This window comes from Arthrobacter silviterrae, assembly GCF_011045165.1.
Lineage (GTDB): Bacteria > Actinomycetota > Actinomycetes > Actinomycetales > Micrococcaceae > Specibacter > Specibacter silviterrae.
Genome location: NZ_JAAKZI010000033.1, coordinates 1 through 49,224, shown reverse-complemented (window position 1 = coordinate 49,224; position 49,224 = coordinate 1). Strand labels below are relative to the sequence as shown.

The 49,224-nt window shown below is 67.0% G+C and carries 44 protein-coding genes; 22 read left to right on the top strand and 22 right to left on the bottom strand.

Going from position 1 to position 49,224, the window contains the following annotated elements; all coding sequences use genetic code 11:
- Window positions 1–82: 82 nt before the first annotated feature.
- Entirely contained in the window at window positions 83–475 is a 393-nt protein-coding gene (locus G6N77_RS16080) for a nuclear transport factor 2 family protein (RefSeq protein WP_165183179.1), read from the bottom strand.
- A gap of 81 nt (window positions 476–556) precedes the next feature.
- A complete protein-coding gene (locus G6N77_RS16075; protein ID WP_370875219.1) occupies window positions 557–1,906 on the bottom strand; it encodes an MFS transporter in 1,350 nt (449 codons plus the stop codon).
- Window positions 1,907–2,037: 131 nt separating this feature from the next.
- Here G6N77_RS16075 and G6N77_RS16070 point away from each other — a divergent pair, with 131 nt between their 5' ends.
- The 7 genes from G6N77_RS16070 to G6N77_RS16040 all read left to right on the top strand — a co-directional run bounded on the left by G6N77_RS16070 (window position 2,038) and on the right by G6N77_RS16040 (window position 9,429).
- On the top strand, window positions 2,038–2,913 hold the full coding sequence (locus tag G6N77_RS16070; protein WP_165183178.1) for a LysR substrate-binding domain-containing protein: 876 nt from the start codon (window positions 2,038–2,040) through the stop codon (window positions 2,911–2,913).
- A gap of 67 nt (window positions 2,914–2,980) precedes the next feature.
- Window positions 2,981–3,394, top strand: a complete 414-nt coding sequence (gene panD, locus G6N77_RS16065; RefSeq protein ID WP_165183177.1) for an aspartate 1-decarboxylase — start codon at window positions 2,981–2,983, stop codon at window positions 3,392–3,394.
- 150 nt (window positions 3,395–3,544) lie between these two features.
- Window positions 3,545–4,471, top strand: coding sequence for an AEC family transporter (locus tag G6N77_RS16060; RefSeq protein ID WP_165183176.1), 927 nt, complete (start codon window positions 3,545–3,547; stop codon window positions 4,469–4,471).
- Between the two features lie 164 nt (window positions 4,472–4,635).
- The gene (locus G6N77_RS16055; protein ID WP_165183175.1) at window positions 4,636–6,216 is read left to right on the top strand and encodes a helicase HerA-like domain-containing protein; all 1,581 of its coding nucleotides are present in this window, start codon (window positions 4,636–4,638) and stop codon (window positions 6,214–6,216) included.
- A gap of 75 nt (window positions 6,217–6,291) precedes the next feature.
- A complete protein-coding gene (locus tag G6N77_RS16050; protein ID WP_165183174.1) occupies window positions 6,292–7,278 on the top strand; it encodes a hypothetical protein in 987 nt (328 codons plus the stop codon).
- A gap of 93 nt (window positions 7,279–7,371) precedes the next feature.
- Window positions 7,372–8,142 carry an EfeM/EfeO family lipoprotein gene (locus G6N77_RS16045; protein ID WP_165183173.1) on the top strand — a complete coding sequence of 257 codons (771 nt, stop codon included), beginning with the start codon at window positions 7,372–7,374 and terminating at the stop codon, window positions 8,140–8,142.
- A gap of 15 nt (window positions 8,143–8,157) precedes the next feature.
- Window positions 8,158–9,429 carry a Dyp-type peroxidase gene (locus G6N77_RS16040; protein WP_165183172.1) on the top strand — a complete coding sequence of 424 codons (1,272 nt, stop codon included), beginning with the start codon at window positions 8,158–8,160 and terminating at the stop codon, window positions 9,427–9,429.
- 73 nt (window positions 9,430–9,502) lie between these two features.
- Here G6N77_RS16040 and G6N77_RS16035 read toward each other — a convergent pair whose 3' ends face one another.
- The 6 genes from G6N77_RS16035 to rpmB all read right to left on the bottom strand — a co-directional run bounded on the left by G6N77_RS16035 (window position 9,503) and on the right by rpmB (window position 15,097).
- The gene (locus tag G6N77_RS16035; RefSeq protein ID WP_165183171.1) at window positions 9,503–11,434 is read right to left on the bottom strand and encodes an NHL domain-containing thioredoxin family protein; all 1,932 of its coding nucleotides are present in this window, start codon (window positions 11,432–11,434) and stop codon (window positions 9,503–9,505) included.
- Window positions 11,434–13,527, bottom strand: coding sequence for a bifunctional copper resistance protein CopD/cytochrome c oxidase assembly protein (locus G6N77_RS16030; protein ID WP_165183185.1), 2,094 nt, complete (start codon window positions 13,525–13,527; stop codon window positions 11,434–11,436). Before G6N77_RS16030 ends, G6N77_RS16035 begins: the two co-directional genes overlap by 1 nt.
- Window positions 13,528–13,756: 229 nt before the next feature.
- Entirely contained in the window at window positions 13,757–14,044 is a 288-nt protein-coding gene (locus G6N77_RS16025; protein WP_165183170.1) for an HU family DNA-binding protein, read from the bottom strand.
- Between the two features lie 339 nt (window positions 14,045–14,383).
- Window positions 14,384–14,689, bottom strand: a complete 306-nt coding sequence (rpsN, locus tag G6N77_RS16020) for a 30S ribosomal protein S14 (RefSeq protein WP_165183169.1) — start codon at window positions 14,687–14,689, stop codon at window positions 14,384–14,386.
- Window positions 14,690–14,693: 4 nt separating this feature from the next.
- Window positions 14,694–14,861 (bottom strand): 50S ribosomal protein L33, encoded by a 168-nt coding sequence (gene rpmG / locus G6N77_RS16015; RefSeq protein WP_038465687.1) that lies wholly within the window; start codon window positions 14,859–14,861, stop codon window positions 14,694–14,696.
- Window positions 14,861–15,097, bottom strand: a complete 237-nt coding sequence (rpmB, locus tag G6N77_RS16010; protein ID WP_110502513.1) for a 50S ribosomal protein L28 — start codon at window positions 15,095–15,097, stop codon at window positions 14,861–14,863. Before rpmB ends, rpmG begins: the two co-directional genes overlap by 1 nt.
- Window positions 15,098–15,822: 725 nt before the next feature.
- Between rpmB and G6N77_RS20375 the strand changes: the two genes are divergently transcribed.
- Window positions 15,823–18,444 (top strand): helix-turn-helix transcriptional regulator, encoded by a 2,622-nt coding sequence (locus tag G6N77_RS20375; protein ID WP_165183168.1) that lies wholly within the window; start codon window positions 15,823–15,825, stop codon window positions 18,442–18,444.
- Here the strand turns inward: G6N77_RS20375 and G6N77_RS16000 are convergent.
- Window positions 18,439–19,209 carry an SGNH/GDSL hydrolase family protein gene (locus tag G6N77_RS16000; protein ID WP_165183167.1) on the bottom strand — a complete coding sequence of 257 codons (771 nt, stop codon included), beginning with the start codon at window positions 19,207–19,209 and terminating at the stop codon, window positions 18,439–18,441. The two genes, G6N77_RS20375 and G6N77_RS16000, sit on opposite strands and share 6 nt — an antisense overlap.
- 66 nt (window positions 19,210–19,275) lie before the next feature.
- Here G6N77_RS16000 and G6N77_RS15995 point away from each other — a divergent pair, with 66 nt between their 5' ends.
- Window positions 19,276–20,703, top strand: a complete 1,428-nt coding sequence (locus G6N77_RS15995; protein WP_165183166.1) for an MFS transporter — start codon at window positions 19,276–19,278, stop codon at window positions 20,701–20,703.
- A 79-nt stretch (window positions 20,704–20,782) separates the two neighbouring features.
- Here the strand turns inward: G6N77_RS15995 and G6N77_RS15990 are convergent, their stop codons facing one another.
- Entirely contained in the window at window positions 20,783–22,624 is a 1,842-nt protein-coding gene (locus G6N77_RS15990; RefSeq protein ID WP_165183165.1) for an ABC transporter ATP-binding protein, read from the bottom strand.
- 108 nt (window positions 22,625–22,732) lie between these two features.
- On the opposite strand from G6N77_RS15990, the gene G6N77_RS15985 reads away from it, so the two are divergent.
- Complete coding sequence (locus G6N77_RS15985) at window positions 22,733–23,203, top strand: MarR family winged helix-turn-helix transcriptional regulator (protein ID WP_165183164.1); 471 nt, start codon at window positions 22,733–22,735, stop codon at window positions 23,201–23,203.
- 167 nt (window positions 23,204–23,370) lie between these two features.
- On the opposite strand, the gene G6N77_RS15980 is transcribed toward G6N77_RS15985, so the two are convergent.
- From G6N77_RS15980 to G6N77_RS15950, 7 genes are all read right to left on the bottom strand, one after another.
- A complete protein-coding gene (locus tag G6N77_RS15980; RefSeq protein WP_165183163.1) occupies window positions 23,371–23,784 on the bottom strand; it encodes a VOC family protein in 414 nt (137 codons plus the stop codon).
- A gap of 74 nt (window positions 23,785–23,858) precedes the next feature.
- Window positions 23,859–24,821: a siderophore-interacting protein gene (locus G6N77_RS15975; RefSeq protein WP_165183162.1), complete on the bottom strand. Its 963-nt coding sequence runs from the start codon at window positions 24,819–24,821 to the stop codon at window positions 23,859–23,861.
- Window positions 24,818–25,663, bottom strand: coding sequence for an ABC transporter ATP-binding protein (locus tag G6N77_RS15970; protein ID WP_165183161.1), 846 nt, complete (start codon window positions 25,661–25,663; stop codon window positions 24,818–24,820). The genes G6N77_RS15975 and G6N77_RS15970 overlap by 4 nt, the downstream gene beginning before the upstream one ends.
- A 1-nt stretch (window position 25,664) precedes the next feature.
- Window positions 25,665–26,669 (bottom strand): FecCD family ABC transporter permease, encoded by a 1,005-nt coding sequence (locus G6N77_RS15965; protein WP_306987534.1) that lies wholly within the window; start codon window positions 26,667–26,669, stop codon window positions 25,665–25,667.
- A 56-nt stretch (window positions 26,670–26,725) separates the two neighbouring features.
- Window positions 26,726–27,829: a FecCD family ABC transporter permease gene (locus G6N77_RS15960; RefSeq protein ID WP_165183160.1), complete on the bottom strand. Its 1,104-nt coding sequence runs from the start codon at window positions 27,827–27,829 to the stop codon at window positions 26,726–26,728.
- An 11-nt stretch (window positions 27,830–27,840) separates the two neighbouring features.
- Entirely contained in the window at window positions 27,841–28,890 is a 1,050-nt protein-coding gene (locus G6N77_RS15955; protein WP_306987197.1) for an iron-siderophore ABC transporter substrate-binding protein, read from the bottom strand.
- Window positions 28,891–29,039: 149 nt separating this feature from the next.
- Window positions 29,040–29,540, bottom strand: a complete 501-nt coding sequence (locus G6N77_RS15950; protein ID WP_370875220.1) for a MarR family winged helix-turn-helix transcriptional regulator — start codon at window positions 29,538–29,540, stop codon at window positions 29,040–29,042.
- A 130-nt stretch (window positions 29,541–29,670) separates the two neighbouring features.
- Between G6N77_RS15950 and G6N77_RS15945 the strand changes: the two genes are divergently transcribed.
- Window positions 29,671–30,306, top strand: a complete 636-nt coding sequence (locus G6N77_RS15945) for an NADPH-dependent F420 reductase (protein ID WP_165183158.1) — start codon at window positions 29,671–29,673, stop codon at window positions 30,304–30,306.
- 31 nt (window positions 30,307–30,337) lie between these two features.
- On the opposite strand, the gene G6N77_RS15940 is transcribed toward G6N77_RS15945, so the two are convergent.
- Window positions 30,338–31,339 carry a glutathione S-transferase family protein gene (locus G6N77_RS15940; RefSeq protein WP_165183157.1) on the bottom strand — a complete coding sequence of 334 codons (1,002 nt, stop codon included), beginning with the start codon at window positions 31,337–31,339 and terminating at the stop codon, window positions 30,338–30,340.
- Between G6N77_RS15940 and G6N77_RS15935 the strand changes: the two genes are divergently transcribed.
- From G6N77_RS15935 to G6N77_RS15905, 7 genes are all read left to right on the top strand, one after another.
- Complete coding sequence (locus tag G6N77_RS15935) at window positions 31,338–31,751, top strand: HAD family hydrolase (RefSeq protein WP_165183156.1); 414 nt, start codon at window positions 31,338–31,340, stop codon at window positions 31,749–31,751. The genes G6N77_RS15940 and G6N77_RS15935 overlap by 2 nt on opposite strands.
- A 95-nt stretch (window positions 31,752–31,846) precedes the next feature.
- The gene (locus tag G6N77_RS15930; RefSeq protein ID WP_165183155.1) at window positions 31,847–33,142 is read left to right on the top strand and encodes an ATP-binding protein; all 1,296 of its coding nucleotides are present in this window, start codon (window positions 31,847–31,849) and stop codon (window positions 33,140–33,142) included.
- A gap of 249 nt (window positions 33,143–33,391) precedes the next feature.
- Window positions 33,392–34,564, top strand: coding sequence for an ABC transporter ATP-binding protein (locus G6N77_RS15925; protein WP_165183182.1), 1,173 nt, complete (start codon window positions 33,392–33,394; stop codon window positions 34,562–34,564).
- Complete coding sequence (locus tag G6N77_RS15920; RefSeq protein ID WP_165183154.1) at window positions 34,564–35,262, top strand: ABC transporter permease; 699 nt, start codon at window positions 34,564–34,566, stop codon at window positions 35,260–35,262. The genes G6N77_RS15925 and G6N77_RS15920 overlap by 1 nt, the downstream gene beginning before the upstream one ends.
- Entirely contained in the window at window positions 35,259–36,002 is a 744-nt protein-coding gene (locus tag G6N77_RS15915; RefSeq protein WP_165183181.1) for an ABC transporter permease, read from the top strand. The genes G6N77_RS15920 and G6N77_RS15915 overlap by 4 nt, the downstream gene beginning before the upstream one ends.
- Window positions 36,003–36,045: 43 nt before the next feature.
- A complete protein-coding gene (locus G6N77_RS15910; RefSeq protein WP_165183180.1) occupies window positions 36,046–37,029 on the top strand; it encodes an ABC transporter substrate-binding protein in 984 nt (327 codons plus the stop codon).
- A gap of 9 nt (window positions 37,030–37,038) precedes the next feature.
- The gene (locus G6N77_RS15905; RefSeq protein ID WP_165183153.1) at window positions 37,039–38,460 is read left to right on the top strand and encodes a dihydrolipoyl dehydrogenase family protein; all 1,422 of its coding nucleotides are present in this window, start codon (window positions 37,039–37,041) and stop codon (window positions 38,458–38,460) included.
- A 39-nt stretch (window positions 38,461–38,499) separates the two neighbouring features.
- Here the strand turns inward: G6N77_RS15905 and G6N77_RS15900 are convergent, their stop codons facing one another.
- Both G6N77_RS15900 and G6N77_RS15895 read right to left on the bottom strand, forming a co-directional pair.
- The gene (locus G6N77_RS15900) at window positions 38,500–39,603 is read right to left on the bottom strand and encodes a serine hydrolase domain-containing protein (protein ID WP_165183152.1); all 1,104 of its coding nucleotides are present in this window, start codon (window positions 39,601–39,603) and stop codon (window positions 38,500–38,502) included.
- 36 nt (window positions 39,604–39,639) lie between these two features.
- A complete protein-coding gene (locus tag G6N77_RS15895) occupies window positions 39,640–41,670 on the bottom strand; it encodes a glycogen debranching N-terminal domain-containing protein (protein ID WP_165183151.1) in 2,031 nt (676 codons plus the stop codon).
- Window positions 41,671–41,875: 205 nt separating this feature from the next.
- Between G6N77_RS15895 and G6N77_RS15890 the strand changes: the two genes are divergently transcribed.
- Both G6N77_RS15890 and G6N77_RS15885 read left to right on the top strand, forming a co-directional pair.
- Window positions 41,876–43,840, top strand: coding sequence for an acyl-CoA dehydrogenase family protein (locus G6N77_RS15890; protein WP_165183150.1), 1,965 nt, complete (start codon window positions 41,876–41,878; stop codon window positions 43,838–43,840).
- Between the two features lie 131 nt (window positions 43,841–43,971).
- Window positions 43,972–44,289, top strand: coding sequence for a hypothetical protein (locus G6N77_RS15885; protein WP_165183149.1), 318 nt, complete (start codon window positions 43,972–43,974; stop codon window positions 44,287–44,289).
- A gap of 65 nt (window positions 44,290–44,354) precedes the next feature.
- Here the strand turns inward: G6N77_RS15885 and G6N77_RS15880 are convergent, their stop codons facing one another.
- Window positions 44,355–44,780 carry a universal stress protein gene (locus G6N77_RS15880; protein WP_165183148.1) on the bottom strand — a complete coding sequence of 142 codons (426 nt, stop codon included), beginning with the start codon at window positions 44,778–44,780 and terminating at the stop codon, window positions 44,355–44,357.
- Between the two features lie 101 nt (window positions 44,781–44,881).
- The gene (locus tag G6N77_RS15875; RefSeq protein ID WP_165183147.1) at window positions 44,882–47,728 is read right to left on the bottom strand and encodes an FAD-binding and (Fe-S)-binding domain-containing protein; all 2,847 of its coding nucleotides are present in this window, start codon (window positions 47,726–47,728) and stop codon (window positions 44,882–44,884) included.
- 96 nt (window positions 47,729–47,824) lie between these two features.
- On the opposite strand from G6N77_RS15875, the gene G6N77_RS15870 reads away from it, so the two are divergent.
- Window positions 47,825–48,472 carry a GntR family transcriptional regulator gene (locus G6N77_RS15870; RefSeq protein WP_165183146.1) on the top strand — a complete coding sequence of 216 codons (648 nt, stop codon included), beginning with the start codon at window positions 47,825–47,827 and terminating at the stop codon, window positions 48,470–48,472.
- A gap of 414 nt (window positions 48,473–48,886) precedes the next feature.
- Window positions 48,887–49,224 (top strand): hypothetical protein (locus G6N77_RS15865; RefSeq protein WP_205678340.1); only part of this gene is annotated, 338 nt, incomplete at its 3' end.

Here is a 49,224-nt window from a genome sequence, read left to right as displayed (position 1 = left end):
CTTCTAAATGAGGCAACGACTCAGCTTCCCGGAGGTATTCCAATGAGGCAACAAGGTGCGGCCGTTGGCCGGGTACTGAAGGTTACCCCCAGAACGCGTCACCTTTTGTCGTGTCGTCGAAAAATTCGCGGCCTTCGGTAATCTTGCCGTCGCGAACCTGGAAAGTGAGGGCCCCGCCCGAATCCAGGACCTTTCCGCTGCTCTCGGCGTGGGTGCGCTGCAAGGCAACAGTGGTGGTCTCCCCGCCAATGATGTCGTCCACGGTCACCTTCAAGGTACCCTCCGAACGCGCCCCCAGCTCACCGAAATACGCCAGGATGGCATCACGCCCCTCCTTCGCACCCGCCAGCACATTGTTGCCGGCCACGTGCCAGACGGCGTCCGCCGCGAACAATTCGCCCAGCGTTGCCATGTCACCTGCGCTGAAGGCCTCGTATCCGCGACGGACCAAATCAGCATTCTCCTGAGCTCCCATGTCGGCACCTCTCCATCATTGTTGTGGGGTAACTCTCGAATGATTTAAGGCTATTCCCGGGGCCCGGCAATGTCGATGGAATTAAGCCTCTTGTGCCCCGAATCCATTTTTCGACACGATGAAGACCGGCTGGCGCAGGTTGCGAGGGTTGAACTTAAGGGCCAGGTGGCCGCGGCGGGCCAGCGTGATTCCGATGGTCGCGGCGGCCAGCGCCGGCATGCCTCCGGCTACCAGCATGGCCCAGTGCACGCCCAGGTGCTCGGCCAGCCAGCCCATGAGAGGGCCGCCCAGCGCCTGTCCACCAATGAGCACCATGATGTACAGGCTCATGACGCGGCCACGGACCAGCACGTTCGTGGACATTTGCACCAGCTGGTTGGAACTGGTCAAAAAGAGCAGTGACGCAAAGCCCGCCACCACCATGACGATGCCAAACGTAACCATGTTGGGGGAAAGCGACGCCAGCATCAGCACTACGCCGTAGGCGCCAGCAGCCGTGATCACCGAGCGCAGGCGCAGCACGGCAAACCGGGTCGAGGCCAGAGCCCCCATGAGCGCCCCGAGCGCAACCAGGGTGTTCAGCAGGCCGTAGCCTCCGGCACCGGCGTCGAACACGTTGTTGGCGTAGGCCGCCATCAGCACGGCCAGGCTCAGGCCAAACACGGAGATGAAGCCGGCCATCACGGCCGGCCAGAAGATGGTGGGCTTGGATCGCAGGTACCGCACCCCTTCCATGAGCTGGCCCTTGGAACGCTTGGCGGGGGCCGACTTGATGAGCTCGCCGGGGCGGATCAGGATCAGGGAAATCACGGTGACCGTGCAGGCCAGCGCGTTAACTGCGAAGGCCCAGCCGCCACCCACTGCCGTGATCAGGACACCGCTGACGGCCGGGCCGATCATCCCGCCCATTTGGAAAATGGAGGAGTTCAGGCTGATGGCGTTGCGGAGCTGCCTCGGCCCCACCAATTCATTGACGAAGACCTGGCGGGCGGGTTGGTCGGCCACCACCACCAGGCCCAGGATGAAGGCGATGAGATAGACGTGCCACACCTGCAGGTGACCCGTCAGCGCCAGGGTGGCCATGATGGCGGCCAGTATCCCGGCGGAGCCCTGGCTGATCATCAGGATCAGGCGCTTGGAGTACCTGTCCGCCAGAATTCCGCCCAGCGGCATGAGCACCAGGGACGGGATGAACTGCATGAACACGGTGATGCCCACGGCGGTGACGGAACCGGAGAGTTCCAGCACCAGCCAGTCCTGGGCCACGCGCTGCATCCAGACGGCGGTGACGGCCAGCAGGTTGGCCGTGGCAAACACGCGGTAGTTGCGTATTTTGAGCGAGGAAAAGGTTTGGCTCCACGGCGGGCGCGTGGTCACCATGTTGATGGGGGCGGTCAGGGCAGCATTCGGGGTTGCTGGTGGGGGCGTCAACGCTTTAATCCTGGGCTGGAAGGGTTTTTTTGGGGGGTCCTGCCGTTAACACTACGGAAGCATTCTTCATAGGGAAGAGGTATGGTGCCTATAAGTACCATTGCGAATCGTAATCGTGAGGTGATTTCCGAATGCATGACACCCCCTCTTTTGACCCGGCCCAGCTGAAAAGCTTCCTGGCCGTGGCCCAAACACGCAATTTCACGCGGGCGGCGGAACGGCTGGGCATCAGCCAGCCCACCGTCAGCCAGCACGTGCGCAAACTTGAGCAGGCGGCCGGGCGAATCCTGGTGGCGCGGGACACCCGCGACGTGCGGCTGACCGACAATGGGGATGCCATGGCCGGCTTTGCCCGCACCATCCTCGCCGCCAATGACGCCGCCACCCGCTACTTTTCCGGTGCCGCCATGCGCGGGCGGCTGCGCTTCGGCACGGCGGACGACCTCGCCATTACCGGGCTCCCCCGGATTCTGCGCGAGTTCCGCCAGCTGTACCCCCAGATCAACCTGGAGCTGACCGTCAGCCAGAGCGACCAGCTGCACCGGCGGCTCCAGGCCGGGCTGCTGGACCTGGTGTTCGTCAAATGGGTCTCCGGCGCCCAGGAAGGCGAAGTGGTCAAGACGGACCCGTTCGCCTGGGTGGGGCTGGAACAGACAGTGCTTGAACCGGGAGCCCCCGTGCCCGTCATCGTGTACCCGGCACCGAGCCTGAGCCGGAAACTGGCGCTGGATGCCCTCGAGAAAGTGGGCCGGACGTGGCGGGTCACGTGCACCACCAAGCAGATCAGCGGAGTTCTTGCCGCACTCCGGGCCGGAATTGGCATTGCCGTCATGCCCACCTCCCTGGTGCCTGACGACCTGAAAATCATCACGAAACGCTTTGACCTGCCGCCCGTGGGAGACGTGGACTTCACCTTGATCCGCAACCCGCTGGCAAACACTGAGGTGGTGGACGCGCTGACCCGGGCCATCATGGGCCGCAAGCTGACTCCCGTGGGCCGCAGATAGCGATATGTTTCGGCTATGGCCCCGCTCACAGCAGCCTGCAAGGCCCCCGCGGTAGACTGGAGGCGTTATGAACCGAACCATGTTTAAGTCCAAGATCCACCGCGCCACCGTGACCCACGCCGACTTGCACTACGTTGGTTCCGTCACCGTCGACGCCGATCTGCTGGACGCCGCGGACATCCTGCCCGGCGAATTGGTCTCCATTGTGGACATCACCAACGGAGCCCGGCTGGAGACGTACACCATCGCGGGCGAGCGCGGCTCGGGGGTCATCGGCATCAACGGCGCCGCCGCCCACCTGGTCAATGTGGGCGATCTGGTCATTCTGATCACCTACGCCCAAATGTCCACTGCCGAGGCGCGCGACTATGTTCCCGCCGTAGTCCACGTGGATGCCAACAACAAGATCGTCAAGCTGGGCACCGACCCGGCCGAGGCCGTCACCGAGGGCCTGTCCCGCCCAGCCCTCGCCGCACGGTAGGCGAGTCCCGGCACCTGCCCTGGCGCCGCCGTCGTGCTTCCCGGCGAAGCCGACAGGCTGACCGCTATTGTTCCTTTGGCGGCCGGAATGCGCTTTCTCGGCATAGGCTGGGGACGTGCCCGCCGTGAACGCCACCCTGCAAACCCCGCCATGCTAGCCGTCCTTGAGGGGTTCTCCGTTGTCTGGCTGATTATCCTGGTGGGCTGGTTCGTGGGCCGGCAAAAGGTGCTGGGTGAGAACGCGCCACAGGTCCTGAGCCGGCTGTCGTTTTTCGTGGCCAGCCCTGCGCTGCTGCTGGAGACCCTGTCCAAGGCGGACCTGGCGGAAGTGTTTTCCGCGCCGCTGCTGGCCGCGGCCCTCAGCGCCGTCCTGACCGGCGGGCTGTTTTTCCTGATCAGCAGGCTGTGGCTGCGGCGCTCGGTCAGCGAGGCGCTGCTCTCCGCAATGTCCTCCTCCGTGGTCAATGCCGCCAACCTGGGCATTCCCATCGCGGCCTATGTATTGGGCAACGCGGCGCTGATTGCGCCTGTGCTGATTTTCCAGCTGGCGTTTTACACCCCGTGCTACCTGTTGCTGCTGGACACCACCACCAGCGGGCGCAGAGCCACCCCGGGCCGGGTGTTCCTGCAGATTTTCCGCAATCCCATGATTCTGGGCACCCTGGTGGGCCTGGTACTGGCCGCCACGCACTGGAAACTGCCAGCCCTGATTGCCGAGCCCGTGCACCTGATTGGCGGCGCGGCCATTCCCGCCATCCTGATCGCCTTCGGCATGTCCCTGGGCAGCAGCAAGCCGCTGGCAGCCAAGGACGGCTGGCGGACGGACACCTTGCTGGCCACCGGGTTCAAGCTGGCGCTGCACCCCGTGGTTGCGTTCCTGCTGGGGCGTTTTCTCATCGGCATGGACGGCGCCGCATTGTTTGCCGTGGTGGTGGCCGCAGCTCTGCCCGCCGCCCAAAATGTCTACGTCACCGCGCAGCGCTACCAGGTGGGCGTGACCGTGGCCAAGGACACCGTGCTGGCCACCACCATTTTGGCCATCCCGGCCATGTTTGTGGTGGCGCTGCTGCTGGGGTGATGACCCGCCACTTTGAAACGCGGCCCCGTCAGCCCCCAACGGTGCTCCACTTGCCAAGTGGAGCCCCGTTGGCCACTGACGGCGCTCCAGTTCATGGTCCCGGCGCCGCGGACATCCCCACGCAGATACAAGACGCAGGATGTGACGGCGGGTACGCTTTCGTTATGGCTACCAAGACACCCGCAGAGATCGTCTCATCCCTCCAGGCCGGCTACACGTTCAGCGGCTCATCCATCGCCCTTGGCGCCGCCATTGTGGACGGCGCCGTCCACCCCGAGGCGCAGGTCAGCCTGCCACTGGCCATGATGAACCGGCACGGCTTGGTGGCCGGGGCCACGGGCACCGGTAAGACCGTCACCCTGCACATGATGGCCGAGCAGCTCTCCACCGCCGGCGTGCCTGTGTTCATGGCCGACATCAAGGGCGACCTCACGGGGCTGGCCACGGCAGGCACGGGCAGCGACAAGCTCACGGCCCGCACTCAGGGAATCGGCCAGCAGTGGGAATCGAAGGCCTTCCCCGTGGAATTCCTGGCCCTGGGCGGGGCCGGGAACGGCGTGCCCGTGCGCGCCACCATCACCAGCTTCGGCCCCATCCTGCTCTCCCGCGTGCTGGGCCTGAACGAGACCCAGGAATCCAGCTTGCAACTGGTGTTCCACTATGCGGACACCAAAAGCCTGGAACTGTACGACCTCAAGGACCTGCGCGCCGTCATCCAATTCCTCACTTCCGATGAGGGAAAGGCGGACCTGGAGGAGCTGGGCGGGCTCTCCAAGGCCACGGCCGGCGTCATCCTGCGCAACCTGATCACCCTCGACGCCCAGGGCATGAGCGACTTCTTCGGCATGCCGGAGTTCGACACCGCCGAGCTGCTGCGCACCGCCCCCGACGGCCGCGGCGTGATCACCTGCCTGGAACTTCCCAGCGTCCAGGACAAGCCCCTGCTGTTCTCCACCTTCCTCATGTGGCTCCTGGCGGACCTGTTCCGCGACCTTCCCGAAGTGGGCGACGCCGACAAGCCCAAACTCGTGTTCTTCTTTGACGAGGCGCACCTGCTCTTTACGGGCGCCAGCAAGGCCTTCCTGAACGCGATCACCCAGACCGTGCGGCTGATCCGTTCCAAGGGCGTGGGCATTTTCTTCGTCACCCAGACCCCCAAGGACGTTCCCGGCGATGTCCTGGCCCAGCTCGCCAACCGGGTCCAGCACGCCCTGCGCGCCTTCACCCCCGACGACGCCAAGGCGCTGAAGGCAACGGTTTCCACGTTCCCGGTCAGCGACTACAACCTCGAGGAAGTCCTCACCTCGGCCGGCATTGGCGAGGCCGTGGTGACGGTCATGAATGAAAACGGCGCTCCCACCCCGGTGGCCCTGACCCGCATGCGCGCCCCGGGTTCCGTGATGGGCCCGGCCGCCGATGACGCCGTCAAGGCCGTGGTGGCCGCGTCCTCGCTGCTGCCCACCTACGGGACAGCCGTCGACCCCGTCTCCGCCTACGAAAAGCTGCAGGGGCAGGCCGCCGCTCCGACCACCGGCCCCGCCGTGGGCACCCCGCTGCCGCCACCCCCGCCTGCCAACCTCCCCGCCACCAAGAACGACGGCGGCGGGCTGGGCGCCGAGGTCATGGGCGCCTTGGGCGGTGCGCTGGGCGGCGGAGTCAAGAGCATGATCCGCTCCATGGGCTCCCAGCTGGGCCGGAGTCTGATGCGGGACATGTTCGGCACCGCGCCCCGGAGGCGCCGCTAGTTGGTGAAGCCGGTCCGTAATGCTGGTCCGCGCCGGATTCAAGGCGGGCAGGTGTGACCCGGTACAGTGGACCGCGTGAAGAACGGGGCCAAACTCATCAAGATTGGTGCCGCATGGCTGCTGATCCTGATGCTGGCCATCGCGGCCGCCATTGTGACCATTTCGGTGGTCAACGCCCAGTCCTTCGGCCCGCAGCGGACAGTGCAAAATTACCTGGACGCACTGCGGGCCGGCGACGGGGCCAAAGCGCTGGGGCTGCTCAACGCCCGGGTGCCGGCCGGAAATGCGGCCGTGCTGGATGGTGCCGGACTGGCCAAGTCCCAGGAGTCCATCAAGGATGTCTCCATCGGCAAGCCCGTGGACCAGCCCAACGGGCAGCGCAAGGTCACCGTCAGCTACCACGTCAATGGCACGGAGCTCGCCACCGATTTTGAGCTGGAGCCCGGGCCCAGCCACTGGCTGTTCTTTGACAGCTGGACCATCCTGCCCACCACCCTGCCCACCATCAACGTCTCCGTGGTCAACGCCACGGAGGCGCAAGTGAACGGCGTGGCCGTGAACATGCCGGGCGGCAAAAACACCTTCGCCGTCTTTTATCCCGGCAACTACGAAGCCGAATACCAGTCGTCCCTTTTCGCCGCGGCGCCGGTGACCCGTTCCGTGAGCAGCCCCCTGGCGAGCGTTCCCGCCGTCGCACTGGCCACGGGACCCACCAGCGAGCTGCTGAGCCAAGTGGATGCCACCATCCACCAATACCTGGATGGGTGCGCCAAGCAGGCCGTCCTGATGCCGGCCAACTGCCCCATGAGCGCGGCCACCGATAACAGGGTGGTCTCCCCCATCGCGTGGAGCATTGTGAACTACCCGTCCATCTCGATCACACCCTACGGCGGGAAGTGGATCATGGGGCCGCTGACCGTCAAGGCCCAGGTGTCCTACCAGGAGCAAAACCTGTTCACCGGCGCCGTGGCCCCCGTCAAGCATGCCGAGGATTTTGGCTTCACCGCCAAGCTGGCCATCAGCGGCACCACGGTGAGCGTCACACCCGTGGTCAGCTACTAGGGCACACAAAAGGTAATTAGCGAACGGAATGGTGCCGTTATTGGGATACTATAGGCAAGCCAAGCCTTACTTCGTCCCACGCCAAGGATCCGCATGCCCGATTCCCTGCCCGCACCGGCCCCCACCATGGACGGCGTGGTTGCTGCTTACCGCAACTACGTCTCCGGCCAGCTCGACACCCTCACCGGCCAGGCCCTCTCCCTGAAGGCGTCCATCGGCAACAACAGCCTGGAAGTGGCACGCCGGCAGTGGCTGGATGCGCAAATGACCTGGCAGCGCGTTGGTGCGGCCTACGGCAGCTTCGGCGATCTCGGTTCGGCCATCAACGGCCTGCCGTCCGGCCTGCCCAAGGGCTCCGCCGACCCGGGGTTCACGGGGCTCCACCGGCTGGAATACGGGCTGTTCCACGGGCAAGGCCCGGCCGAACTGGCTGCCGTGGCCAGCAAACTGTACGCCGACGTCGTCGAACTTCACGGGAAGCTGCCCACCATGGAACTGGCGGGCTCGGACATGCCGCTGCGGTGCCACGAAATCCTGGAGGACTCCCTCCGCGACAACCTTTCAGGCAACAACGACCAAGGCAGCGGTATGGCCCTCGCCCTGACCTCCGCCGACCTGGACGGCACCCGCGTGGTCCTCGCCCTGATGCGCACGCTGGTTGACACGCTTTCCCCCGGCTATACGGCCAAGGTGACAGCCACCCTGGACCGCCTCGGGAACGCCCTGGCACGGACGCAGGACCAAGGCACGTGGCCGGCCTGGCGCACCCTTCCGCTCGCGGCACGCCAGCCCGTGACCGGAGCGCTCGGTGCCGCGCTGGAGTCCCTGGCCTACGTGCCCGCCCTGTTTTCCACTGACGACTAACCCGGATCTGGACCCATGACCTCGAACCCAACCACGCCCCCACGCCCGGGGCGCCGCTCCTTCCTGATCGGTGCCGGCTCCGGTGCCGCCGTCACAGCCCTGGCAGCCACGGCCGCAAACGCCGCCATCCATTCCTCGCCAAGCGCGACGCCGGCCTCCGCCACCGCGCCCGCCGTCCCCTTCCACGGGGCTACCCAGGCGGGCGTGTACCGCCCGGCGGACCAGCAGCGCCAGGCCTGCTTTGCCTCCTTCCGCGTGCTGGCAACGACCAAGGCGGAACTAAAAACCCTCCTGCAAGTGCTCACGGCGCAGGGCGTGAAACTTTCCACCGGCGTGCGTGCCGCGGACCCGGTCCCGGCCGAGTCTCTGCCCGCCATCGCTGGCGGTCCGCCGCAGAACTCGGGAGTGCTGGGCGAGGACGTGCCGCCGGACTCCTTCACCATGACGGTGGGGCTGGCGGCCAGCGTTTTCGACAACCCCGCCTTTGGGCTGGCCGGAAAGAAGCCCAAGGGCCTGACGGAAATGACGGTATTCCCCAATGACACCCCTGACCCGGCGTGGACAGGCGGGGACCTGCTGCTGCAGCTGTGCGCGGACTCCACCGACATGGTCCACTACGCGCTGCGGGAAATCACCAAGGCCACGCGCGGCCTGCTGGCCCTTTCCTGGAAGATCAACGGCTTCCACTCGGCGCCGCGCCCTGCCGGCACCCCGCGGAACCTGTTTGGCTACAAGGACGGCATCGCGAACCCCGCCCAGGACGAGCAACTTGTGTGGATCACGCAGGGCTCGGGACAGCCGGACTGGGCCGTGGGCGGCACGTTCATTGTGGTCCGGCTGATCCGCATGCTGGTGGAGTTTTGGGACCGGGTGGGCCTAGGTGAACAGGACGGCATGATCGGCCGGCACAGGGTCAGCGGCGCCCCCTTGGGTGCGGTGAAGGAGACGGACGTGCCGGACTACGCCAATGACCCGGACGGGCAGAACATCCCGCTGGACGCCCACATCCGCATGGCCAACCCGCGCACCAAGGCCACGGATGCCTCACGCCTGCTGCGGCGCGGCTACAACTACGACCTGGGCGTGGACCTGAACGGAAACATGCAGGCGGGACTGATCTTCGCCAGTTTCCAGCGGGACATCAAGGCCCAGTTTGAGGCCACCCAGCTGCGCCTGGTCAACGAACCCATGACGGACTACATTGAACCGTTTGGCGGCGGCTACTTCATCGGGCTGCCGGGAGTGACGGCGGCCAACGGCTTCCTGGGCGAGGGCTTGTTCGCTTAAACCCCCGCCGAACGGGCACATAACGTGGATGTTGCGCTGAAACATCCACGTTAAGTGCCGGTTCGGGAAGGTGTTAGTCCATGCCGCGCAGGTCCAGCGCCAGCTCCGTGGCACCGTCGGCGGCCAGCAGCACGGGAATTCCCCAGTCCTGCTGGTACAGGTGGCAGGCAGCGTGATCAGGGATTTCCCCATTGGCGTCCTCCGGGCCGTCGCAGGCCGCGGCGCGTGCCGTCAGGTGCAGCACGCCTTCGGGCACGTCGGGCGAAAGCACCAGGGTGCGGCTCAGGCCCACGGAGGTGCCTCCGCCGGACACCAGGAGCTCCGGCGGCGTGGAGGAAATCTTCAGCTGTGTGGGGTCCCCCCAGCGGTCGTCCAGCTTCTGGCCGGTGGGGGCCGAAAAGTTGACCTTCAGGGCCAGCTCGCCGGGCGCCACATTAGTCTTGGGGCGCTGGGTCTGGGCAGCACCTTCATCCACCTGCAGGGCGTTCTTGGGCAGGGGCAGGCGGATCAGCTGGTGGCGGTTCGCCTCCACGACAATCAGCAGCGGCACCTCGCCGGACTCGTCCAGCAGCACGTCGCTGGGTTCCAGCAGGCCGCGCGCCAGGGTGCTGACTGTCTTGGAGGCGGGGTCGTAGCGCCGCACGGCGCCGTTGTAGGTGTCGGCCACGGCCACGGAGCCGTCCGGCAGCACGGCAACGCCCAGCGGGTGCTGCAGGCGGGCCTGGCCGGCGTCGCCGTCGCGGAAGCCAAAGTCAAAGAGCCCCTCACCTATGGCTGTCTCCACCGAGGTGCCCGCGGGGCCAAACTTCAGCACGCGCAGGGCGGAGGTTTCCGAATCCGCCACCCAGATGTTGCCCTGGGCATCCTCCGTGACCCCGGACGGCTGGGCAAACCAGGCCTGATCCGCAGGGCCGTCCAGCAGCCCTTCCAGCCCGTTGCCCGCCACGATGGACACAGCCCCGCTGGCCGGCTCAAACGCGAAAATCTGGTGCGTGCCCGCCATGGCGATGACCACCGCACCCAGCGCTGACGAATACGCCACGTCCCAGGGTGAAGACAGCGCCACCTCGAGCGCCGCGGTCCCGAGATCGGCCGCGGAGGCGGCAGCGCCGTCGTCGTCCACGCGGGCGGGGCCCGCCTCCAGAAGCCGCTGGACGCCGTTGCCGGCGATGGTGCGCACGCGGCCGTCGGCCAGCGTCACGCCGCGCAGGCGGTGGTTGACGGAGTCGGCCACGACCACGTCGTAGCCCACTTCCGCCGCCAGCTCACCCGGGAGCAGCGCCAGCCCGTGGGGCTCGTTGAATTCTGCGGCCTCGGCGGGGCCGTCGGCCAGGCCCTTGGCACCGGTGCCGATGGTGCGCACCACGGTGGCCAGGTCCGGGCCCATCTCCACGAGGCGGTGGTGGCCTGTGTCCGAAACCAGGAAGTTGCCGCCGGCCAGCGGAAGGACCTTGCCGGGGAAGCGGAGGTCCCGGGCCACGGGCTCGGGTGCCACGTAGGGGCCGCTGCCGCGGTGCAGGGTGCCCTTGGCCTCGTGTTCGGCGATCAGTTCGGGGATGAAGGTGGCCAGCCCCGCGGCATGGCCCTCACCGGACAGGTGCGCCACAATGTAGCCCTCCGGGTCCACCACCACCAGGGTGGGCCAGGCGCGGGCGGAGTACGCCTGCCAGGTGACCAGTTCCGGATCGTCCAGGACGGGGTGGGCAATGTCGTAGCGTTCCACTGCGGCGGCCAGGGCAACCGGGTCCGCCTCATGTTCAAACTTGGGCGAGTGCACGCCCACGGTGACCAGCACATCGCTGTACTGCTGCTCCAGGGGCCGCAGCTCATCCAGGACGTGCAGGCAGTTGATGCAGCAGAACGTCCAGAAATCCAAGATGACAATCTTGCCGCGCAGCTTTTCCAGGTCCAGCTCGGCGCCGCCGGTGTTCAGCCAGCCGCGGCCCTGGAGTTCCGAGGCCCTCACGCGGACAGTGGCGGCGGTAGGGGTGGTGGTGGATTCCACTAGTGCATTTCTCCTTGTGAACGGCGTTCGGGTGTTCCGGGCGCGTGCGGGCCGGATGCGTGTGAACTTCGCAGCGGGCTCGACGGCGCGGAAGCGTCGCGTGCTGCCAGCTGGGCAAACATGTCATTGTAAGCGTTGAGGTCGGCGTCCTTATTCCTGTCCGCCGCCCTGTCCTTGCGCTTGGTCTCCCGGGCATCGGAGCGGGACCACATGTAGGCCACGCCCATGGCAATGGCCAGGGTGGGGATTTCACCGACACCCCAGGCCACGCCGCCGGCCGTCTGCTGGTCGACAAGGGCCGAACCGCCCCAGGCACGGCCCATGTTGCCAAAGTATTCACCCGACAGCAGGGCCGTGGCCATCATCAGTGAGACGCCAAAGAAGGCGTGGAAGGCCATGGTGGCCAGCAGCAGGAGCAGCCGGAAGGGGTAGGGGAAGCGGCGCGGCAAGGGGTCGCTGCCGATCATGCTCAGCACGAAGATGTAGCCCGTGATGGTGAAGTGGATGATCATCAGCTCGTGGCCCACGTGGTAGCGCATGGCCAGCCCGAACAGCGGCGAGTAGTAGAAAATGATCAGGCTGCCGGCGAAGTTGGCGGCCGCAAACAGGGGGTGGGTGACCAGCTGGGAAAACTTGGAATGGACCAGCACCAGGATCCACTCGCGGATGCCGCGGGAGCCGTCGCGGCGCGGGGCCAGCGCCTGCAGGGCCAGGGAAACGGGTGAGCCCATGGCCAGGAACAGCGGTGCAATGACCATCAGGGCCATGTGCTCCACCATGTGGGCGCTGAACAGCACGTCGCCGTAGACGGCGGGGCCGCCGGAGGTGATGTAGACCAGTACAAGCAGCCCAACAATCCAGGAAATGCTGCGCAGCACCGACCATTTGTCGCCGCGTCGGTGGAGCTTGAGCATGCCGGCCAGGTAGGCGGCCCCGGCCACCAGGGCGAAGGCCACCCATAGCCAGTCCATCCGCCACTCGGTAAACCAGCGGCTAAACGTCAGTTCCGGCGGCAGCGGGTACCCGGTGAGGATCTGCGCCGGGGACAGGGAGGACGTCACCAGTTCCCGTGACTGCGGCGGGGCCGATCGGCTCAGGCCCACGGCAAGGCCGCTGATGATGCCCATGATCAAAAGCTCCACAAAGATCAGCTGCCAGAGCAGGCGGCGGGTGGGTGCTGCCGCCGTGCTCTTCTTCCCCCCGGCCAGGCGGGGGATGATCCAGGTACGGTGCATCCAGCCGATGACGCCCAGCACCATGGTGGCGGAGAACTTGGCCAGGATCAGCTGGCCGTAGGTGGAGTAGAACAAATCGTGCCAGTTGGTCACGCGGATGGCCGCGTTGACAATGCCGGAGCCTGCCACGCCGGCGAACGCAAAGATCGCCAGGGCGGAGAAGCGCTGGAGGGTTTGCGCCGTGAGCTTGCCCAGGACGCCGGAGACCACCACCAGCACAATGATCCCGCCCACCCACAGCGAGGCGCCGGTGATGTGCAGGAACAAGGAGTTCACGGCACCGTTGTGGTCCGCGCTGGAGGCGGAGTGGCCCACCAGGGCTTGCGGGACGAAGGCCAGCAGCGCCACCACCAGGGGGACGGCCAGGCCGCTGACGCTCCTGATGCCAAAAACCATGGTGGTCACGACGGCGGCGCAAATCACCACGGCCAGCCACGCCTGGCCCACCGGCAGCCCCGTCACGAAGAAGACCAGCTGGTTGTTGTAGTCCTGGGTGCCGGCGATGGGAAGGCCGGAGACGCTGGAATAGGTGAGCACCAGGACGGCGATTGCGCTCAGCGTCCACACGCAGCCGGCCACTGCGGCAAGGTTCATGACCCGGGTAAAAGCGGGGTGCTCGGGCACTGGGGCGCGCCTCCCGGCGTCGTCCTTCTGTTTGCCGGTGTGGGGCCGCCGCGCCTTGGCGTCCTTGGGCAGGATGACGACGGCGAACACCAGCGCGCCCACCACGGTGGCCAGCGCCATGTTGTGAATGGTGGTGGCGGCGGGCAGGCCCCAGCGGGTGAACGCGCCGGGATCGGCGAGCTTTTGGACGGCGGCGGCGCCGGTCCACATCAGGGCGCCCACCATGCCGGCCATTCCGGCCACGAAGCCCAGCCACCACCAGCGGCTGCGAATGCCATCGGCAAAGGTGCCGGGGACGGCAGGGGACGCTATGGCGGGGGACGCTTCAACAGGTGGCACCCTTCCATTGTCTTGCACGCGGCGCAGATTGGGCGAATCAGGGAATGCACAGGAAGAGGGTTAAACAGCGTGAGGGCGGCAGGCGCATGCGCCGTCCGCCCCCACGTGAAGTGTCGTAGAAGGACTACTTCTTCTTGGCGACTGCAGCCTTCAGCTTGGAGCCGGCGGACAGCTTGACGCTGTGGCCTGCTGCGATCTGGATGGCCTCACCCGTCTGCGGGTTGCGGCCGGTGCGTGCTGCACGGTCGGTGCGCTCGACGGAGAGCCAGCCCGGGATGGTGATCTTTTCGCCGGCTGCAACGGAGCTCTCGAATACCGAGAACAAGGCGTCCAGCACGCCGTTCACTGCGGTCTGGCTGGTCTCAGCCTTTGCAGCAACTTCAGCTACCAGTTCGCTACGATTCTTAGCCATGTTTGTCCTCCTGGACGTCAAGAATTTCTAATTCCACGCGGTTGCGTGTCAACCACTGCTAGCGAACATACCAGCAAAACCGCGGAACTGACGGCAAATTCCGCCATTTCTCGGCGTTTTTCGGGCCACTTTGAGGGCTTTTTCGCTCTCAGCCAAGCTGCGGAGGGCCTGCGGGCGGCCATCAGCCCCTTCATTCAGCAGCGATGGCGACTTTGGCGGATGCTTGGCCACCATCGCTGCATACTGACCAAGGGGTCAGCGCTGCGGGGCAAGCCGGCCGCCGAAAGAGGGCAGCAAAAAGGCGGCGACCCGAAGGTCGCCGCCTTTTTCAGCGGGATGTTACCAGCTGGACTTCTTGATGCCGGGCAGTTCGCCAGCGTGCGCCATCTTGCGGAAGCGGACACGGGAGATGCCGAACTTCTGGAGCGTTCCACGCGGACGGCCGTCGATGGCGTCGCGGTTGCGGACGCGCACGGGCGATGCGTTGCGGGGGAGCTTCTGCAGGCCCAGGCGGGCAGCTTCGCGCTCTTCCGGAGTGGAGGCGGGGTTGACAAGGGCCTTCTTCAGGGCGAGGCGCTTTTCGGCGTAACGCTCGACGATGACCTTGCGCTTCTCGTTCTTCGCGATCATGGACTTCTTGGCCATAGTCTTAGCGCTCCTCTCGGAATTCGACGTGCTGACGGATCTTGGGATCGTACTTCTTCAGGACCAGGCGGTCCGGAGTGTTACGACGGTTCTTGCGGGTCACGTACGTGAAACCGGTACCCGCGGTGCTCTTGAGCTTGATGATCGGACGTACGTCCCTGTCCTTTGCCATTAGAGCTTCACCCCGCGAGCCAGAATCTGGGCGACAACGGCGTCAATACCGCGCACGTCAATGGTCTTGATGCCCTTGGCGGACAGCTGCAACGTCACGTTGCGGCGCAGGGACGGAACCCAGTAGCGCTTCTTCTGGATGTTCGGATCGAACCGGCGCTTGTTGCGGCGGTGCGAGTGCGAAATGCTATGTCCAAAGCCCGGCTCGGCTCCGGTCACCTGGCAATGTGCTGCCATGATCACTCCTAGTTAAATATGTGGATACGGTTCACTGCTGCAAACCGTGCGCTGAGGCAGCGTCCGCCCTTGGACAGCATGATTCCCCGCCTCATTTTCATGATGAAAGGAAAAGGTGCCCGTCCGGCGAATACCCGAATGCACGCAACTTGAGCCCCTAACTACCGGCCCACGGGAGGATAATCACCGCAAACCGGAGCAATTGCACACGCTCCGCGCCACCTAGCGCCTACCCAGTCTAGTGGCACGTGCCGTTTAAGGCGAATTGGCCCATATCACTTCGCGGCCAAAGAAGGAAGCACCGCGGGTCAGTACAGCGGGTCAGTACAGCGGGCCAATTCAGCGGGTCAGTGCAGCGGGGAACAATTCCTGCGGGGCCAGATACCCGCAATGTCCGGCCCGGAATGGCCCGGCCGAGCATCTTGGGCATGGCGCCGGGTACTGGTCCGTGCGGCGCGCAAAAGAGGTTGTTTGGCCGGCTCCGCGGGATTGGCCACGGCGGCCCCCAATGGTCTGCCGTGGCCCAACGTCTCCCCCACCGTGAACTGTCCCGCTGCTCCGAACGCCTTTTCAGGCCCCGCCGGAATTCCCTTTTTGGCCACGGCCGCTCCCCTTCCCCTGAGCATGCAACGCGTAAATCCATTCCCACCCCTTACGTTAGGGACGGCATCCACGCGGCACATCAGTAGTTACTACGCAAATTCCCGGGCGGTAATGTTTTCCTTGTGAGTGCGCCCGCGATATTCCCGACTGCCTGGCCCGTTTTGGAGCGCGACGGCGACCGGATGCGGGCCCTGCGCGCGTTCGCCATGGGCGTCCAAAACTTGGGTTCGGCGGGGCTCCCCAACCATGCCACGGGGCACACTGCGGGCTTGGTGGTTGCCGGCGAGCCGGGCGTGGGAAAAACGACCTTTGCTTCGGGGCTTGTTTCGGCCTTGCTGGCGGACGCCCGCAACTCCCCGCTGGTGGTGCCGGTCTTGTGCACCGCCACCAGCAACTCCCTGCCGTGGTCCTCACTGGCACCGAGCATGTCCACCGAATCCCTGGCGGCAGCAATGGAATTGGTCGCCAGCGCACCCCCGAAACCGCAGGCCAGGCCGGTGCTGTACCGGATCGAGGACGCACACCTGCTGGACACCATGAGTGCCACGTACATCAGCTGGCAGGTTCGTGCCGGGCAGGCGGAGCTCGTGGCAACGGTCCGCCAGCTCTCAGCCTTGCCGGAGTCCCTGCAAATGCTGCTCAAGGATTCCGTGGTGGAATCGCTGCGGCTGGACCCCCTCGACGCCGCAGACACCCGCCTGCTGTTGGACAAGGCCGTGGGCGGGCCCGTGGACCCTGACGCCGCCCGGCACCTTTACACGCTGACCCGCGGCAACCCCATGTACCTGCGCGAAGTGGTCCGTTCGGCCCTGCAGTCAGGGGACATGTTCAATACCTCCACGGGATGGCAGTGGCGCAGGGCCAGCGCCGTCCCGGGCACCTTGTCACGCCTCATTGAGCGCGACATGGCCGGACTCCCCGACGCCCTCCGGGACGTGTTGGAGCTCGTTGCCTTCAGCGAGCCCATCGCCCTGCCGCTGCTCTTGAAAATGGTCCGCCCCCAGGACTTTGACGCCTGCCTGCGCGCCGAGCACATCGCACTTGTCCATCCCCCGCGCAGCCTGGTCCCGGATGTGGTGTCCGCCCATCCCCTCAAGGGCGAGGCCATCCGCGCTGCGGTCAGCGTCAGCAACCGGCTGCGGCTGCACCAAATGGTGAACGTGCACCGGGCCACTGCCGACGACGGGAGCCCGGCTTCCATGCTCCGCTCCACCTTCTGGGCCCTGGAATGCGGGCTGGACGTTGCCACGCCCACGCTCATCAGGGCGTCGTGGCTGGCGGGCGAGCTGCAGGACTTCGGGCATGCCGTGCTGCTGGCTGACGCTGCACTGGCCAGGACAGGGCTGAGCCCGGTGCAGCGGCTGGGCACCCTGGCAGCCAAGGCCTTTGCGGCCAGCTTCATCCCCGGGTCCGACGGCGGCGTGGCGGACCTGGAATCCGCCTGGGCGCTGTTGCCCGCCGCGGCCCGCCAGGAGGCGGAACGCCACCATGATGGCCCGGACGCCGCGGCCGCACAATTCCTGGAGGGCGCCCTGGCCGTCACGGCCCTGCGCGCCAATTTCAAGCTGTTCCGCCACGACTCCCCCGCGGCCGCCCTCGAAGCCCTGGACCAGGCGGAATTGCTGCTGGGGCCCGCCGTCAAGGCCACGCTGGAAGGGCTCCGCGTGCAAATCCACGGTTGGGCCGGCAACTTTGCCCCCGTCATCGAAACAGGCGAGGCCGCACTGTCGGCCAACGGTGGCGAGGTGGACGAGCCCATGCTGGCCTACCTGTCCATGTTTGCGCTGGGGCTGGGCCACCGGGGCGGACTGTTCCGCGCCCTTGACCTGTGCCGGGAAGGACTGCAGGTGGCGCGCCGGTGCACCGCCGACTATCCGTGGGCCGTGGGTGAGCTGCGCAGCGTGGCCCACCACCTGATCCTGTGGATCGGGGACATTGAACAGCTGGAGCAGGCGCGCCTGGAACGCCGCGACTTTGACCCTCCAGGGATCCAGTACGACTACACGCTGGACCTGGTGGCATCCGCCAATGTGGCCCGGGCCCAAGGGCGCTGGATGGCGTCCGCCGCCGATCTGCAACTGGCCGTTGAGAAATATGGCGCTTTCGACCGCAACGGCCTGGGCGCCTACGCCCGCGCAGCCCTCGCGGCCGTCCTGGCGCTGGCCGGGCGCAAATCGGAAGCGGCGAAGGCGCTGGCACGGTCCCGGGGCGGCGCACTGCGCGGTTCACGCAACATCGAGGCTGAGATCCTTTTCATGCAGCTCACCGCCCAGGCCGGCCTGGGCGATGCCGGCCCTGCCGACGCCCTTGAACTGGCGGACTGGGCCGCCGCACGGGATGCCCGGGTCACCGAGCTGGACGCCCTGCACCTTTACGTGGAGCTGGACCCCGCAGCGGGCGCCGCCGTCGTGCCCCGGCTTGTTGCCTGCGGGAAAATGATCGACGGCGGCCGCGCCCGGTGGCTGGTGGAGCATGCCCTGGCGCTGCTCGCCTCCGATGAGGTGGCGGCGCGCCGTGCCCGTGACAGCCTTGCCGTGCATGGTGTCTGGGTCGGCGCCAGGAATGCGCGGCCGGCGCTGACGGCGCGCGAACATCAAATTGCGGTGCTGGTCGCCGCCGGGCTGGGCAACCGCGAGATCGGCGAACGGCTGGTCGTCTCGGTGTGGACGGTGGAAAGCCACGTGGGCAGGATCTTCACCAAACTGGGGATCAACAGCCGGGACCAACTCGCCGCCAGGCTATAGCGGCGTGCGCAGCTGCGGCCACCGGGCGGAGAGGTTGTCCCCGGAGGACACCCCGCGCAGGCGGCGGCCAATCCACGGTCCCACGTACTCCTTCGTCCAGGTGGCGTTGTCCCTGAGTGATTCCGCCGTCGTTTTGACCTGGATGGGCGGCAGTTCCGGCATGGGAATGCGGGCCGTTTCGCCCAGCGCCTCCAACACCCGGTTCGCCATGTTGACGTGCCCGGGCGTGGACATGTGCATGCGGTCCACGTCCCACAGCCGCCAGTCGTTGTATTCGCGGAAGCGCCAGTAGTCCACCAGCTCGGCTCCGGTGTTTTCGGCCGCCTCGCGGACCAATTCGTTGTACACGGCGGTGCGGCCGCGGATGCCGGCAAAAACCTTGGAGGAGCTGGCATCAAAGCCGGTAAAAACCAGCACCCGGGCACCCGTAGCTGCCAGCTTGGCCAGGCCGCCGGAGTATTTGGCGATCATGGCGTCAATGTCCACCTTGGGCCGCAGGATGTCATTGATGCCGGCATAGATGGTGACCAGGGTGGGGTCCAGGGCCACTGCGGCGTCAATTTGTTCCGCCAGGATCTGCTTCATCTTTTTGCCGCGGATGGCCAGGTTTGCGTAGCCGAAGGTGCCTTCGGGGCGGGCCTGCGCAAGCTGTTCGGCCACACGGTCTGCCCAGCCGCGCACCTGGTTGGGGAGCGTGGTGTCCTCGTCGCCGAGGCCTTCCGTAAACGAGTCGCCCAACGCCACGTACCGTTGTGAAAATTCCACCTGTTCTCCTTGCCGCCCCATCTATAACTAGGCTAATCCTATGTGTGAGAATCCGTGCCGGCAGCTGTGAGCTCCCCCGCATCCATCTGGGGCCCCCAATACCGCAGCGCCACCGCCGGCTTCTTCGGCCTGGCGTTCATGGTTGCCTATTCCAGCGCCGCCATCACCACCGCAATGCCCCGTGCCGCCAACGAACTCAACGGCCTGCCGCTCTACGGGCTGGCGTTCGGCATCACCATGGCCGCCTCCGTGGTGTCGATGACGCTCGCCGCAATTTGGACTGACCGGTCCGGCCCGCAAACCCCGCTGCTGGCCGGCGTCGGCATTTATGTGCTGGGCATGGTCCTGGCCGCCGCCGCACCCACCATGGAGCTGCTGGTGGCCGCGCGCGCCCTGCAGGGCTTTGGTTCCGGGCTCGACGGCGTGGCCCTATACGTGGGGATCGCGCGGGTTTTCCCCGTGCACCTGCGGCCCAGGATGTTTGCCGCCCTGGCCGCGGCGTGGCTGCTGCCCTCCATTGTGGGCCCGGCCCTGTCCGGCGTGGTGACCGACCATTTCGGCTGGCGCTGGGTGTTCGCCACGGTTCCCGTGCTGGCCCTCGGGGCCGCCGCCATCATCTACCGCGGCACCAAGGGGAGCGGCATAAATGATGCTCCGGCGCGCGCTGACGGGCTTGCCGGAGACCCTGGATCTCGACAGGCTCGATCACCGGGGACAGGCCGGTCACCGGGGAGTGGCCGATCACCGGGGACAGGCCGATCACTGGCCGTGTGGCGCGCCCCGGCGTGGGCCGTCGTCGCGTCCGTGTCAGTGCTGCTGCTCGGCGACGCCAGCGCCCGCACCCGCGGTTGGTGGCCCGCGGAACTGGGTGCCGCCGTCGTGCTTCTCTGCATGGCCGTCAGCAAGCTGCTGCCGCGGGGCACCTGGCGGATGGTGCGCGGGCTGCCGTCTTTGATCCTGATGCGCGGGCTGATGGGCACTGCCTTCACCATCGCTGATGTATACCTTCCGCTGTATATGATCGACCAGCGGCACCTGCCCGCCTGGCTGGCCGGGTTGTCCCTGTCGGTGGGCGGCGTGACGTGGGCCGTGGGCGCCTGGCTGGCCGGGCGGGGGCGGTGGAAGCCGGCCACCTCGCTGCAGTGGGGCTCGCTGTCGATGCTGGCGGGCATGGCCGTTTCCTCACTGGTGCTGGTGCCCGGCTGGCCGGTGTGGATCGCCTGGGTTGGCTGGATCGCGGCCGGATTCGGCATTGGCCTGGCCTACCCCACCCAGTCGGTGCTGGTGCTGGAGCGTTCAGCCGTGCACGAACAGGGCGCCAATTCGTCGGCCCTGCAACTGAGCGAAACACTGACCACGGCTGCCGCGCTGGGCGTGGTGGGGGCCGTTTTTGCCGCGCTGCTGTTGATGGGCACTGCCAGCTACGTCATGGCGTTTGGCGTGGCCGTGCTGCTGGCCCTCGCCACCCTGCTGGTCTCGCGCCGGGCGGCCTGACGCGGGGCAAAAACCGCCCACGATGCCGCAACGGACATTTGAACCTGATATATCGGGCTCACTAGTCCGTTTCGGGATCCTAGGTGGCCGGCTCCAGTTCCTCGCCCGCCGCGAGGAGGCTGGCATATGCTCCCCCGGCGTCCCGGAGCACGGCGGGCGGCCCCACTTCCACCAGCTCGCCGCCGGCCAGCACGGCCAGCTGGTCGGCATCGTCCACCGTGGAGAGCCTGTGGGCGATGGTCAGCGTGGTGCGTCCGACGGCGAGCTGGTCCAGTGCCGCCTGCACCTGCGCCTCCGTGGTGTTGTCCAGCGCCGAGGTGGCCTCGTCCAGGATCAGCACCTTGGGGTTGCGCAGGATGGTGCGGGCAATGGCCAGGCGTTGCTGCTCGCCGCCGGAGAAGCGGTGGCCGCGGGCGCCGACCAGGGTGTCCAGGCCGTCCGGCAGCCCGGCCACGAGGTCGGCGATCCGGGCCGCGCCGAGCGCCCGCCACAGCTCGGCGTCGCCGGCATCCGGTGCGGCCAGCAGCAGGTTGTCGCGGATCGAGGCGTGCACCAGGTACGTCTCCTGGGACACCACGCCCACAATGCGCGACAGCACGCCCGGGGCAATGTCCCGGACGTCAACGCCGTCAATCGTGATGCGGCCCGCCGTGGCATCGTGCAGCCGGGGCACCAGCGCACCCAGGGTCGACTTGCCCGAGCCCGTGGGACCCACCACGGCCGTCGCGGACCCGGCGGGCAGCGCAAGGTCGATTCCGCGCAAAACGTCGGGGCCGCCGTCGTACGCGAAACGGACACCCTCGAAACGGACCTCGCCCCGGACTGTGGCAGGATCCAGCGGCACGGGCGATACCGGCGCGGTGATGTCCGGGACCAGGTCGAGGTATTCAAAGATGCGGCTGAACAGTGCCATGGCCGTGACCCATTGGACGCCCAGGCTCAGCAGGCCCATGATGGGGCGGAATATGGTGGCCTGCAGCGCCGTGAACGCCACGATGGTGCCGATGGACATGGTGCTTCCGGGCAGGCCGCCAGCGAAGTAGATCAGCGCCGGAATGGCGGAGAAAATGATGCCCATGGTGGCCATGCGCCAGCGCCCGGCCAGCTGCGAGCGCAGTTCCAGGCCGATCAGGCGCTGGGAGCTGGCGGTGTAGAGAGCGGCGTCCCTGCCCGTGGTGCCGAGGGTTTTCGCCAGCCGCACTCCGGAGATGGACAGCCCCTCCTCCACCTGGGTGTTCATGGTGGCGAGCTCGGCCTGCATGGTGGTGGTGATGTCGCGCCGGAGCAGGGCCACGCGGCGGGAGAACCAGACGGCCGGCGGGATGATCACCAGCGACAGCAGGGACAGCCGCGGGGAGAGCGCCACCATGGCCACCGCCGTGCCCACCGCCGTGGTCAAGTTTGACGCAACGCCCGTGGCCGTGGAGGTGATGACAGTCTGCATGCCGGAAATGTCGTTGTTCAGGCGCGACTGCACCTCGCCGCTGCGGGTCCGGGTGAAGAATGCCAGCGACTGCTTTTGCAGGTGGATGAACAGGCGCGTGCGCAGCGTGTGCATAATTTCCTGGCCCATGGCCGTGGCCATCCACGTCTGGACCACGCCAATCGCGGCAGTGGCTGCGGCCACCGCGATCATGGCGCCGGCAAGCCATGCCAGCAGCGGCATGTTTTTCTCCGGCAGTGCCCGGTCGATGATGCCGCGCACCAAAAACGGCTGGGCGAGGCTGATCACGCTGGATGCGGTAATGAGGAGCACGACGACGGCGATGGTCCCCTTGTGTGGGGCGAACAGGGCCGCGATCCGCTTCAGGCTCACCGGATGGGCCTTGATTTGGCTCTTGTCTGCGGGGTTGACGCGGGCGGGGCCGCGGTCGGCGCGGGGGCCCTGGCCTCCGCGGGGGGAAGTATTCATCTCCGTCATGGGGACCTCCGGAGGTTGTGCGGGGTGCGGAATTCGCACCAACTAATAAGGAGGTTACCTCACTATGAGGTTGTAGGTCAAACGTGCGGCCTTGGATAGACTGGGGGCATGGCAAATTTTGGTGGTTCCGCAGACCTGGGCGAGTTGTTCCACGCCGCGTTCCGCGGGCTGCGGCGCACGTGGGCGGAGCAGCTGGCGCCCTGGGAACTGACGCCGCACCAGTGGCGGGCCCTGCAGACGCTGGTGCGCGGCTGCGGCCCTGGGGCCGGCTCAGGCGCCGGCTCAGCCGCCGGTGCCTCGGCCGCCGGCCTGCGCCTAAAGGACTTGGCGGACCGGCTGCGCATTGCGCCGCGCTCCGCCACCGAAGTGGTGGACCAGCTGGAGTCCAAGGACCTGGTGCGCCGGGACGCAGACCCGAGCGACCGGCGGGCCACCCTGGTGGTGGCCACGCCGGCCGGGGAACAACTTTTTGCCGAGGTCAGCGCCGCGCGCCGCGACAAGTCAATGGAATACTTTGCGCAGCTGGCCGAACCGGACCGCACCGAGCTGGCCAGGATTCTGGCCCAGCTCAGCCACTAGCGCAAAGACGCTCCCTTTCGCGGCCCCGCGAACGACGCTCCCTCATCTTTCGCGGCCCTGAGAACGACGCTCCCTCATCTTTCGCGGCCCTGAGAGCGACGCTCCCTCATCTTTCGCGGCCCTGCGAGCGACGCTCCCTCATCTGCCGGGTGCCGTGCCGCCGGGGGCTACGCCGCGGGGGTGCCGGCGATGTTGACCAGCCACGGCACACCGAACTTGTCGGTGAACATTCCGAAGGTGTCACCCCAGGGCGCCTTGGCCAGCTTCTCGGCGATGGTGCCGCCGTCGGACAGCTGGTTGTAGTACCCGGTCAGGGTTTCCTCGTCGTCCCCGGACAGCGAGACCGTTGAGTTGGCGGTGATTGCCATGGAGCTGGGGACGTCGGCGCCCATGAGGACCAGGCCGTTGTCGGCCGTGAGCTGGCCGTGCATGATCTTGTCTGCCTCGGCCGGGTCATCGGAGGCATGGAATTCGGCAAAGGTGCTCAGGTCCAGCTTGCCGCCGAAGACGGAGTGGTAAAACTCCATGGCCTCCTTGGCGTTGTCGCGAAAGTTCAAATACGGGTTCAATCGAACAGTCATGATTGGTCTCCTGATGGGTTGGGTCCTATTGGGACACCTGACATTATCCCCGCATTGGAAACCCCTGTCAGCAGTTATCCCGGCAGGGCCCGGCCCATCCGCCAATAACCCATGAAGGCCACCGCATTCCGGTCCATGCCCACATCCCGCACCAAGTACCGGCGCAATCCGCGGACGGTGGCGGCCTCCCCGGCAATCCACGCGTACAGGCCTTTTCCCGGCGCGGATTCCGGGGTCTCCCAGAGAACTGCACCGTCAATGTCGACGTCTTCGGGCTCCTCACCCCGCAGGCACGCGGCAGGCAGAATCAGCTGCCGAACGTCTGTTGCCAGCAACGCGCCGTGGCCGCAGCCATTCCTGGCATGCCAGCGCACTTCCACCCCTGCCGGGCAGGCCATGTCCAGGAAGTCAGCCGCGGTGGGCACCTCCAGCACGGCGTGCCCGGAAACATGCGAAGGCAGCGACTCCAGGATCGCGGCGATGGCCGGCACTGCGGTTTCGTCCCCGGCCAGCAGGACCCGCCCGGCGGTGCCCGGGGCAAATTCAATGCCCAGGCAGTCCCCCCACCGGGCGCACGGGCCAACCACCATCAGCGGATCCCCCGGCCGCGCGGCAGCAGCCCAGGATGCGGCCGGTCCGAAGGCTCCCGGGTGCAGCACAAAGTCAATGTCCAGTTCCCCCGCGCTCGCCTGCCTGCCCGACGACGCCGGAACCTCCGCGCGCAGCGCCCTCACGGTATACGTCCGCATCACCCCGCGCGCAGCTTCATCCAGCGAGCGCCAGCGCTGGTACCAGTCATCCTGCAGTGAGCCGCGGACAGTGTTCAGCTGCGGGAGGTCCTTGCCGGGCGAGGGAATGAGCACCTTGACCCGCAGGTCCAGCGTTTCCCCGCCCGGGCCCGCGCCAAAAAGCGCCAGGTCTGCTCCGGTGAAGGTGATGCGCCGGAAGTGCGGCGTCAGCTGCTGAACCCGCGCAACGGACAGCCGGAATGCCCGCATGGGGCTGACCGGATCCTCCGCCACGGCTACTGCACTCATGCGGGCGCCCCCGCCAGAGAGGCCCCCGCACCCAGCAGCGCGGCGCGGCGCCCCAGGGGAACCACCAGAGGGGTGCCTGTGACAGGGTCCGGGACCACCACGGATTCCAGGCCAAACACCTCGCGGACCAGCGCGGCGGTCAGCACGGCCTCCGGCTTGCCTTCGGCCACCACCCGGCCAGCTTTCATGGCCACCAGATGGTCCGCGTACCGTGCCGCCAGGTTGAGGTCGTGCAGCACAATGGCCACAGTGGTCCCCCTGCGAGCGTTGAGCTCGGACACCACATCCAGCACCTCCACCTGGTGGGCCAGGTCAAGGTAGGTGGTGGGCTCGTCCAGCAGCAGCACCTCTGTTTCCTGGGCCAGCGCCATGGCAATCCACACACGCTGGCGCTGCCCTCCGGAGAGCTCGTCCACGGTGCGCCCCGCCAGCCCCAGCGTTCCGGTGACGGAGAGCGCTGCCGCCACGGCGTCGTCGTCGGCCCCGGTCCACTGGCGGAACCAGCCCTGGTGGGGGCTGCGTCCGCGCCCCACCAGCTCGGAAACGGTGATGCCCTCCGGCGCGGTGGGGGCCTGCGGCAGGATGCCCAGTTCGCGCGCCAGGGCACGGGTGGGCATCCTGTGGATGTCCGCCCCGTTGAGAAGTACAGCGCCGGACCGGGCCGAAAGCAGCCTGGCCAGCCCGCGCAGCAGCGTGGACTTCCCGCAGGCGTTGGCGCCCACAATGTAGCTCACCTTTCCCGCGGGCAGTTCCAGCGAGAGCCCCTGCACGATGGGCGCACCGGCATAGCCGAGGGTGATGTTCCGGGCGCTGAGCCGTGTCGGGTGTGAATTGAGGGCCATGTCAGCCTCCTTGGTTGGAGCGGTTGGATGAAATAAGGAGCCACAGCAGGAACGGCGCCCCGAGCGCACCGGTCACCACACCCACCGGCAGGGAGACCCTGGGGATGGCATTGACGGCGGCCAAGTTGCCGGCCAGGACAATTCCTGCACCCACCAGCGCAGCCACCGCCAGGGACGGGGCCCCGTTGTTGAGCCGCCTGGCGATAGGCCCGGAGAGGAAGGCGACGAAGGCAATGGGCCCGGCCGCGGCCGTGGGAAGGGCGGCCAGCAGCACGCCAAGCAGGGTCAGCAGCAGGCGGGCACGCGGAACGTTGAAGCCAAGCCCGGCGGCAGTGTCGGCACCGAGTGCCAGCCCGCGCAGCTGCCGCGCGCCCGGCCCGGCAAGCGGCAGGAGCACCAGCAGGGCTGCGGCCAGGAACGCCACGCGCTGCCAGTTCGCCGGGGCCAGCGAGCCGCTCAGCCACACCATGACATCCCGCGCGTTGCCTGTGTCGGCGCGGGATAGCAGAAACGTGACGGCGGCCTGCAGGAACGCTGCCGCCCCAATGCCCACCAAAATCAGCCCCGTGCCGCCCCGGCCGCGCGCCAGCCAGGTGATCAGCACCGCCACCACCAGCGCTCCGCCCATGGCCGCCAGGGACACACCGGCCCCGCGTGCGCCAAAGACCACGATTGCGGCAACAGCAGCCGCACTGGCACCGTAGCTGATGCCGATGATGTCAGGGCTGGCCAGCGGGTTGCGCAGCATGGCCTGGAAAATGGCCCCTGCCACGCCGAACGATGCCCCGGCCAGCAGGCCCAGCAGCGCCTGCGGCAGCTTGTTTTCCATGACGATAAAGCTGGCACCGGGAATCTCGGCCCCGCCCATCAGCCGCAGGAAATCCGGCACCGTGACGGTGTAGCTGCCCAGCAGGACATTCGCGAAGAACAGACCGGCCACGGCGGCGCCGAGGATTCCCGCAACCCAAGCACGACGGCGGCGGGGCGCCTTGCGCCGTTCACGCACCCAGGCGCCACCCAGGACGGCGGCACCGGCGGGCAGCTGCGCCTTGTCCAGGACGCTCACAATTCGGCCCGCCGCCCGCGGCGCACCACGGCAATGAACACGGGCGCCCCGATGAGGGCGGCGAGAATGCCCGCCGGAACCTCCCCCGGCAATAGGACCACCCGCCCCGCCACGTCCGCCGTCAACAGGATTGCCGGGGCCGCCAGGAGCGACAAGGGCAGCAGCCAGCGGTAATCCGGCCCAACCAGCCCGCGCAGCAGGTGTGGAACCACCAGCCCGATGAAGCCGATGGGGCCCGCTAATGCCGTGGCGGAACCGCACAGCAACACAATTCCCACGGCGGAGACCGCCCGCCCCGGTCCGGGGCGGTGGCCCAGCCCGCGGGCCATGTCGTCGCCAAGGGCAAGGGTGTTGAGCAGCCGCCCGGTGGCCAGCAGGATCACCGCGCCTATCGTGACGAACGGCAGCACGGCCCCGACAGCGTCCCAGGACTTTCCGGCCAGCGCACCCACCTGCCAGGTCCTGAAGAGCTCCAGGGAGTCCTGGCTGGTGACGAGCATGGCGCTCATGAGCGATCCCATTCCCGCGGCTGCGGCCGCCCCAGCAAGTGCGAGTTTTACAGGGGTGGCCCCGCTGCGGCCCAGGCTGGCCACACCGTAGACCACCACGGCCGCCACGGCGCTGCCGGCAAAGGCAAACCACAGATAGGAGGACACCCCGGCTGCGCCGAAAAAGAAGATTCCCGCCACCACGGCAAGCGAGGCTCCCGCATTGACACCCAAAATGCCGGGATCGGCCAGCGGGTTGCGGGCCACGCCCTGCATGGAGGTGCCCGCCAGGCCCAGGGACGCGCCCACCACCAGCCCGGCGACGGTTCGCACCAAGCGGGAGGCCACCACGGCGTGGTCGCCGTTGGCAGGTTCAAAGTGCGCAAGGGCATCAAATACGATTGGCAGCGGCACAGTGCGGGCGCCGAACGCCAGGGACATGAGCACGGCCGCCGCCAGCGCGGCTGCCAACGCCAACAGCCAGGCCAGCTGGCGAACGGCAAAGAAGCCCCTGCCTGGCCGCCCAAGCACCCCGGCGGCAGGCGGCAGGGGCACAGCGGAGGGGACCGGCGTCGCAATTCCTAAGGGCGGTGTCAGTGCGGGTGCACCCATCCAGACGGGCCCTACGCCTTCGAGGCCGCGGCGCCGAGCTGCGGCAGGAACGCCTCCAGCGCCCAGGGCAGGCTCAGCGGGGAGGACGCGGAGATTGCGTACGTGAGGGTGTTGTCCGAATCGGCCACGAAGGCACCCTTCCTGATGGCGGGAATCTGGCCCAGGAGGGGGTCCGTGGTGATTGCGTCCTTCGTCTTCTTGTCCGGCACCCAGCTGACAAAGACCTGCGACACCAGCTCGTTGGCCTTTTCGGCTGACCATGGGATGAAGAATCCGGGTTTCCCCTGCCCTGCGGCGACCACCACGGGAGCCAGCTGCATGCCGATGCTGGCCAGGAACTTGGGGCGGTTGTCGCCGGAGAGGTAGACGTTGACGCCGTCGCTCTTGTCCGGCTCCAGGTTGCCGTAGATGAAGGTCTTGCCTTTGATGGCAGGGTACTTGGCGGCCTGCGCGGCAATGGTTTTCTCCGTGGCGGCAATGAGTTCCTGGGCAGCCTGGGACTTGCCGAGGGCGGCACCGATCATGGTGGTGGAATCCTGCCAGGACGTGGCGTACGGGGCTTCCGGGTAGGCGATGACCGGGGCTATCTTGCTGAGCTTGTCATAATCGTCCCGGGTCAGGCCGGAGTAGGCGGCCAGGATGATGTCCGGGTTGACCTTGGCCACTTCCGTGAAATTCACGCCGTCCGCCTCGGAGTACTGCACCGGGGCCTTTGCGGTGCCGAACGCCGCGCCCGCCCTTTCCAGCGCCGCGTCCTTCCACGGGGTGGAACCCTGCGCGTTGCCGCCCCAGTCGTCCCTCGGCATTCCCACGGGCACCACGCCCAGCGCCAGGGCCACGTCCGCGTTGACCCAGGACACCGTGGCGATTCGCTGCGGGGCTGCCGTGAGGACCGTGTTGCCGAACTTGTGCCTGACCGTGATGGGGAAAGCGTCCGTGGCAGCATTCCCGGATCCGCCGGCCGAGCCGACCTCACCGGTGGAGCAGCCGGTCAGTGTGGCGGCGGTGGCCGCCACCGCCAGCAGTCCGAGCGAAAGTCCCTGTCGACGCGAAAATTCCACAATTGATCCTTACCGTAGCTGTGATGGCGGCCCGCAGAAGTTAAGCAAGCCTTACCTACCCTAGCGGATCTTCTGGACAATAGGGAACACTAATGTGACGTAATAGCTGGGGTGTGACGCTCCGCCTGCTGCCCTACGGTTACCCGGGCCTACGGCGCAGGCGTGCGCAGGATCCAGTGGTTGGCATCCAGGCCGCGCATCAGCTTGCGGCCAATGCGGGCCAGGTCCGCAACGTCCTCTTCGTCCAGCTGGTCAAAGACCAGGCCCCGGACGGTTTCCACGTGAAGCGGGGCCAGTTCCCGGATCAGTGACAGCCCGGCGTCCGTGATGGTGGTTGACGTAACCCGTGCGTCGTCGGCATGGGTGGCGCGCTCCACCAGCCCGCGGGCCTGCAGCTTCTTGGCCACGTGGGAAAGCCTTGACAGCGAGGCGCTGGTCCGCGCTGCGAGCTCGCTCATGGGCAGAGTCCCGGTGGATGCCTCGGAGAGCATGGCCAGCACGTTGTAGTCAAAAAGCGACAGCTTTGCGGCCTGCTGCAGCGGGGCTTCAAGCGCCCCGGGCAGCAGCGTGGTGGTGGACAGCAGCGCCAGCCACGCGGCACGTTCATCGGCATTCAGCCAGCGCGGCCCCGGTTCACTCATGCCCACCATCTTTCCACGGTTGTCCGACGACAGACGGGACCCGGCAACTTTTTACTTGACACATCAACTAAACTCATCTAAATTTACTTGTAGCTTCAAGTAAATACTTCCAGCACACCCCTCGGAAAGCAGGAACACCATGAGCACCATCACCATCATTGGCTCCGGAAACATGGCCCGCGGCATCGCAACACGGGCCCTCGCCGCTGGACGGAGCGTGGAAATCCTCAACCGCGACGAGGCCAAGGCTGCGGCCCTGGCCGCCGAACTTGGCGCCAACAGCACCTCGGGCAAGCTGGGCCAGGTCCCGTCGGGCGAGATTGTGGCGCTGGCCCTGCCGTTCGACGCCGCCAAGGAAGTGGTGTCGGCCTACGGCGACACCCTGGCCGGCAAGACGGTCATCGACATCACCAACCCGGTAAACTTCGAAACTTTTGACTCGCTGGTGGTTGCCCCCGGCACGTCCGCTGCCGAGGAAATCGCAGCCCTGACGCCGGCCAACGTGGTCAAGGCCTTCAACACGACCTTCGCAGGTACGCTCGCCACTGGCGAAACCAGCGGACAGGCACTTGACGTGTTCATTGCCGGCGACAATGCCGAGGCGGCCGCGGCGGTCTCTTCCCTGGTGTCCGACGGCGGAATGCGCCCCATCGTTGCCGGGCCGCTCAAGCGGGCCCGCGAGCTTGAAGGCTTCCAGTTCCTGGTCATGACGCTCCAGGCCAACCCGGCCTTCGAGACCTTCAACTGGAACACAGGCCTGAAGATCGTGGACTAGTCCCCAGGCGCTCCCACGCGCGGAACGGCCCCTACGCGTCCACCGGGCGGGTGGGGGCCGTTCCGTTGCCAAAGGGCCGCCCGCCCAGCGACTCGCGGCCGTGCGCCGTGGCCCATCCCGAGGTGTCGGGGCCCAGCGGGACAATCTGCGTGGGGTTCAGGTCCTCATGCACCACGTAGTAGTGCTTCTTGATCTGTTCAAAGTTGACGGTGTCGCCAAATCCGGGCGTCTGGAACAGGTCCCGGGCGTAGGCCCACAGCACGGGCATTTCGATGAGCTTGTTCCGGTTGCACTTGAAGTGCCCGTGGTAGACGGCGTCAAAGCGGACCAGTGTGGTGAACAGGCGAACATCCGCTTCGGTAATGGTGCTCCCCATCAGGAATCGCTGCGTGGCGAGGCGTTCCTCGAGCCAGTCGAGAGCGGTGAACAGGCGTTCGTAGGCAGCGTTATACGCTTCTTGCGAACCGGCGAAGCCGCAGCGGTAGACGCCGTTGTTGACCTCGGTGAAGATGCGCTTCATCACCGGGGCCATGTCCTCGCGCAGCGCTTCCGGGTACAGCTCGGGCGCTCCTTCCCGGTGGAATTCGCTCCATTCGGTGGAAAAGTCCAGCGTGATTTGCGGGAAGTTGTTCGTCACCACGGCCCCGCTGGGCACGTCCACAATGGCGGGGACGGTGATCCCACGCGGGTAGTTTGGCGTGCGCTTGAAGTACGCGTCCTGCAGGCGCGGAATGCCCAGCACGGGGTCCAGGCCGTCCGGGTCCAGGTCAAACGTCCAGCTCCGCACGTCATGCGTGGGGCCGCAGACACCGATCGAAATGGCGTCTTCGAGGCCCAGCAGCCGGCGCACAATGGTGGAACGGTGCGCCCACGGACACGCCCGCGCCACCACCAGGCGATACCGCCCGGCCTCCACGGGGTAGCCGTCAGCGCCGTCCCGGGTGATCCGCGTTTCAATGTAGTTGGTGTCCCGCGTGTACTCGCTGCCCGTCACGTACGTGCCCTTGGTACTGAAATCCTGCTGAGTGTCCATGAAGCCAGCCTATGCCCGCCGCCGGAAACCCGACAGGTCCCGGCCCCGCGCGCAAGCCAAGCACGACGGCGGCCGGCTGGATCAGTGGCCGCCACGGCTAAGCTGGGGATGTGGAAATTCGAGCCGTCTTGCCTGGACCGCTTTTCCTGACGCGGCGCCCACCCTGCGGCGCCTGCGGGACCTCGGACTTCGCGTCGGCGTCATCACCAACGGCAATCACGAACAGCAATCAATGAAAATCGCGAGACTCGGGTTGGAACCACTGCCGGACGTGTTCTTCAGTTCAGAACAGATGGGCCACGCCAAACCCGACAAATCAGCGTTCACCTGGACTGTGCGGGCATCGCAAGGCAGTTGGCCCAGCACAGGGGACGCGACGGAAACCAGCCATGGTGCGCTCAAAAAGGTTTAGTAGATTTACTCAAAAAGGTATCGTACGAATGCTCAAAATGGTAGTGTAGATCCACTCAAAAGAGTATGGCGACCGCATTCAAAGGGCGCGGGAACATGGCAGCGGAGGAGACTGGTCGCGTGCAGGGCTACAGCAGACGGATCGTTGACAACTCAATCGATGAACTCTTCCCTTCGTTCGCCGCCATCTCCATTGACGGGGCCCGCGCGATCGGGAAGACCTCAACAGGGGCACAACGGGCAAAAACGATTCTCAACCTGGACCTCCCTGAAATTCAGCAGTTGATCCAGGCAGACCCAAACTATTTGGGCCGGGCGGACACCCCCGTTCTCATCGACGAGTGGCAAAACGTCCCCGAGGTTTGGGACCGGATCCGCCGGCTCGTAGACAACGACGCAACCGGAGGACGGTTCATCCTGGCCGGAAGCGCCGCACCCATCGGTGTCCGGCTGCACTCCGGCGCTGGCCGAATCATCAAATTCCGGATGCGCCCGCTCTCCATCGCGGAACGCGGCTTGGCCACCCCCACCGTCCGGGTCCGCGATCTTCTCGAGCCAGGCGCCACGAACATCACCGGCTCCAGCGATGTCGACTTGCGCGGCTACGTCCGTGAAATTATCGCTTCTGGATTCCCGCAGGCCCGGCAGATGAACGATCGTGCCCGTGGGGTGTGGCTGGATGACTACATCGAGCGCGTCATCACCCACGATTTTACCGAACAGGGCCACCGCATCCGGCGACCGGAACTTCTGCGGGGATGGTTGCGGGGCTACGCCTCGGCCACAGCTTCCGCAACCACGTTTGCAAAAATCGGGGCCAGTCTGGACCCGGGTGAACCGGCTGGACCGGCCAAAACAACGTCGATCGCCTACCGTGACGTTCTTAGCAGCCTCTACTTGCTGGACCAAGTCGATGCCTGGTCGCCCAGCAAGAAGATTTTGGCGCGCGCCGCACTCGCGCCGAAGCATTTTCTCGCCGACCCGGCCCTCTCTGCGCGCCTGCTCAACCTCAACGAGGCCAAGCTGATGTCCGCCACCGGACCTGCGAGCAACACCGGAGTCCGGACCCGGCTCGGTGACTTCTTTGAGGCACTTGTCGCCCTCAGCCTGCAGACATATGCCGCGGCCAACGATGCCCAGCTCTCCCACTTCCGCGACCATGACGGGCGGCGCGAGATTGACTTCATCCTCCACCGCGGGCACGCTGAAGCAGTGGGCTTTGAGGTGAAGCTCAAGTCCTCAATCAATGACAACGACGTTCGCCATCTGCTCTGGCTCAAGCAATCACTCCCCGAGCAAATAGTCGACCTCGTCGTCATCAATATCGGCACCCACGCCTATCGCCGCAAGGACGGCGTGGCTGTAATCCCGCTCGCGCTGCTCACCGCCTAAAGCTCCACCCAAGCCAACCACCACCAACCCACGCCCGACGGCGGCACCCGGGCGCCGCCGTCGTCCGCGCTAAGCGAAACCCGCCAACATGCGCGCCAGCAGCTTTACTCTCCAAAATCACCCTGCATATGATCGAGGGCAGCAGGTGAGTGCCACCTACAGTGAGGACCTTCCATGGCGGCCCCAGAAGCAGTCCGCTCCCCCGCGGGCAATGCCGCAAACCAAACCATCAGCCAGGCCGGATCGGCAATGGTGCAATTTCAGGGCGTGCAGAAGGCCTACCAGGCCGGCCGGCCCGCCGTCGACAACCTGAACCTGAGCATCGACGCCGGCAGGATCACCGTCTTCGTGGGCCCGTCGGGCTGTGGGAAAACCACCTCGCTGCGCATGATCAACCGCATGGTGGAACCCACGGCGGGCACCATCACGGTGGGCGGGCGGGACATCAGCACCATCCCCGCACACCAGTTGCGCCGCTCCATGGGCTATGTGATGCAGTCGGCCGGGCTGCTCCCCCACCGCACCGTGCTGGACAATGTCACCACCGTGCTGCGCCTGAACCGGGTGCCGCGCGCCGCAGCCCGCGCCCGCGCCGCCGAACTGCTGGAGACCGTGGGCCTGTCCGCCGACATGGGCAAGCGGTACCCCAACCAGCTCTCCGGCGGGCAGCAGCAGCGCGTGGGCGTGGCCCGGGCGCTGGCCGCAGACCCTCCCATCCTGCTCATGGACGAGCCCTTTTCCGCCGTGGACCCCGTGGTGCGCGCCGAACTCCAGCAGGAACTGCTCCGGCTCCAGCGCGAACTCGCCAAGACCATCATTTTTGTCACGCACGACATCGACGAGGCCACGCTCCTGGGCGACAAGGTGGCCGTCTTCGCCACGGGCGGGCGCGTGGCGCAGTATGCCGATCCGGAGGAGATCCTGCGGGCCCCCGTGGACGACTTTGTGGCGGCATTTGTGGGCCGGGACCGCGGCTTCCGGCACCTGTCCTTCAGCCCTGGCGCCTCCGTGCCCGTCCACCCGGCGCCGTCGGTGGCGTGGGACGGCGCCGCCCTGATGGACGACGGCGCTGCTGCCGCCGGCCTGCGCCCGGAAGCTCCCGGCGCGGACGGTTCCGGCTGGCGGCTGGCCGTGGATGGAGGCGGGCGCCCCCTGGGCTGGCTGGCACCAGGCACTGCCGGTACCCCTGGCACCGCCGAAGCCGGAGGCCCGCTGGTGCCCGGAGGGTCCCTGTTCCACGCCGGCGACCCCCTCCGCAATGCCCTCGATGCGGCCTTGTCCTCCCCGTCCGGGCTGGGCGTTGCCGTTGATGGGGACGGCCTGGTGCAGGGCGTGGTGCGCGCACCGGAGGTGCTGGCGGCCATCGAGGCAGCCCGCGAATCCCGGACCGCCGAAGGCCAGACCCCTGAAGGCCGCGGCTGATGCAGTGGTTCCTGGCCAACCTGCCGCAGGTCCTCGCCCTCAGCGGATCCCACCTGGTCCAGGCCGTGGTGCCGCTGGCACTGAGCGTGGTCATCGCCGTCCCGCTGGCGCAGCTGGCCCGCCTGAACAAGGGCCTGGGCGCCTTCATCCTCTCCGCCGGCTCCCTGCTGTACACCGTCCCGTCCCTGGCGCTGTTTGTGATCCTGCCCGGCATCCTGGGCACCAAGATCCTGGACTTCGCCAACATCATCGTGGCCCTGACCATCTACGCCGTGGCACTGCTGGTCCGCTCCACCCTGGACGCACTAAACTCCGTGGACGACGGCGTCCGGCAGTCCGCCACCGCCATGGGGTTCAGGCCCCTGCAGCGCTTCCTGGCGGTTGACCTGCCGCTTTCCGTACCGGTGCTCTTTTCCGGCCTGCGCGTCATCTCCGTCAGCAACATCTCCCTCGTTACCGTGGGGGCGCTGCTGGGCATTCCCAGCCTGGGCTTCTTCTTCACGGACGGGTTGCAGCGCAATTTCCCCACGGAGATTGTGGTGGGCATAGTGGGCACCCTGGTGCTGGCGCTGCTCATGGACCTGGTCCTGGTGCTGCTGCAGCGCCTCCTCACGCCGTGGCTGCGCACGGCAACACCGGCACCAACGGCACCAACGGCAACACCGACGACGGCGGCACAGCCGGGGGTGGCCGCATGAGCCTGCCCGCCACCACCTACACCGCCACGGGCCCCTTCGCCGAAGGCTGGCAGTGGCTCACGGACCCGGCCAACTGGCAGGGCCCCATGGGCATCCCCGTGCGCATCACCGAACACCTGGGCTACTCGGCGCTGACCCTGCTCATCTCCGTGGCGATAGCCGTCCCCATCGGACTGTACGTGGGGCACACGGGCCGGGGACGCGTCGTCGTGGTTTCCCTGGCGGGGCTGCTGCGGGCCCTGCCCACGCTGGGCATCATGACTCTGTTTGCCCTCATGGCCACCTCCACGCTGTCGCTCATGCCCGCCATCTGGTCGCTGGTGCTGCTGGCCGTCCCGCCCATCCTGACGGGGACCTATGCGGGGATTTCCGCCGTCGACCCCCAAATAGTGGACGCCGCCCGCAGCATGGGAATGACGGGGCGCCAGGTGCTGTTCCGGGTGGAGGTGCCCAACGGACTGGCCGTGATTCTGGGCGGCTTCCGTTCGGCAGTGCTGCAGGTGGTGGCGACGGTGGCTGTTGTCGCGTTCATCAGCCTGGGCGGGCTGGGCAGGTTCATCATTGATGGATTGGCCGTGCAGGACTACGGTCAAGTACTGGGTGGGGCCGTGGTGATTGCCTGTGTGGCAATTGCCCTTGACGGCGTCCTCGCCCTGCTGCAGCGGCTGGCCGTCTCGCCCGGCCTCAAGGAGCCCGCCGGGACACCGGAGCCGGCGGCCCGGACACGGATTCACCCATAGCTAAAGTGCTTACAGGTACTACAGGAGGAAAAACATGAAGAACATGTCCCAGCCCGGCCCGGCACAACCAAGCCGCAGGGCGATCCTGGGCGCAGCCGCGGGGCTGACCGTGGCCCTGGCCGTGACGGCCTGCAGCAGCGGGAACCCGCTCAACACCGCTTCGTCCGCCGGCCCCACGTCATCGGCCAATGCCACGGCAGGCGGGGGCGGCGGCAATGGTTCCGTGGTGGTGGGCTCCGCCAACTTCCCCGAAAGCGCCACGATTGCCGAGATCTACGCCGGCGCGCTCAACGCGGCCGGTGTCACGGCCACCACGAAGCTGAACATTGGCGCCCGCGAGGTCTACGTCAAGGCTGTGGAGGACGGTTCCATTGACGTGGTTCCGGACTACTCGGGCAACCTGCTGGGCTACCTCGACCCCAAAACGACTGCAACCACACCGGCCGAGGTACTGGCGGCCCTGCCCAAGGTGATGCCGGCCGGCCTGTCCGTGCTGGGCGCAGCCGCGGCGGAGGACAAGGACGCCATGGTGGTGACGGCTGCAACCGCTGCCAAGTACAACTTGAAATCCCTCGAGGACCTTGCCAAGGTCTGCGGCCAGCTCACCCTCGGCGCGCCGCCGGAATTCGCCACCCGCCCGTATGGGCTGCCCGGGCTGAAGGCCAAGTACGGCTGCGTCCCGTCCAAGTTCACCCCCATCAGCGACGGTGGCGGCGCCCTGACCGTCAAGGCCCTGCTGAACAATGACATCCAGGTGGCGGACATCTTCACCACATCCCCGGCCATCCCCGAGAACAAGTTCGTGGTCCTGACCGACCCGAAGAACAACTGGCTGGCCCAGCAGGTGGTGCCGCTGATCAAGACGGCCAAGCTGTCCGACGCAGCCCAGATGGCCCTGGGCCAGGTGTCCGGGCTGCTGACCACCGAGGACCTCATCGCGCTGAACGCAGAGGTCAGCGGAGCCCAGAAGATGGACCCGAAGGCCGCCGCAGCCAAGTGGCTCAAGGACAAGGGAATCACCAAGTAAGGGGATGACATGAGCGGCCCAGCTGAATCCGTCGACATTGTGGTGGTGGGCATGGGGCCCGGCGGCGAGGCCGTGGCCGGGGAACTGGCGGCGGCCGGGCTCTCCGTGGTGGGCGTCGAGCAGCGCCTGGTGGGCGGGGAGTGCCCCTATTTTGGCTGCATTCCCTCCAAGATGCTGATCCGGGCCGGCAACGCCCTGGCCGAGGCCCGCCGCGTGCCCGGCCTCGCCGGGCAGTCCACGGTGGAGCCGGACTTTTCGGTGGTGGCCCGCCGCATCCGCCAGGAGGCCACGGACAACTGGGATGACGCCGTCGCCGCGAAGCGCTTCACGGACAAGGGCGGCCGGCTGGTCCGCGGCACGGGGCGGCTTTCCGGCCCGCACCAGGTCACCGTTTTAATGCACGACGGCGGCGAGGCCACCTTCGCAGCCCGGCTCGCCGTGGTGCTCAATCCCGGCACAGACCCCGCCGTGCCGTCCACTCCAGGCCTGGTCGGCACGCCGTTTTGGACCAACCGGGAGGCCCTGCAGGCAGAAACGGCACCCGCGTCACTGCTGGTGCTGGGCGGCGGGCCCATCGGCGCCGAGCTGGCCCAGGCCTTTGCCCGCTTCGGGACCCGTGTCACGGTGGTGGCGCGCGGCCCGCGGCTGGTCCCCCGTGAGGAACCGGAAGCTTCGGAGCTGCTGGCGGACGTGTTCCGTTCCGAGGGCATCGAGGTGCTGCTGAACACGAACACGAGCTCCGTTTCGCATGTCCCGGGCGGCTTCACCGTGGAGCTGTCCAGTGCTGGCGCGGACAGCGCCGGCCCTTCCGTTTTGCAGTTGGATGCGGAGAAGGTGCTGGTCGCCACGGGGCGCAGCTCCGTGCTGGGCACCCTGGCGCTGGACGCCGCAGGGATTGCCTGGGACGGTTCCGCGGCGCCCGCCGTGGACGGGCATTTGCAGCTCACGGACGGGCTCTACCTTATGGGCGACGCCGCAGGGGCCGGGGCGTTCACCCACCTGTCCATGTACCACGCGAACATTGTGGCCGGTCACATCCTGGCCCGTCACACTGGGCAGCCGGACCGCGGCACCACGGAATCCCACGCAGTGCCGCGGGTGACGTTTACGGACCCGGAGATCGGCGCCGTCGGCCTGACGGAACGCCAGGCGCGGGAGGCGGGGCTGAATGTGCGGATTGGGGTCACCGACCTGGCGGCGTCCACCCGGGGCTGGATCCACCAGGGACAGGGCTTCATCAAATTGGTGGAGGACGCGGACAGCGGCACCCTGGTGGGTGCGGCCTCCGTGGGGCCTTCCGGCGGCGAAGTCCTGTCCATGCTGGCCCTGGCCGTACATGCGCGCATCCCCGTCAGCACCCTCAAGTCGATGATTTACGCTTACCCCACATTTCACCGCGCCGTGGAAGCAGCCCTCGCCGGCCTCCCCTGACGTCGAAGTTCGAGATAACCACCGCCCCGGGGACAGAATTCAGCCCGCCGCGAGCATCACCTTGCGCACGGCCGCACTGAGCTGCATGGCCCGGCCTGCCGTGCCGCCTTCCTCGGCCCGGGCCGGAATGTAGCCAAAGCCAATGCCGTAGAGCGGGTCGGCGTACCCCAGCGCGGCATTGGCGCCGTCGTGCCCGAATGCCTGCGCGCTGCCGAAGTCCATGCGCGGCTGGGACTTCATGAAGGTGATGGCGAAAGCGCTGGTGTCGCAGAAGATGCGGTCCAGGCCCCAGACCTGTTCCTGGGACATGGCGGCGATGGTTTCCGGGCTGAGGAATGGCTCCAGGCCGTCAAGGCCAGTGGTGGCTGCCGCATAAACGCGGGCCAGGCCGTCGGCGCACCCCACGCCGGCGCCGCTGCAGCTGCCGGCAGCCCGCACGCTGCGGATGTTGGGCAGCGCCAGCAGGTTTCCGGCCTGGACATTGCCGGACACCCCGGCCAGGGACCCGGGATCCAGGAAGCCGCCGGCAGAGCCGTCGTCGAACAATACGGGCCGGAACCTGGCCTCCTCGGAGTCCGGCAGTCCCAGGAACATGTCGGCGGCAAAGGGCTCGCGGATGCGCCGGTTGTAGATGTCCTGCAGCCGTTCCCCCGTTACCTGGCGGCACAGCTCCTCCAGGAACACGCCCATGGTCAGCGCGTGGTAGCCGAAGGTGCCGGAGCCGGGGCGCCACAGCGGAGCCATGTCCGCCAGCCGGCCGGCCACGGCGGGGAGGTCGTTGTAGTCCTCCATGGCAAAGCCGCCCTGCACCCCCACCAGCCCGGCCTGGTGGGACAGCAGCTGGCGCACTGTCACGGCACCCTTGCCGTGCCGGGCAAACTCGGGCCAGTACGCGGCCACCGCGGCGTCCAGGTCAATGAGCCCGTCCTGCACCAGCAGGCTGAAGGCCAGTGCGGCCACGCCCTTGGAGACGGAAAACACGCCAGTGAGCGAATCCGGCGTGGAATCGGGCCCGCCCGCCAGGTCCACCACCTTCGTTCCCCCCACATAAACAGCCAGCTGGGCGCTGTAGGCGGGATCGGCGTCGAGCATGGACTCAAAGAGCTCGCGGACGGGGGCAAACTGCTCGGTGGCAAAGGTCATGGGTCCAGCTTAGGGAACAAGGGAGCCAACGCCGCATCACATCGGCGAGATTTCGGCTTTCCCGCGGGAGTCGACGTCGACGGTGAACTGGACGCCGCCGGCCCATAGCCCGGAGACGCTGAACGGGCCGAACGGAGTCGGCACCTTGCCGGCGGCAACGGGGAGCCGGCCCGGGCCCTGGGGTTCCAGCCTGAGCGCGGCCAGCAGAATCGGCACGGCCGACGCGGCTGCCCATGCCTGCGGCCGGCACGATGAGGGGTACGGGAGGGGGCCGCCGGCCTCCGGGGAGTGCCCGGAAAAAAGTTCCGGCAGCCGGTAGTCAAAGGAAGCAGCCGCATCAACCAGCCCCGACGCAATGCGCGCGGCGTCCGTCAGGTGACCCGTGCGGGCCAGGCCCTCGAGGATGATGGCTGAATCGTGCGTCCACACCGTTCCGCAGTGGTAGCGCAGCGGCCAGTATCCCCCGTTGCTGGAATCCAGGGTGCGGATGCCAAAGCCGGAGAACATGCCGGGCTGCATGAGCCGGGCAGCCACCACGTCACTTTCCTCCGGGGAAAGGATGCCGCTTCCGAGGAGGTGGCCCATGTTGCTGGCGACGCCGTCAACGGCCCGTTTATCCGCGTCCAGCGCGAGGGCGGGGTACGGTCCCAGCTCGTCACGGCACCAAAAGCTCGCGCGGAAGTTGGCGGCGAGCGCCGCCGCGTAGGCCCGCCATTCCTCGGCTCCCGGCCGTCCGAAGGCCTCCAGCAGTTCCGCCCCGTCAAGGGCCGCCCGGTAGGCATAACCCTGGACCTCGGCCAATGCGATTGGGCCCACCGCCTGTGTGCCGTCCTGCCAGCGGATGGAATCCCCGGAATCCTTCCATCCCTGGTTGGCGAGGCCGTGGCCGGTGGTGTCAAGGTATTCCAGAAAGCCGTCGCCGTCGGCATCGGCCCAATCCCGCAGCCACCCCAGGGCCGCTTCAAGGTTGCCCAGCAGTGGCTGGACGTCCCCGTCAGGCATCCCCCACTTCCAGGCGTCATGCAGCAGGCTGATCCAGAGCGGCGTCGCGTCCACGGTGCCGTAGTAGACGGGTGGCAGGCGGAGTTCCCCGTTGTGGGAGTTGGCCGGCAGGCGGAGCTCCCCGCGGCGCACTTCATGGAGGATCTTGCCGGGCTGCCCCGCCGTTTCGGGATCATGGACAGTGCACTGGCGTGCCGCCAGCGTGCGCAGCGTGCCGGCGGCGAGCGCCGGATCCACGGGCAGCAGCATGCGCGCGGCAATGAGGGAGTCGCGGCCAAACAGCGTGAAGAACCACGGGGCACCTGCCGCCAGGAACACCTCCCCGGGGGCGTCGACAGGGGACATGCGCAGGCCCTGCAAATCCGCTTGCGCCCGCGCCACGAGGGAGGCCAGCCGCGGATCCTGCGCCGTCACCAGCAGCGGCGCAGGGGCTGGAACGCCACCTGACATGAAGGGCGCCTTGGCGTCGTCGGCCTCCACCCACCAGGCAAGCCGCGCCTCCCCTCGCGGCGGGATGGTGACGTCCCAGCGGAACGTGATGCCGCCGTCGTACGTTTCCGCCGAGGCACCCGGCGCGCCAATGGAGGCTGTGACCTGCCCTGTCTGCGCCACCCAGTGCCCGCCGTCACGGTGCGGCGTTGCAGGGTGCCGGGGGGCGCCGGACTTGACGCTCATCATGGGTGAAAAATCGATTCCCAGCCGGAGTTCGACGGCGACGGCGGCCGGCTCTTGTTGATCGGAGGCAATCAGAATGTCCTCCGTGATCCTGCCCGCCTGGATAATCCTGCGCCGGGTCACCGTCACCAGCGGGTCGGCGTTCCCGGGGTCCAAGGAACGGACAAGCCCCACAAAACATGCCTCCGAACCTTGTGCCGCGGATTCACCAATGAACTCCGGCTCCTCACCGTTAACAGTGAGCACGGCCTCATCCACCACCCTGGTGTCCGCACAGTAGATGCCCTGGGCCCCGTGCCTGCGCAGCTGCCCGTCGCTGCCCGACCAGGCCTGCAGGGGTGCAACGGCAAGCACGGCCAAGTCGTGGAGAAGGGGCTGGGGCGAAATCAAGGGGCCTCCCGGCGAAAATGTGGGGTGAAACTGTGCGGTGGACTGTTCGGCGATACCCTCCATGGTGCCGCCAATTCGCCGCCAGGAACACCCTTGCGGCCAAGCCATTGCCGCCCCACCTACCCACGGGTAGCATCAAGGCATGAGCCCTTCCTGAGCTCCCCTGGCCGGTTCCCGCGACGGCGCCGGCGGAATCGAGGAAGTCATGAGCACACATGTTGGCGGCCCGGCGGCCGCAGCGCGCGCCCAGGTGACGGCGGAGGATGCCCGGAACGTTGCGGAGGCGGCCCGTGAATCCTCCTGGGAACGGCCCAGCTTCGCCAAGGGCCTGTACCTGGGCGACTTTGACCTTGGGCTGATCCACCCCCACCCGGAATCCACTGCCGAAGAGGCCGAAGAGGGCGATGCATTCCTCGTGGCCGTGGAGGACTACGCCCGGACCCTGGATGCCGCCGTTATCGAACGCGATGCCAAGATTCCGGATGAATACATTGCCGGGCTGGCGAAACTGGGGGTCTTTGGCATGAAGATCCCCAAGGAATATGGCGGACTGGGCCTGAACCTGACGTACTACGGTCGCGCCCTGGCCATCCTGGGCAGCGTCCACCCCGCTTTCGGCGCCCTGGTTTCGGCCCACCAGTCCATCGGGGTGCCGGAGCCGGTCAAGGTTTTCGGCACGCCTGAGCAAAAGCAAAAGTACCTGCCGCGCTGTGCCGCCGGCGCCGTCACCGCCTTCCTGCTGACCGAGCCCGACGTCGGCTCGGACCCCGCGCGCATGGCCTGTGCCGCTGTGCCCACCGACGATGGCAGCGCCTACCTGCTGGACGGGGTGAAACTGTGGACCACCAACGGCGTCATTGCCGAGCTGGTGGTGGTCATGGCCATGGTTCCCTCCCGCGGACTGGATGAAAACGGGCGGAAGACCGGCGGCATCACGGCCTTCGTGGTGGAGGCCGACTCCCCCGGCATTACGGTGGAGCACCGCAACCAGTTCATGGGGCTGCGGGGCATTGAAAACGGCGTAACCCGCTTCCACCAGGTCCGGGTGCCGGCGGAAAACCGGCTGGGCCGCGAGGGCCAGGGCCTGAAAATCGCGCTGACCACCCTGAACACCGGTCGCCTGTCCATACCGGCCATGGCCGCCGGTTCCGCCAAGTGGTCACTGAAGATTGCCCGCGAGTGGTCCAACGCGCGCACACAGTGGGGGCGGCCCGTTGGCCAGCACGAGGCCGTGGGCAAGAAACTTGCCTTCATGGCCGCAACGGCCTTTGCGCTGGAGGCCGTGTTTGAACTGTCCGCGGCACTGGCCGACGCCGGCATGAAGGACGTGCGGATCGAAGCGGCGCTTGCCAAGCTCTGGTCCTCCGAAATGTCCTACCGGTGCGCGGATGAACTGGTGCAGATCCGCGGCGGGCGCGGCTATGAGACAGCCGCGTCACTGGCGGCCCGCGGCGAACGTGCCGTCCCCGCGGAGCAACTGCTGCGTGACCTGCGGATCAACCGGATCTTCGAAGGTTCCACGGAAATCATGCACCTGCTCATAGCCCGGGAGGCCGTAGACGCGCACCTGGCCGCGGCCGGCGACCTGGCCTCCACGTCTGCCACCCTGGCGCAAAAGGGCAGGGCGGCCGTGAATGCCAGCGGGTTTTATGCGAAGTGGCTGCCGCAGCTGGCGGTTGGGAAGGGCCTGGACCCGCGCTCGTACAACGAGTTTGGGCCGCTGGCGAAGCACCTGCGCTTTGTGGAGCGGGAATCGCGCAAATTGGCCCGCCAGACGTTTTACGGCATGGGCCGCTGGCAGGGAAAATTGGAATACAAGCAGGCCTTCCTGGCCCGGATTGTGGACATCGGAGCTGAACTCTTCGCCATCGCCGCCTGTTGCAGCCGCGCCGAAATGCTCCGGCTGAAGGACCCCGTCCAGGGCAGGTCCGCGCTGAAACTCGCCGATGCGTTCGCCGGCCAGTCGCGGCTGCGGGTGGAGTCCCTCTTCAACGAGCTGTGGCACAACACGGACGACGCCGACAAGTCGCTGGCGGCGTCCCTGCTCGACGGCGAATTCACCTGGCTCGAGGAAGGGGTCCTGGATCCGTCCGAGGGTACCGGACCGTGGATCGCGGACACCACGCCGGGGCCGTCAAAACAGCAGAACCAGCACCGCAAATATCGCTGAGGTAACGCCACGGGCGATTGCGTCACATCTTGGTGTCATTCCCGTGGCGCGCCGTGCCGTGGCCGGCCGCGGCAACGGGCGCGCCTACCGTTGGAAAGTACACAAGTTTGTGGACGATATGGGGCGCTGCCATGGATTATTTCCTGAACAACTCTTACCTTCTGGTGTACACCGGAACCCTGCTGCTCGGTGCAGTGATGTTTGCGATCGTCATGGTCTGCTTTGTGGCCGTGACATCCGTTCTTGCCGTGGCCTACGGGCTGGTGAACGGCGCGCGCGGCATCTTTGACGTTGCGGTGAAGTCGCGGCCGGTGGTGGTGCCCGAACCCACCGTGATGCGCCATTCCAGCAGGACTGTGGTGGTCCTGCCGGCCCGCAAGGCCGCCGTCGAAGCCGCCGTCGAGCCCGCCGTCGAGCCCGAAGCTGCCGCACAGGGAAAAGCCGCTTAAACACCATGCCCCCGCCGGCTGCAGCCGGCGGGGGCATGGTTGCGGCCACTGGCCGTCAAGAATTGCTAGTCGTCGGTCTTGACGATGTAGACGTCGCACGGGGCGTTGTGGGACACGGCGTTGGCCACCGACCCCAGCACGCGCTTGAGGCCCTGCATGCGCACATTGCCCACCACAATGAGGTCCGCCTTGAGCTTGGCAGCCTCTTCGAGCAGGACGTCGGCCGGCTTGCCCAGGGCCGAGGAGTACTCCGTCTGGACGCCGGTGACCTTCAGCTCGTCGGCAACGCGCTGGGCAACACGCTCAGCTTCGTCTGCCGTGGACAGGAACCACTCGTCGTTGCCAATCTCCACCTTTTCGGTCTTGTCCTCGCCGAATGCCGTGACAACACGCAGTGTCGACCCCAGTGACTTGGCCAAGTTGGCCGCGACCCGGGCAGCCTTCATGGACGTTGAATTGCCGTCGACGCCGACGATGATGATTCCTGCCATTTTTTCCATCCTTAGTTTGGAAACGTGCAAAGCCTTGCTGATTCACTACCTTAGCCAAAGAATGCTGCATTGAGGCTCAATCGTGGGGCAACTAACCGCGGCTATTTTGCTGTCACTGCGTCCGCAAGCAGTTCCAGCGCGTGCCGGTAGTCCTCCCCTGTGGCCCGCGTCATGCCCAGTTCACAGGTCCGGTTGCAGGAGGCGTGGGCTGAAGCCGCCATGGCCGCCACGTCCGCGGCCTGGGCATGTGTGGCCGAAGCGGTCAGTTCCGGGTGCAGCATGCCGCGGTCCCCGGCGAATCCGCAGCAGCCCCAGCTGTCCGGCACCTGCACGGATTCCGCCACCGCCCCGGCCACCCTTTCCAGCGCCGGGTTCAGCCCCATCCTGGTTGAGGAACACGTGGGGTGCAGGGCCAGCGAGTCAATCCGCGCCCAGCCCTCCCCGAGCAGGGGCAGGATTCGCTCCGCCGTGAATTCCACGGCGTCCACCACCCGCAGCGCCCGCTGCCCCGGCGCGGGCACCTCGGATTCAAGGGTGTGGATCAGCCCCTCGGTGCAGCTGGAGGCGTCGCAGATGATGTCGAGTTCGCCGTCGCGCGAGGCCTCCCGGAGCAGTTTGAGCGTCTGGGCGTGCATGTCCGCCAGCCCGGCCGCCATGCCCTTGGACGACCACGGCGTGCCGCAGCAGGCGCCGTCAATGCCCTCGGGGACCAGCAGTTGAAGCCCGGCGCGGGCGCACAGCTGCTCAAAGCTGGCCTGCACGCCGGAATGGCCCGGATCCCCGGTCCCCGCTGGCCCGAACATCGTGTTGACGCAGGCGGGGAAATACACGGCTGCCGGTTCCCCGGAAGGCGCGGGCCGCCGTCGTGCCTTGCCGCCGGCAGGCAGCTCGGCGGAATACAGCGGCAGCCTGTCCGCGCCAAGGACCTTCCGCCCCAGCTTGTTCACGGGAAGCACGACGCCGGCCGGCACCTTCGCCGCCATCGTCAAGGCCAGCCCGGCCCCCTGGGTGACGGCGCCCCAGTGCTTGGCGGCCGTCTCCCAGGCACCGTTCTCCAGCTTCCCTGACGCGTCGCGCCGCAGGTGCTTGACCAGGTTGCCGGTGTTGATGTCCACCGGGCAGGCGGTCTGGCACATGCCGTCCACGGCGCACGTGTCCACGGCCTCGTAGTTGTAATCCGCCTCCAGGGCTTTGGCGAGGGCCGCGTCGCCGTCGGCCAGGGCGGCCTCGATGGCGCGCAGGGTCACAATGCGCTGGCGCGGGGTGAGTGTCAGGTCCTTGCTGGGGCACACGGGTTCGCAGTAGCCGCAGGACACACAGCGGTCCACCTCGGCATCGACGGCGGGCGGGGCCGCCTTGATGTGGCGCAGGTGCGCGTGGGGGTCCGTGTTGAGGATGACGCCGGGATTGAGCATGCCTGCCGGGTCGATGAGCGCCTTGATCCGGCGCATGACGTCGTAGAGCTCATCGCCGTACTGGCGCCGCACAAAGGGGGCCATGACGCGCCCGGTGCCGTGTTCGGCCTTCAGCGAGCCGCCTTCGCCCAGCACCACCTCCACCATGTCCTCGGTGAAACCCGAATAGCGCTCCAGCTCAGCGGTGCTGGCGAAGCGGTCCGTGAGCATGAAGTGGATGTTGCCGTCCTTGGCATGCCCAAAAATGACCGAATTTTCATAGCCGTACTTCACAAACAGCTTCCCCAACGCCACGCAGGTGCGTCCCAGGCCGGGGACCGGGACCACCACGTCCTCCAGCAGCGCCGTGGTGCCGGGCGGCCGGGCGCCGGCGATGGCGGCATACAGGCCCTTGCGCAGCTGCCACAATTCAGCGCGGGCCTGTGTGTCCGTGCTGAATTCCGCGGGAGCGTCCAGGCCCAGCGTGCCGGCAACCCTGCCGGCAGTGGCGCCCAGCTCCGCCAGCTCGCCGGCATCCCCGGACTGATATTCCACCAGCAGGGCGGCCTGGTTTTCCACCCGCAATTCCCGCACGACGCCGGGCACGCGGCTCAGTGCCTGGCCCACCTTCAGCGACAGGGAGTCCAGGAGTTCCACGGTGGCCGCACCGCTGGCGACCAGCGCGGGCAAGGCGCTGTTGGCCGACTCAAGGTCCCGGAACACCAGCAGCCCCGAGGTGGCATGGGCCAGGCGGGGTACCGTGCGGAACACGGCTTCGGCCACAAAGCCCAGCGTGCCTTCACTGCCTACGATCAGATGGGCCAGGATCTCGGCGGGGCTCTCAAAATCCAGCAGCGAGTTCAGGCCGTAGCCCATGGTGTTCTTCATGGCGAACTGGTGCTCGATGATTCTTCTGGAGCCCGGATTCCCCCGGACCCTGGCGGACAGCTCCAAAAGCCCCGCAAAAATGTCCGGTTCCTGCGCGCGGAGGCGAGAATCGGCGTCGTCCGCGCCGGTGTCGATGACTGTGCCGCTGGGCAGGACGACAGTGAGGGACTCAAGGGTCCGGTACGCATTGTCACGGATGCCGCAGGCCATGCCGGAGGAATTGTTCGCCACCACGCCGCCAATGGTGCAGGCGGCCTCACTCGCCGGGTCGGGGCCGAACTTGCGGCCAAAGCGCAGCAGCCTGGCGTTCAGGGCGCGGACGGTTACCCCGGGCTGCACGCGGACCCGGGCACCGCCGTCGAGCACGTCAATCTTGCGGAAGTTCCTGCGCACATCCACCAGCAGGCCGTCCGTGACGCCCTGGCCGCTGAGGCTGGTGCCGCCCGAACGCAGGGTTAGCGGGAAGCCGTGGGCGGCGCTGGTTTTCAACAGCCGCGCCACTTCCTCCGCGCTTTCCGGCACGGCGACGGCCTGCGGGATGAGGAGGAAGTGCGAGGCATCGTGGGCGTTGGCGTGCAAGTCAATGGCCCGGGTCCTTGTCTGCCCCGGGTCCGCCATGACCGCACGAATTCGAGCAATTGCTTCCGGTCCTGCCTGAGCAGACATGCCCTCATCCTTGTCCGTGGTGGAATTGCTGACATTCAAATTGTCTGACAAGTATACTCAAATTACAGTCGCGACACCCCAAGGACAAATGAACCCATGACCCGCCCCATTGCCACCAAAACCGTGGTGGATGCCGTGACCGACGATCTCCGCGGGCGCATTCTCACTGGCAGCCTCACGTCCGCCGAAGCCGTCACGGAGCTGGAAATTGCCACCACTTATGGCGTTGCCCGGCCCACGGCCAAGGCCGCGATCGAGAAATTGGTGGGCGAAAACCTGCTGGTCCGTGGCACACACAAGAGTGCCCGCGTGGCCCGGCTGGGACCCGATTCCGTGCGCGACATTTACCTGGCCCGCGCGTATTTGGAGAGTGAAATCCTGCGGCGCCTGGCCACCTCACGGGCCGTGCCGGAGGACGCCGTTCGCGCCAATGCGGATATTCTGGCCGCTGCGAGCTCCGGCGATTTGGCGCTGGTGGAACCGGACCTGCGCTTTCACACTGGCCTGGTCGAGGCGGCCGGCAATGAGCGGATTGCGCGAATGTACAGCTCACTGATGAGCGAAGTCCGCCTGTGCATGACGCGGGTGCAATCCCTGCACCTATTGAACAGCGAGTCCATTCACGCCGAACACAGCCTCATCCTTGACGCTGTGGCCGCCGGGGATGCCGAAGGTGCCGCCCGGATTCTGGACCGCCACCTGGCCACAGCCCGAGAGCGCCTGGCCGAGGCGTTGGGAGAGTAGCCCGGGACGACCCCGGTGGTCGAGCAGTGAGCCCTGCGAACGCGTCGAGACCCCGGAACCCGCTCCCGTTGGTCGAGCAGTAAGCCCTGCGAACGCGTCGAGACCTCGGAACCCGCCCCCCGGTGGTCGAGCAGTAAGCCCTGCGAACGCGTCGAGACCCAGGAACCCGCTCCCGGTGGTCGAGCAGTGAGCTCTGCGAACGCGTCGAGACCCAGGCAGCGCCCCCGTTGGTCGAGCAGTGAGCCCTGCGAACGCGTCGAGACCCAGGCAGCGCCCCCGTTGGTCGAGCAGTGAGCCCTGCGAACGCGTCGAGACCCAGGGTGTTGCTCCCTCCACAGGGGGACCTGGACACAGATTTGTACACATGTTCTATAATGTCTTTGTTTACTAGAACATACGGGGTAGAATGGGGGCATGGCTGTTGCAGATCGGCCCGGTGATGAAGGGGATTCCAGCCCTTCCGGTCCGTCGGATCTGGATCCCCGCCCCGGCACCTGGCCGGCGGAGGACACCGGCCCGTGGGAGGATGCGGACGGGCGCTGGCCCACGGATGCGGACATTGACCGGCTGATCGCCTCCGCCCCCGATTTTGCCGACTGGCCGCTGGACGACGGCCGGGACTACCGCGCTCCCGGGGGCGGCGCTCCCGTCGGTGGGGGTTCCGGGGGTTCGCGCCGGGTCCGGGACGCGACCGCGGCCGAGCTAGCCGCCCTCGCGGCCAATCCGAACATCTCCTTCCATGGCGGCGCCCC

Bases quoted from the DNA above. Each gene is read 5' to 3' on its own strand.
- G6N77_RS15890 (WP_165183150.1), top strand. From the start codon at position 41,876: ATGAGCACACATGTTGGCGGCCCGGCGGCCGCAGCGCGCGCCCAGGTG.
- G6N77_RS15945 (WP_165183158.1), top strand. From the start codon at position 29,671: ATGAGCACCATCACCATCATTGGCTCCGGAAACATGGCCCGCGGCATC.
- rpmB (WP_110502513.1), bottom strand. From the start codon at position 15,097: ATGGCAGCACATTGCCAGGTGACCGGAGCCGAGCCGGGCTTTGGACAT.
- G6N77_RS16045 (WP_165183173.1), top strand. From the start codon at position 7,372: ATGCCCGATTCCCTGCCCGCACCGGCCCCCACCATGGACGGCGTGGTT.
- G6N77_RS15900 (WP_165183152.1), bottom strand. From the start codon at position 39,603: ATGACCTTTGCCACCGAGCAGTTTGCCCCCGTCCGCGAGCTCTTTGAG.
- G6N77_RS16070 (WP_165183178.1), top strand. From the start codon at position 2,038: ATGCATGACACCCCCTCTTTTGACCCGGCCCAGCTGAAAAGCTTCCTG.
- G6N77_RS16080 (WP_165183179.1), bottom strand. From the start codon at position 475: ATGGGAGCTCAGGAGAATGCTGATTTGGTCCGTCGCGGATACGAGGCC.
- G6N77_RS15960 (WP_165183160.1), bottom strand. From the start codon at position 27,829: ATGGGTGCACCCGCACTGACACCGCCCTTAGGAATTGCGACGCCGGTC.
- G6N77_RS15990 (WP_165183165.1), bottom strand. From the start codon at position 22,624: ATGACGGAGATGAATACTTCCCCCCGCGGAGGCCAGGGCCCCCGCGCC.
- G6N77_RS15985 (WP_165183164.1), top strand. From the start codon at position 22,733: ATGGCAAATTTTGGTGGTTCCGCAGACCTGGGCGAGTTGTTCCACGCC.
- rpsN (WP_165183169.1), bottom strand. From the start codon at position 14,689: ATGGCCAAGAAGTCCATGATCGCGAAGAACGAGAAGCGCAAGGTCATC.
- G6N77_RS15905 (WP_165183153.1), top strand. From the start codon at position 37,039: ATGAGCGGCCCAGCTGAATCCGTCGACATTGTGGTGGTGGGCATGGGG.
- G6N77_RS15970 (WP_165183161.1), bottom strand. From the start codon at position 25,663: ATGGCCCTCAATTCACACCCGACACGGCTCAGCGCCCGGAACATCACC.
- G6N77_RS15920 (WP_165183154.1), top strand. From the start codon at position 34,564: ATGCAGTGGTTCCTGGCCAACCTGCCGCAGGTCCTCGCCCTCAGCGGA.
- G6N77_RS15980 (WP_165183163.1), bottom strand. From the start codon at position 23,784: ATGACTGTTCGATTGAACCCGTATTTGAACTTTCGCGACAACGCCAAG.
- rpmG (WP_038465687.1), bottom strand. From the start codon at position 14,861: ATGGCAAAGGACAGGGACGTACGTCCGATCATCAAGCTCAAGAGCACC.
- panD (WP_165183177.1), top strand. From the start codon at position 2,981: ATGAACCGAACCATGTTTAAGTCCAAGATCCACCGCGCCACCGTGACC.
- G6N77_RS16055 (WP_165183175.1), top strand. From the start codon at position 4,636: ATGGCTACCAAGACACCCGCAGAGATCGTCTCATCCCTCCAGGCCGGC.
- G6N77_RS16025 (WP_165183170.1), bottom strand. From the start codon at position 14,044: ATGGCTAAGAATCGTAGCGAACTGGTAGCTGAAGTTGCTGCAAAGGCT.
- G6N77_RS15870 (WP_165183146.1), top strand. From the start codon at position 47,825: ATGACCCGCCCCATTGCCACCAAAACCGTGGTGGATGCCGTGACCGAC.
- G6N77_RS15915 (WP_165183181.1), top strand. From the start codon at position 35,259: ATGAGCCTGCCCGCCACCACCTACACCGCCACGGGCCCCTTCGCCGAA.
- G6N77_RS15940 (WP_165183157.1), bottom strand. From the start codon at position 31,339: ATGGACACTCAGCAGGATTTCAGTACCAAGGGCACGTACGTGACGGGC.
- G6N77_RS16030 (WP_165183185.1), bottom strand. From the start codon at position 13,527: ATGGCCGGCATGGTGGGCGCCCTGATGTGGACCGGCGCCGCCGCCGTC.
- G6N77_RS16060 (WP_165183176.1), top strand. From the start codon at position 3,545: ATGCTAGCCGTCCTTGAGGGGTTCTCCGTTGTCTGGCTGATTATCCTG.
- G6N77_RS15930 (WP_165183155.1), top strand. From the start codon at position 31,847: ATGGCAGCGGAGGAGACTGGTCGCGTGCAGGGCTACAGCAGACGGATC.
- G6N77_RS15875 (WP_165183147.1), bottom strand. From the start codon at position 47,728: ATGTCTGCTCAGGCAGGACCGGAAGCAATTGCTCGAATTCGTGCGGTC.
- G6N77_RS16040 (WP_165183172.1), top strand. From the start codon at position 8,158: ATGACCTCGAACCCAACCACGCCCCCACGCCCGGGGCGCCGCTCCTTC.
- G6N77_RS15885 (WP_165183149.1), top strand. From the start codon at position 43,972: ATGGATTATTTCCTGAACAACTCTTACCTTCTGGTGTACACCGGAACC.
- G6N77_RS15935 (WP_165183156.1), top strand. From the start codon at position 31,338: ATGAAGCCAGCCTATGCCCGCCGCCGGAAACCCGACAGGTCCCGGCCC.
- G6N77_RS15910 (WP_165183180.1), top strand. From the start codon at position 36,046: ATGTCCCAGCCCGGCCCGGCACAACCAAGCCGCAGGGCGATCCTGGGC.
- G6N77_RS15975 (WP_165183162.1), bottom strand. From the start codon at position 24,821: ATGAGTGCAGTAGCCGTGGCGGAGGATCCGGTCAGCCCCATGCGGGCA.
- G6N77_RS15880 (WP_165183148.1), bottom strand. From the start codon at position 44,780: ATGGCAGGAATCATCATCGTCGGCGTCGACGGCAATTCAACGTCCATG.
- G6N77_RS15925 (WP_165183182.1), top strand. From the start codon at position 33,392: ATGGTGCAATTTCAGGGCGTGCAGAAGGCCTACCAGGCCGGCCGGCCC.
- G6N77_RS15950 (WP_370875220.1), bottom strand. From the start codon at position 29,540: ATGGTGGGCATGAGTGAACCGGGGCCGCGCTGGCTGAATGCCGATGAA.